This window comes from Bowmanella sp. JS7-9, assembly GCF_004329715.1.
Classification (GTDB): Bacteria; Pseudomonadota; Gammaproteobacteria; order Enterobacterales; family Alteromonadaceae; genus Pseudobowmanella; species Pseudobowmanella zhangzhouensis.
The window spans coordinates 287329-344999 of the sequence record NZ_JXSY01000005.1 but is presented as its reverse complement, the minus strand read 5'-3'; the positions used below and the strand labels follow the sequence as shown (position 1 = coordinate 344999).

The 57671-nt window shown below is 50.7% G+C and carries 58 protein-coding genes (2 of these 58 only partly in view); 49 read left to right on the top strand and 9 right to left on the bottom strand.

Annotated features, from left to right (window positions below):
* The 11 genes from TK45_RS04160 to TK45_RS04110 all read left to right on the top strand — a co-directional run.
* Positions 1 to 998: the 3' portion of an AMP-binding protein gene (locus TK45_RS04160; RefSeq protein WP_131257364.1), read on the top strand. It extends 346 nt beyond the left edge of the window; the window shows 998 of its 1344 coding nt (coding positions 347-1344); the start codon falls outside the window, past its left edge; its stop codon occupies positions 996 to 998.
* On the top strand, positions 991 to 2064 hold the full coding sequence (locus tag TK45_RS04155; protein ID WP_131257363.1) for an acyl-protein synthetase: 1074 nt from the start codon (positions 991 to 993) through the stop codon (positions 2062 to 2064). The genes TK45_RS04160 and TK45_RS04155 overlap by 8 nt, the downstream gene beginning before the upstream one ends.
* Entirely contained in the window at positions 2054 to 3214 is a 1161-nt protein-coding gene (locus tag TK45_RS04150; RefSeq protein WP_165490688.1) for an acyl-CoA reductase, read from the top strand. The genes TK45_RS04155 and TK45_RS04150 overlap by 11 nt, the downstream gene beginning before the upstream one ends.
* Complete coding sequence (locus TK45_RS04145) at positions 3207 to 4088, top strand: LicD family protein (protein WP_165490687.1); 882 nt, start codon at positions 3207 to 3209, stop codon at positions 4086 to 4088. The genes TK45_RS04150 and TK45_RS04145 overlap by 8 nt, the downstream gene beginning before the upstream one ends.
* A gap of 6 nt (positions 4089 to 4094) precedes the next feature.
* Entirely contained in the window at positions 4095 to 5045 is a 951-nt protein-coding gene (locus TK45_RS04140) for a Stealth CR1 domain-containing protein (RefSeq protein ID WP_131257360.1), read from the top strand.
* A gap of 40 nt (positions 5046 to 5085) precedes the next feature.
* Positions 5086 to 5436: a hypothetical protein gene (locus TK45_RS04135; RefSeq protein ID WP_131257359.1), complete on the top strand. Its 351-nt coding sequence runs from the start codon at positions 5086 to 5088 to the stop codon at positions 5434 to 5436.
* Between the two features lie 128 nt (positions 5437 to 5564).
* Complete coding sequence (locus TK45_RS04130; RefSeq protein ID WP_131257358.1) at positions 5565 to 6590, top strand: hypothetical protein; 1026 nt, start codon at positions 5565 to 5567, stop codon at positions 6588 to 6590.
* Positions 6591 to 6593: 3 nt separating this feature from the next.
* Positions 6594 to 8468, top strand: coding sequence for an asparagine synthase (glutamine-hydrolyzing) (asnB, locus tag TK45_RS04125; RefSeq protein ID WP_131257357.1), 1875 nt, complete (start codon positions 6594 to 6596; stop codon positions 8466 to 8468).
* On the top strand, positions 8449 to 8952 hold the full coding sequence (locus TK45_RS04120) for a nucleoside-diphosphate sugar epimerase/dehydratase (protein ID WP_131257356.1): 504 nt from the start codon (positions 8449 to 8451) through the stop codon (positions 8950 to 8952). Before asnB ends, TK45_RS04120 begins: the two co-directional genes overlap by 20 nt.
* Positions 8949 to 10049: a non-hydrolyzing UDP-N-acetylglucosamine 2-epimerase gene (gene wecB / locus TK45_RS04115; protein ID WP_217350804.1), complete on the top strand. Its 1101-nt coding sequence runs from the start codon at positions 8949 to 8951 to the stop codon at positions 10047 to 10049. Before TK45_RS04120 ends, wecB begins: the two co-directional genes overlap by 4 nt.
* Positions 10050 to 10074: 25 nt before the next feature.
* The gene (locus TK45_RS04110) at positions 10075 to 10911 is read left to right on the top strand and encodes a hypothetical protein (protein WP_131257355.1); all 837 of its coding nucleotides are present in this window, start codon (positions 10075 to 10077) and stop codon (positions 10909 to 10911) included.
* On the opposite strand, the gene TK45_RS04105 is transcribed toward TK45_RS04110, so the two are convergent.
* The 7 genes from TK45_RS04105 to TK45_RS04075 are packed head-to-tail and all read right to left on the bottom strand — an operon-like array spanning position 10853 to position 19891.
* Positions 10853 to 12007 (bottom strand): glycosyltransferase, encoded by a 1155-nt coding sequence (locus TK45_RS04105; RefSeq protein ID WP_131257354.1) that lies wholly within the window; start codon positions 12005 to 12007, stop codon positions 10853 to 10855. The two genes, TK45_RS04110 and TK45_RS04105, sit on opposite strands and share 59 nt — an antisense overlap.
* Positions 12004 to 12690 (bottom strand): sugar phosphate nucleotidyltransferase, encoded by a 687-nt coding sequence (locus TK45_RS04100; protein WP_131257353.1) that lies wholly within the window; start codon positions 12688 to 12690, stop codon positions 12004 to 12006. The genes TK45_RS04105 and TK45_RS04100 overlap by 4 nt, the downstream gene beginning before the upstream one ends.
* 27 nt (positions 12691 to 12717) lie before the next feature.
* Positions 12718 to 13698, bottom strand: a complete 981-nt coding sequence (locus TK45_RS04095) for an NAD-dependent 4,6-dehydratase LegB (RefSeq protein WP_131257352.1) — start codon at positions 13696 to 13698, stop codon at positions 12718 to 12720.
* Complete coding sequence (locus TK45_RS04090) at positions 13695 to 14828, bottom strand: DegT/DnrJ/EryC1/StrS aminotransferase family protein (RefSeq protein WP_131257351.1); 1134 nt, start codon at positions 14826 to 14828, stop codon at positions 13695 to 13697. Before TK45_RS04090 ends, TK45_RS04095 begins: the two co-directional genes overlap by 4 nt.
* The gene (locus TK45_RS04085) at positions 14829 to 15410 is read right to left on the bottom strand and encodes an acyltransferase (RefSeq protein WP_131257350.1); all 582 of its coding nucleotides are present in this window, start codon (positions 15408 to 15410) and stop codon (positions 14829 to 14831) included.
* On the bottom strand, positions 15407 to 16354 hold the full coding sequence (locus TK45_RS04080; protein ID WP_131257349.1) for a Gfo/Idh/MocA family protein: 948 nt from the start codon (positions 16352 to 16354) through the stop codon (positions 15407 to 15409). The genes TK45_RS04085 and TK45_RS04080 overlap by 4 nt, the downstream gene beginning before the upstream one ends.
* A gap of 60 nt (positions 16355 to 16414) precedes the next feature.
* Positions 16415 to 19891: a 6-hydroxymethylpterin diphosphokinase MptE-like protein gene (locus TK45_RS04075; RefSeq protein WP_131257348.1), complete on the bottom strand. Its 3477-nt coding sequence runs from the start codon at positions 19889 to 19891 to the stop codon at positions 16415 to 16417.
* A gap of 251 nt (positions 19892 to 20142) precedes the next feature.
* Between TK45_RS04075 and TK45_RS04070 the strand changes: the two genes are divergently transcribed.
* The 31 genes from TK45_RS04070 (at position 20143) to TK45_RS03920 (ending at position 50582) form a co-directional block, all read left to right on the top strand.
* Positions 20143 to 20943 (top strand): flagellin, encoded by an 801-nt coding sequence (locus TK45_RS04070; protein ID WP_131257347.1) that lies wholly within the window; start codon positions 20143 to 20145, stop codon positions 20941 to 20943.
* A 178-nt stretch (positions 20944 to 21121) separates the two neighbouring features.
* Complete coding sequence (locus TK45_RS04065; RefSeq protein ID WP_131257346.1) at positions 21122 to 22558, top strand: sigma-54 dependent transcriptional regulator; 1437 nt, start codon at positions 21122 to 21124, stop codon at positions 22556 to 22558.
* Positions 22559 to 22686: 128 nt separating this feature from the next.
* Complete coding sequence (locus TK45_RS04060; RefSeq protein ID WP_254426536.1) at positions 22687 to 23784, top strand: PAS domain-containing sensor histidine kinase; 1098 nt, start codon at positions 22687 to 22689, stop codon at positions 23782 to 23784.
* Positions 23781 to 25115, top strand: a complete 1335-nt coding sequence (locus TK45_RS04055; protein ID WP_131257344.1) for a sigma-54 dependent transcriptional regulator — start codon at positions 23781 to 23783, stop codon at positions 25113 to 25115. Before TK45_RS04060 ends, TK45_RS04055 begins: the two co-directional genes overlap by 4 nt.
* Before the next feature lie 194 nt (positions 25116 to 25309).
* On the top strand, positions 25310 to 25636 hold the full coding sequence (gene fliE / locus TK45_RS04050) for a flagellar hook-basal body complex protein FliE (protein WP_131257343.1): 327 nt from the start codon (positions 25310 to 25312) through the stop codon (positions 25634 to 25636).
* Positions 25637 to 25654: 18 nt separating this feature from the next.
* Positions 25655 to 27349 (top strand): flagellar basal-body MS-ring/collar protein FliF, encoded by a 1695-nt coding sequence (fliF, locus tag TK45_RS04045; protein ID WP_131257342.1) that lies wholly within the window; start codon positions 25655 to 25657, stop codon positions 27347 to 27349.
* A gap of 11 nt (positions 27350 to 27360) precedes the next feature.
* A complete protein-coding gene (gene fliG, locus TK45_RS04040) occupies positions 27361 to 28398 on the top strand; it encodes a flagellar motor switch protein FliG (protein WP_131257341.1) in 1038 nt (345 codons plus the stop codon).
* Between the two features lie 8 nt (positions 28399 to 28406).
* Complete coding sequence (fliH, locus tag TK45_RS04035) at positions 28407 to 29165, top strand: flagellar assembly protein FliH (RefSeq protein ID WP_131257340.1); 759 nt, start codon at positions 28407 to 28409, stop codon at positions 29163 to 29165.
* Positions 29162 to 30493: a flagellar protein export ATPase FliI gene (gene fliI / locus TK45_RS04030; protein WP_131257339.1), complete on the top strand. Its 1332-nt coding sequence runs from the start codon at positions 29162 to 29164 to the stop codon at positions 30491 to 30493. The genes fliH and fliI overlap by 4 nt, the downstream gene beginning before the upstream one ends.
* A gap of 2 nt (positions 30494 to 30495) precedes the next feature.
* Positions 30496 to 30942: a flagellar export protein FliJ gene (gene fliJ / locus TK45_RS04025; RefSeq protein ID WP_131257338.1), complete on the top strand. Its 447-nt coding sequence runs from the start codon at positions 30496 to 30498 to the stop codon at positions 30940 to 30942.
* A 156-nt stretch (positions 30943 to 31098) separates the two neighbouring features.
* On the top strand, positions 31099 to 33024 hold the full coding sequence (locus TK45_RS04020; protein ID WP_131257337.1) for a flagellar hook-length control protein FliK: 1926 nt from the start codon (positions 31099 to 31101) through the stop codon (positions 33022 to 33024).
* Positions 33025 to 33089: 65 nt separating this feature from the next.
* A complete protein-coding gene (fliL, locus tag TK45_RS04015; protein ID WP_131257336.1) occupies positions 33090 to 33620 on the top strand; it encodes a flagellar basal body-associated protein FliL in 531 nt (176 codons plus the stop codon).
* A 12-nt stretch (positions 33621 to 33632) separates the two neighbouring features.
* On the top strand, positions 33633 to 34700 hold the full coding sequence (gene fliM / locus TK45_RS04010) for a flagellar motor switch protein FliM (protein ID WP_131257335.1): 1068 nt from the start codon (positions 33633 to 33635) through the stop codon (positions 34698 to 34700).
* A gap of 33 nt (positions 34701 to 34733) precedes the next feature.
* On the top strand, positions 34734 to 35138 hold the full coding sequence (fliN, locus tag TK45_RS04005; RefSeq protein WP_131257334.1) for a flagellar motor switch protein FliN: 405 nt from the start codon (positions 34734 to 34736) through the stop codon (positions 35136 to 35138).
* Positions 35139 to 35256: 118 nt separating this feature from the next.
* Positions 35257 to 35538, top strand: coding sequence for a flagellar biosynthetic protein FliO (gene fliO / locus TK45_RS16325; protein WP_254426535.1), 282 nt, complete (start codon positions 35257 to 35259; stop codon positions 35536 to 35538).
* The gene (gene fliP / locus TK45_RS03995) at positions 35531 to 36292 is read left to right on the top strand and encodes a flagellar type III secretion system pore protein FliP (RefSeq protein WP_131257332.1); all 762 of its coding nucleotides are present in this window, start codon (positions 35531 to 35533) and stop codon (positions 36290 to 36292) included. The genes fliO and fliP overlap by 8 nt, the downstream gene beginning before the upstream one ends.
* A 9-nt stretch (positions 36293 to 36301) precedes the next feature.
* Positions 36302 to 36571: a flagellar biosynthesis protein FliQ gene (gene fliQ / locus TK45_RS03990; RefSeq protein WP_131257331.1), complete on the top strand. Its 270-nt coding sequence runs from the start codon at positions 36302 to 36304 to the stop codon at positions 36569 to 36571.
* Positions 36572 to 36574: 3 nt separating this feature from the next.
* Entirely contained in the window at positions 36575 to 37354 is a 780-nt protein-coding gene (gene fliR / locus TK45_RS03985; protein WP_131257330.1) for a flagellar biosynthetic protein FliR, read from the top strand.
* Positions 37355 to 37363: 9 nt separating this feature from the next.
* On the top strand, positions 37364 to 38494 hold the full coding sequence (flhB, locus tag TK45_RS03980; protein WP_131257329.1) for a flagellar biosynthesis protein FlhB: 1131 nt from the start codon (positions 37364 to 37366) through the stop codon (positions 38492 to 38494).
* Positions 38495 to 38584: 90 nt separating this feature from the next.
* On the top strand, positions 38585 to 40684 hold the full coding sequence (gene flhA, locus TK45_RS03975; RefSeq protein WP_131257328.1) for a flagellar biosynthesis protein FlhA: 2100 nt from the start codon (positions 38585 to 38587) through the stop codon (positions 40682 to 40684).
* A gap of 15 nt (positions 40685 to 40699) precedes the next feature.
* Complete coding sequence (gene flhF / locus TK45_RS03970; RefSeq protein ID WP_131257327.1) at positions 40700 to 41986, top strand: flagellar biosynthesis protein FlhF; 1287 nt, start codon at positions 40700 to 40702, stop codon at positions 41984 to 41986.
* A complete protein-coding gene (locus tag TK45_RS03965; protein ID WP_131257326.1) occupies positions 41983 to 42855 on the top strand; it encodes a MinD/ParA family protein in 873 nt (290 codons plus the stop codon). The genes flhF and TK45_RS03965 overlap by 4 nt, the downstream gene beginning before the upstream one ends.
* Positions 42852 to 43574, top strand: a complete 723-nt coding sequence (locus tag TK45_RS03960; protein ID WP_131257325.1) for an RNA polymerase sigma factor FliA — start codon at positions 42852 to 42854, stop codon at positions 43572 to 43574. Before TK45_RS03965 ends, TK45_RS03960 begins: the two co-directional genes overlap by 4 nt.
* A 44-nt stretch (positions 43575 to 43618) precedes the next feature.
* Positions 43619 to 44002, top strand: a complete 384-nt coding sequence (cheY, locus tag TK45_RS03955; RefSeq protein ID WP_131257324.1) for a chemotaxis response regulator CheY — start codon at positions 43619 to 43621, stop codon at positions 44000 to 44002.
* Positions 44003 to 44034: 32 nt separating this feature from the next.
* The gene (locus TK45_RS03950) at positions 44035 to 44793 is read left to right on the top strand and encodes a protein phosphatase CheZ (RefSeq protein ID WP_131257323.1); all 759 of its coding nucleotides are present in this window, start codon (positions 44035 to 44037) and stop codon (positions 44791 to 44793) included.
* A gap of 12 nt (positions 44794 to 44805) precedes the next feature.
* A complete protein-coding gene (locus TK45_RS03945) occupies positions 44806 to 46992 on the top strand; it encodes a chemotaxis protein CheA (protein WP_131257322.1) in 2187 nt (728 codons plus the stop codon).
* Between the two features lie 15 nt (positions 46993 to 47007).
* Positions 47008 to 48102 (top strand): chemotaxis response regulator protein-glutamate methylesterase, encoded by a 1095-nt coding sequence (locus TK45_RS03940; RefSeq protein ID WP_131257321.1) that lies wholly within the window; start codon positions 47008 to 47010, stop codon positions 48100 to 48102.
* Positions 48103 to 48133: 31 nt separating this feature from the next.
* Positions 48134 to 48898 carry a ParA family protein gene (locus TK45_RS03935; RefSeq protein ID WP_131257320.1) on the top strand — a complete coding sequence of 255 codons (765 nt, stop codon included), beginning with the start codon at positions 48134 to 48136 and terminating at the stop codon, positions 48896 to 48898.
* 9 nt (positions 48899 to 48907) lie between these two features.
* Positions 48908 to 49621 (top strand): chemotaxis protein CheW, encoded by a 714-nt coding sequence (locus tag TK45_RS03930; protein WP_131257319.1) that lies wholly within the window; start codon positions 48908 to 48910, stop codon positions 49619 to 49621.
* A gap of 32 nt (positions 49622 to 49653) precedes the next feature.
* Complete coding sequence (locus tag TK45_RS03925) at positions 49654 to 50139, top strand: chemotaxis protein CheW (RefSeq protein WP_131257318.1); 486 nt, start codon at positions 49654 to 49656, stop codon at positions 50137 to 50139.
* A gap of 23 nt (positions 50140 to 50162) precedes the next feature.
* Complete coding sequence (locus tag TK45_RS03920) at positions 50163 to 50582, top strand: DUF2802 domain-containing protein (protein ID WP_131257317.1); 420 nt, start codon at positions 50163 to 50165, stop codon at positions 50580 to 50582.
* Here TK45_RS03920 and TK45_RS03915 read toward each other — a convergent pair.
* Both TK45_RS03915 and TK45_RS03910 read right to left on the bottom strand, forming a co-directional pair.
* On the bottom strand, positions 50579 to 50887 hold the full coding sequence (locus TK45_RS03915) for an EscU/YscU/HrcU family type III secretion system export apparatus switch protein (RefSeq protein WP_131257316.1): 309 nt from the start codon (positions 50885 to 50887) through the stop codon (positions 50579 to 50581). The genes TK45_RS03920 and TK45_RS03915 overlap by 4 nt on opposite strands.
* Positions 50884 to 52752 (bottom strand): hypothetical protein, encoded by a 1869-nt coding sequence (locus tag TK45_RS03910; RefSeq protein ID WP_131257315.1) that lies wholly within the window; start codon positions 52750 to 52752, stop codon positions 50884 to 50886. The genes TK45_RS03915 and TK45_RS03910 overlap by 4 nt, the downstream gene beginning before the upstream one ends.
* Before the next feature lie 169 nt (positions 52753 to 52921).
* Here TK45_RS03910 and ccmA point away from each other — a divergent pair, with 169 nt between their 5' ends.
* The 7 genes in view from ccmA to TK45_RS03875 are tightly spaced (at most 12 nt apart) and all read left to right on the top strand, a layout consistent with a single transcriptional unit that may run on beyond the window.
* Positions 52922 to 53542: a cytochrome c biogenesis heme-transporting ATPase CcmA gene (ccmA, locus tag TK45_RS03905; protein ID WP_174719767.1), complete on the top strand. Its 621-nt coding sequence runs from the start codon at positions 52922 to 52924 to the stop codon at positions 53540 to 53542.
* Positions 53542 to 54207, top strand: coding sequence for a heme exporter protein CcmB (gene ccmB, locus TK45_RS03900; protein ID WP_131257314.1), 666 nt, complete (start codon positions 53542 to 53544; stop codon positions 54205 to 54207). Before ccmA ends, ccmB begins: the two co-directional genes overlap by 1 nt.
* Positions 54207 to 54944, top strand: coding sequence for a heme ABC transporter permease (locus TK45_RS03895; protein WP_131257313.1), 738 nt, complete (start codon positions 54207 to 54209; stop codon positions 54942 to 54944). Before ccmB ends, TK45_RS03895 begins: the two co-directional genes overlap by 1 nt.
* Positions 54944 to 55135, top strand: coding sequence for a heme exporter protein CcmD (ccmD, locus tag TK45_RS03890; RefSeq protein ID WP_131257312.1), 192 nt, complete (start codon positions 54944 to 54946; stop codon positions 55133 to 55135). Before TK45_RS03895 ends, ccmD begins: the two co-directional genes overlap by 1 nt.
* 6 nt (positions 55136 to 55141) lie before the next feature.
* Positions 55142 to 55606: a cytochrome c maturation protein CcmE gene (gene ccmE, locus TK45_RS03885; protein ID WP_131257311.1), complete on the top strand. Its 465-nt coding sequence runs from the start codon at positions 55142 to 55144 to the stop codon at positions 55604 to 55606.
* Positions 55607 to 55618: 12 nt separating this feature from the next.
* Positions 55619 to 57595, top strand: coding sequence for a heme lyase CcmF/NrfE family subunit (locus TK45_RS03880; RefSeq protein ID WP_131257310.1), 1977 nt, complete (start codon positions 55619 to 55621; stop codon positions 57593 to 57595).
* On the top strand, positions 57592 to 57671 hold the start of the coding sequence (locus TK45_RS03875) for a redoxin family protein (protein ID WP_131257309.1). The gene runs 493 nt beyond the window's last position; the window shows 80 of its 573 coding nt (coding positions 1-80); it begins with the start codon at positions 57592 to 57594; its stop codon lies beyond the right edge, outside the window. Before TK45_RS03880 ends, TK45_RS03875 begins: the two co-directional genes overlap by 4 nt.

Sequence of the window (57671 nt, the reverse complement as noted above, 5' to 3'; positions counted from 1 at the left end):
TGATGTCTACGTCCGGCTCCACCGGCAGTGCCAAACAGGTGGCACTGAGTGGTCAAAACCTGCATAGCAATGCAGTGGCGATCGCCGGGTCATTGCCGATGCAGGCCGATGATATCGCCCTGACCACCTTAGCACCCCACTATGTGTATGGACTGTCGGTGATTAACAGCCATTTAGCCCATGGCGCGACGCTGCGTTTATTTAACGCCAGTGTGATGAGTCGCGAGTTCTGGCAACTGTTGGAACACGACAACATTACCAGCTTTGCTGGCGTGCCATACACATATAACATGCTGATTAAACTGGGTTTTTTACGGAAAGACTGGCCATCATTGAGCTATTATACCCAGGCGGGAGGCAAGTTAGCCGCAGAGCAAGTAACACAGCTGGCAGAATATGCCGATGAGCATGGTCAGGAATTTATTGTGATGTATGGTCAAACTGAAGCCACCGCACGCATGGCGGTGAACCGCACGCCAATGGCAAAACCGACCAGTATTGGCCGGGCGATTGCCAATGGCGAGTTTCAGTTACGCGACGATGCAGGTCAGCCCATCAACGCCTGTGACCAACAGGGCGAGCTGTATTACCGTGGCCCTAATGTGGCACTTGGCTATGCCAGTTGTATAACGGATTTAGCCCGATTTTCCCCACCAGAATGGCTGGCAACCGGTGATATGGCGCGGCGTGATGAGGATGGCGATTATTACATCGTCGGGCGTAAAAAACGTTTTATTAAACCCTTTGGCCAGCGCATCAATTTACAGGATGTGGAAGACTATTTAGCCAGCGCCGGCATTCAGGCCTGTGCCACTGGTAATGATGAGTATTTGCAGGTCGCGGTGCTATCAGGAGATGCAATCCAGATACAAACCCGCTTGCAACACTTTTTAGGCCTGCATCCACGGCATATTCAGGTGCGTCAGTTTGCCGAACTGCCGCTAAGTAGCAATGGTAAGCCTGATTATCCGGCGATTGCGCGGAGCTTTAATGACTGACCTTCATGCGCAAATAGATGAACTGATTCAAACCGTGTTGCCCTATGGCGAGGCACAGGGGGATAAACGTGCCCGCCTATTGCCGATATTTAACCAGTTACATCAGCATCATCTCCAAGCCTGTGGGGATTACGCGCGTCTGACAGGCGATGTCAGCGCCGCTGATTCTCTGGAAGCGCTGCCCTATGTGGCTGTGCGGCTGTTTAAACACCTGCGCTTGCAAAGCATTGCGGCCGGAGAGGTCTTTAAGACCCTGCAAAGCTCGGGTACCACCGCAACCACCCCAGCGACCGTGGTACTGGATAAGTTCACCGCCGCACGCCAGTCCAAAGCGCTGGTAAAAATTCTGCAGGCCAGCTTAGGCAACGCGCGCCTGCCCATGCTGATTTTGGATAGCAAGGCGGTGCTGAAAGACCGCGCACTATTCAGTGCGCGCGGTGCCGGCATTCAGGGGCTGGCGATGTTCGGTCGCGACCATACCTATGCGCTGGATGAGAATATGCAGCCGGACTGGCCTGCTATCGATGCTTTTGCCGAGAAATATGCAGGGCAAGCGGTACTGATGTTTGGTTTTACCTTTATGGTATGGGCCCATGTGATTGAGGCGCTGAAACAAGCAAATCGACGCTTACCTTTCGAGAATGCAATTTTGCTGCATAGCGGTGGATGGAAAAAACTGATCGACCAGCAGGTAAGCGACGCGGTGTTTCAGGCTGGGGCAACCGAGTGGTTGGGCACCACTCAGGTCACCAATTTCTACGGCATGGCAGAGCAGGTTGGCTCTGTGTTTGTGCAGTGTTCCCATAGGCACTTACACACCCCGATGTGCGCGGAAATCATAGTGCGCAATCCCTTCACACTGGCTCCCTGTGCGGTGGGCGAAACCGGCTTGCTACAGGTGCTGTCGGTGATCCCGACCAGTTACCCGGGCTTTAGCCTGCTTACCGAAGATATGGGCACCTTATTGGGCGAAGACGATTGTCCGTGTGGCTGGCATGGGCGCTATTTCAGTGTGCAGGGTCGATTGCCCAAAACCGAGGTGCGGGGTTGCAGTGATGCAAGTTGAGTTTCTATCACCTTATCAGGGGCAATTAAGCGCGTTGCCGCATCAGGCGCCTCTGGCGTGTGGGAACGCTGTGGCGCTGGCATTTTGTGCTGAATTGAGTCAGCACCTGATGCGTGATGCGCAATATCGTCAGTACCCTGAGTTAGTCGCGCTGGGCTTTTGGTTACGGGACGCCAGTATCAAGCAATGGTTTGAGATGCCGGGCGGGCTCTGTAAGCCATTAGGTACCGTACTGCATATTACGCCGAATAATGTCGACAGTATGTTTGTGTATAGCTGGATCTGCGCGCTGTTGATGGGCAATCACAATATTGTGCGGGTTTCCAACAGCGATAATCCGGTTAAGCAACAGTTAATTGCCGCGATCAATGGTTTGCTGGTGCAGCCACAATTCGCAGAGCTGGCCTCGCGTAATGTGTTTGTCAGCTATGCCCGCGAGTCTGATGTCAGCGCCAGGCTGAGCTTGCTGGCCGATGCACGTGTGTTATGGGGCGGTGATGCCTCGGTGATGGCTATCCGCGCGCTGCCTGCCAAAGCGCGCTGCCGGGATATTAGTTTCGCCGATCGCTGGTCCGCCGCGCTGATCGACGCCAATGGGTTACAGGCTTCACAACTGGATCAGTTGGCACAGGCGCTATGGCGTGACAGTCAACCTCACGGCCAGATGGCCTGCTCATCACCCCGCGTGTTGTTTTGGCTCGGCGATGAGCAGCATCAGCCTGCCCTGTGGGACAAACTAGCCGCCCTTGCGGCGCAGCAGGATGACGGCCTGACCCGCGCCAATAATCAACTGGTCAATCAGCAATTGCTGGCCGCCACGGGCAAAGGGCAGGCGCTGTATCGTGGCCGAATCGCGGTATCGAGCATCCTGGCGGTCGACGAACAGGCGTTGGACTGGTTTTGTGGCGACGGGGTGTTTTACCTGTTACCGCTGACGCAGTTGCAGGATATTACCCGGCATCTTGATGAGAAAATTCAGACGCTAAGTTATATGGGCTGTGAGCGTGATAGGCTGCTGGATCTGTTGCGTGACCCGGCAGTACGCGGTGTGGACCGGCTGGTGCCCATCGGGCAAGCGCTGGATTTCGCGCCGCTGTGGGATGGTTACGATTTACTCAGTCAGTTATGCCGACAGGTGCGCTATGTCTAAGCCTCTGGCAGTGATTTTTGGTGCCGGCGAAGCCGGAAAAGCCGCGCTCAAGCACACCAATAATGAGTACCAGGTAATTGGCTTTGCCGATAATGCCAAAGACAAGCAGGGCAGTATGTTGTGCAATTTACCCGTGCTGGCACCACAAGATATTGCTGGCAGTGAGGCCACGGTGGTACTTATCGCCAGTGAATATGCCGAGTCTATTGCCAGTCAGTGTCAGGCTTTAGCACTGCCGCAGCACATTATCAGTTTACCAGCCCGTTATATTAAACCCCGACATTTTGGCGATGATGCGCTTTTTGCGGCCAATGGTATTCGCTTGCTTGGCTGGGTGAGTGGTTTTCTGCAGGCACACCAGTTACGTCACTATGTGGATGCCGGCACCCTGTTAGGCCTGTATCGTGATGGCGTACTGATCCCCTGGGATGATGATCTGGATATTGCGCTGCATGGCGATGATGTGGCGGCATTACTGGCACTGCAAACCATTTTTCTTGATTACCTGCAGGCTAATACCGGCGAGCAGTGGCAACTCACCGGATATCAAAATAATACCGCGCAGGGTGCAGTGCCGGCGGCTGCCGTGCGGGCGCTGAAACTCGCGTGTGTTTCTGCACCCGACAAGTGGCCATTACTGGATCTGTTTGTGAAATACATTAACGGCGAGGTGATGGATTATTGTCTTTCATCCCGCATGATCCGCATGCCGTCGCGGCATTTCAGCCAGCCACAGTTAGTCGAATATCAAGGTCACACACTGATGTTCCCACATGACGTGGAGGGTTATCTGAGCGGCCATTACGGCGATTGGCAAACCCCTAAACAAGACTGGGCACTGGCGGATTTGGCCAATGCAACATTGTTGGGGTAACGCGAAATGAGCACGCCAATTGATGTGGTGATTTTCTGGGTGGACGGTAATGATCCTGTTCACCGACAAAAGCGTCAGCATTATCTGGCTGACTTTGAGCTGGAGTCTGCGCAAAATAGTGAGCAATCCACCGACGATAAACGCTTTGTTCAGCATGATGAGCTGAAATATTGTTTGCGCTCGATTCGTCAGCATGCACCCTGGTGCCGCACCATCTGGCTGGTTACTGACCAGCAGGTCCCGGGCTTTTTAGATCCGCACAAGTTAGCGCTGGACGGCATTGAGCTGGTCGATCACCGCACCTTATTCACGGGCGTTGAGCAATATCTGCCGACCTTTAATTCCCGGGCGCTGGCAGCGCGGGTGCATCATATCCCCGGCTTGGCTGAGCGCTATCTGATTGGCAATGATGATGTGATGCTGGCCGGTGACGTGGAAGAGTCGTTTTTCTTTGTCGGCGACAAGCCTGTGATTTACGCCGACTGGCGTGATGAAAGTTGGCCGTTGACCCTTTGGCGGCAGGGGATTCTTAGTGGTGCCAGTCTGATGGGCTTTGACCGCAGCCATTTTATCGAACCGAGCCATGGCTTTTTACCCTTTAGCAAGTCACAAATGGCGCTATTGGAGCAGCAATTCCCTGAGCAATTTCTCAATAACCTCAGATACCGATTCCGCCACGAATCACAAATGCTGGTGGAATCCCTGTACAACCATTACTGCCTGAAACACGACTTATGTGAGTTGCGTGATACCACACCTATGGTGCATTTTAGTTTCCAGTTATGCCGCGAAGGGAGTCAGGAAAAAGTCGCTTTTTTGTTGGAGTTGTTGCACACGGGTCAGCGCAAAATGTTATGCATTAATGAATTTGCGAGCCTTACCGGCCGGTTTTCTTGGGTTGAAGACAAAATTAGTCAGTTTAGTGGCCGACCACTTTGCAGTGAACTCTGCGATTAACAAGGGGGGATGCTATGAGGTTTAATACAAGGGGAATTGGGTGAGTTGGTTTAAGCGGGTTAAGTATTTTTTCATGCCTGCAGACAGGATACTTGCTGAACAGGTCGACGATATCCCCTCAAAAACGCTGGGCATTTACGGTGCGGGAGAACTTGGTCAAGCTGTGGTAGCGTTGTTGCAACAGCGCGGAATTAAACCTGATTACTGGTATGACGGACAGATAAAAGAAGGAACTCATAGCCTGATGCAAATAGCGGTCTATGCTCCCCAGCAACTCGCGGTGCATCAACCTGAAAGACTGATTGTCGCCAGTGAGGCCTACGCAGAGGAGATCAGCAAAAATTGTCGTCAGTTAGGTTATCAGGGTAACCTGATTTGTTTGCACAAATGAACGGTAAGCTAATGCACCAATCCATCTTATTTGTGTTTAAGACACCGATTCTCAATTGTCCGCGACCACGCAGGCTATTTCTGTATTTAAGTCAGACACATACTTGTAAGTACCTTTGTCCAACGGCAATGGATGAACAACCAGATGAGGCCAGATTTGGTTACCTCACTAAAGCGATTCAATCGCCGTTTAAGCGTTGGTTAGCGAAATTTGCCAGCCGATTCAATCTATTGTGGTTAGCCGAAGCGATTCAGGTTGCGAAGTTCCGAATACCTGACATTCAGGATGGGCAATTTGATTATGTTTTTGTCCATGATTTATTTTTATTACCGCGATTCAGTCACTTCAGCAAAACTCGGGTAATTTTTGATGCCAGAGAATATTACCCGACCGAGTTTGCTGAGCAACCCAACTGGGCAAATACCGTTGGGCGACTGGCGGAGTATATGTGCAAAAAGCATATGCCTCGTTGTTATCGGGCGATGACGGTGTCACCTTCCATTCAGGCTAAATACCGCACGCTGATTGGCAAGGAGGTGGCGTTGTTTCCGAGTTTTCCACGTGAGGAGCTTATGGTGCCGGATAAAACGGATTACGTGATAACGCGTCCGTTTCGGTTTATTCACCACGGGAATGCATTTCAGAATCGGGGGCTGGAACGCATGATCGAACTACTAGCGTTGCTGGGAGACGACTTTCAACTGGATATGATGTTAGTGGCTAAACCCGGTAATCAGTATGCGGAGCAACTAAAGGCGCTGATTGCGGGTCAGTCAAATGTAAACTTGTTAGAGCCGGTACATCCTGATTACATCACCAGAGTATGTGCCGAATACGATGCAGGTTTGTATATCATGGAAGAAAATGACAGTCAGAACCGCTATTGCCTGCCGAATAAGTATTTTGAGTTTCTCTACGCTGGTTTACCTGTTATCACCAGTTTTTCTGAGGATATGGCACATTACACCGAAACCTATGGACTGGGTGTGGCCTTCCTGAATGAATCTTTGACACAAATGGCGGATAAAATCAGAACGCTACGCGCAGAGGATTTTATGCAGTATCGCCGGGCAGTGACACGGCATCGCGGCCAGTGGTCGGTGGCCAGTAACGTGCATAACGTGCTACCAGAGCTTTGTGGCGAGGTGGACTGAGGTATGTGTGGTATCAGTGCACTGGTTGATTACAGTCATCCAATACCTCCTTCGGTGTTACAGACCTTCAATCGGGCGTTAATTCATCGTGGCCCCGATAATCAAACCGAAATGCTTTTGGCCGATGGTCGGGCAGGGTTGGGGCACTGCCGTTTGTCGATTGTGGATACCTCGGAGCATGCCAATCAACCGTTTGTCAGCCAAGACAAGCGCTATGTGCTGGTCTTCAATGGTGAAATTTACAATTACGTGGAACTGCGTACTGAGCTTGAAGCAAACGGCGTAATCTTCAGAACTGGCTCGGATACTGAAGTATTGTTACATGCATTTGAGATGTGGCAGGAAGATTGTTTACAGCGCTTCAATGGCATGTGGGCATTTGTCATCTGGGACAATCACACCCGCCGGTTATTTATGAGTCGGGATAGATTTGGCGTTAAGCCCCTGTATTTTCGTTTGGATAAACATGGAATTGCCGTCGCATCTGAACAAAAAGCCTTTGCTGCGCACCCCGGCGGATTGGTAATAGATCCGCAACAAGCAGCTCGATTTGCCTTGTGCCCTGAGGCGGTGGAATCAACCTCCGACACGCTATACCAACATGTGCAAAAATTGTTACCCGGCGAATACGCCTGGTTTTCAGAGCAGGGCGTTTCGCGTCATCGTTGGTGGCACACCTACACAGAAATAAAAAACTTACCTCGACCCGCCTGCAGGGAAGAATTACTCGGATTATTTCAGGATGCCTGTCAGGTGCGGACTCGCACGGACGTCAATATTGCGGTTGCGCTAAGTGGTGGGTTGGACTCATCTGCAGTGACTGGCACGCTATGTACTTTGCCAGACATTCAGCGCGATAAAAAACTCACTGCTTTTGTGGGTTCATTCCCGGATACACCGCAGGATGAATATAAGTGGGCAAAAATGGTGACTGACCATTATCGGCTGCCGTCTCACCGGGTGGCCGTAGACCCTTCTAGGATGGCCAATAGTCTGGTCACCAGTACCAGAAGTCTTGAAGACGTGAATGCCCTGCCGGTTGTTGGTCAGTGGCATGTTTATCAGGGTATGAGGGACGCAGGCTTTAAAGTGTCCATTGAAGGACATGGTGGTGATGAATTGTTAGCTGGGTATTATCGTCACCTTAGCGTTTATGCCGGCGATCTATTGCGTGCGAGACGGGATCCGCTTGAGTTGGCTTATACGATAGGAGCCATATCATCTTCCCGTCCCGGCAGCGATAGCCACTTTGTGCGCAGTACTTTGTTGCAAGCGCCGCAAAGTCAGGATGAATTACATACCAAGCTGACACATGTTTCGCCTTTGCTAAAACAATTATTTGGTCAGCACGAGGTGACGAGTTGGCCGGTGGAAGAACGAAATAACGCGGACTACAACCGCGAAGATCTGTTGTTTCAGAAGCTTTATGAGGACTTTCACTACTATACGTTGCCATATATTCTGAAAAATTATGACCGGCTGTCCATGGCAAATTCTGTGGAGATCCGATCGCCATTTTTGGACTATCGCTTTGTGCTGGCGGCATTTAATTCAGATGCGGCAAATAAGATTCACAGGGGGCAGACGAAGGCCCTGCTTCGACAAAATTTTACCCAAATCCCAGTCGCGATTCGACAGCGGCGCGATAAATCTGGTTTTACTCATCCTCCCCATTGGTTATGTAATGAGTTAGCCGGGTGGTTGACGTCAGTGGTGTCACAAACTCGATTTGTCCAGACAGGTCTATTCGACGGTCGCAAGGCTCAACACCATATTCTGCAGAGCATTCGGGACAAGGATCATCAACAGTTAATGCAGTTGTGGCCAATTATTAATTTGGCTATTTTGGAGTCTGGGTATGACAACCTTACTGACTGAGCGAGTCCGACAGCTCTGCCACCCGTTACCAGCTAACACCCGCGTGGTAGTTTGGGGGGCGGGGCAATTAGGTCAGCAGGTAATGGGCACTTTGCAGGCTGATTGCGCACACCTAGTTTTGTTGGGATATGTTGACCGCAGTATTCAATCCGTACAAATCAGTTCGCAACCGGCAATTTATCCGCTCAGTGCGTTATTGTCTTTACGCCCCGATGTCGTGGTGGTGGCGTCATTGGCATATCAGGCTCAAATAATGGCGGAAATTGCCGACAACTATCCACAGCTCAATGCGGGGGTTGTTAGTCTCTTGCCCACTGGCAATCATAAGAAGTCAGATTTGGCGATGAAAAGTTTAGAACTGAATCAACGGGTATTTGATTGGCCCGATGATCCCAAACTATGGCAGCAACTTGCGCAGCAAAGCGAAGGGGAAGACAGCGCGATTTTTTCGCAGTGTGCGATGATTTTAACGGAACAGCAATGAAGACGACAAAAGACATCCGGATTTTGACGGTAGTGGGCGCCAGACCTCAATTTATTAAGGCCGCGACTGTCTCTCGGGCGATTGCGCAATTTGCCAGTATGCACGAGGTCATTGTGCATACCGGTCAGCACCATGATATCAACATGAGTCAGGTGTTTTTTGATGAAATGCAGATCCCGGCACCAGCATACCAGTTGACGTGTGATGGCAGCGGTCATGGCGCCATGACCGGACAGATGATGCAGCAACTTGAACCTGTTATGCTCACGGAGAAACCAGACGTCGTGTTGGTTTATGGGGATACTAATTCAACACTGGCGGGCGCTTTAACGGCGGCGAAGTTGCATATCCCTGTTGCACATGTGGAAGCTGGTTTGCGTAGTTTTAATATGCGAATGCCCGAAGAAGTTAACCGGATTTTAACCGATCGCATCAGCAGATGGTTATTTTGTCCCACATCAATTGCAGTAAAAAATCTCAATCGAGAGGGTTTTGGACAGTTTGACTGCCATATTAGCCAGCCAGGTGATGTGATGTTTGATGGTGCGCTTTTTTATGCCCAGCGAGCTGAACGGCCAGATAATGTGTCCGATTCCAATTTTATTCTGGCCACCATCCACCGAGCCGAGAATACCGATGACTTGACGCGCCTGACCGGAATTGTGGCTGCCCTAAATCAGGTTAGCGAAACGATGCCCGTTATATTGCCTCTGCATCCACGTACCATGAAAGCGATTCAGCAAGCGGGCTTGTCTTTTGCAGAAAAGGTTAATGTGATGCCACCCCAGGGCTATTTACAGATGGTTTGGTTGATCCAGCACAGCCAACTGGTGCTCACTGACAGCGGTGGCTTACAAAAAGAAGCCTTCTTTTTTACAAAACCCTGCATCACGTTGCGGGATGAAACCGAATGGCAGGAGCTGGTAGATTCGGGAGTGAATCAACTAGCGGGTGCCGACACTGACACCATTGTACGCTGTGTACATGCATGTTTGACAAGCTCATCTGTCAATCACACCCAACCTGCATTGTATGGCGATGGAAATGCCGCGATGCGTCTCGTAACTATATTACAGCAGGACTTGGCCGCAGATTGAGTCCGGCTCTGACCAAAAGGTAAATATGTCACAGTCTACAGACCAGCCTAGTCTGCAAAACACACCGATGTCGCTGGTAGTGTCGACCGGGCGAACGGGTACACAATTTTTTGCCTATATGCTGGACGAGCTGGTGCCGGACTGCCTGGCTGTGCATGAACCCAATCCGGATGGATTTATTCTTGCAACCCAACGTATTCGTGAAGCATTCGGCGATGATGAGGTTATTACGCGTTTTAATAAAATGCGGGCACCGTTGTTTGGTGAGCTAGTGGCAGGGTCTAAAACCCTGTATATGGAGTCAAATAATAATCTGGTGCCATTGTTGTCGGCTTTACTCAGCCATTACCCGCATGCCCGTGTGTTGCATGTGGTGCGCGAACCGATAAGTTACGTGGCGTCGGCACTTAATAACGTGCAAAACAGCACCTACACATTGCACGGCGATACTGATCTACGCAAACGAATCTGCGCGGATGATTTTGCCCACGATCCTTATCATGGGCATTGGCAAAGCCTGACGCAGGTGGAGAAATTAGCCTGGCACTGGCAGGCCTACAATAAGATGATTAGGGAGCAAGCCGCAGGCCACCCACACTATCTGAGTTTGTCATTTGAACGCTTATTTGCCAGTGGCGATCCGAAGCCAATGCAAGCCGCACTGGAGTTTATGACGGGGCGGGAATTTAGTCTGGACAAACTGTCCACGCTGCTTCTGAATAAACAAAATCATCGCGAGCGCGCTGGTCAGCCGCGACAAATAAGACGCCTGACTGAACATGAGCAAGATGCAATATATGCCGTTATTGAGCGTTGTAAGGACGCACATTACCTTGCAGGAAATTTACCCAGGCCAGTGTAACCGGCAGGGGAGCGCTTAACCGCTCGATGGCCGCTCGCTGCGCAGCGACTTGAGACGGCGATGGCATATCTTGTTTCAATGCCGCGAGCAGCGCGTCGGGTAATTCAGCCACAGACGGGATCTGGGTTAATTCGATGCCCTCATCGGTCAGTACCTGATAATCCAGCCAATCACCAGTGATAACCTGATTACCCGCATATAAATGCTCCTGCATGGAGCCGGACAGGGCATCGGTGGGCTGTAAATGGACAAATATCCGACAGACTAAACGTAGCGCTGCGATTTGTTCGGCGGACATATAATCCGTCAGAATCAACACCTGCAGGCTAGATTGGTCTGTTAGTTGGCGGATTTTTTCAATATACGCAGCGCTGCCACCGTATGTCATGGGCAGTACAAAATGGCAGCTTTCAAATTCGTGCTGACGGGCAATCAGAGCCTGCAGAATAGCCACATGTTGTTGCCCGGGAGAGGCACTGTAACCCAGTGTAATCATGGGGTGATTCTTCTCTAAGCCCAGTGACTGTTGCAGCGCCGCTAGTTGTTGCGGCTGGTTTTTGAGAATATCTATGGCGGCCAGGGTATTGAGGGCAAACCGTTGTAAACAGACTGCGGCTGTGGGAACCAGCGAGTGGATGGCTTTCGCCATAAGTGGCGTCTGGCAGCTCACCGTATCGGCCTGACGTATCATTTTCGTGAGAATGTCAGTGCGTTTTTCCCTCAGTAAATCAGAGCCCCAGAAGCTGATCAAAATTCGCCGGGATGCCAGACGATACCAGGGCATAGCGTAGTCATGAATAATGCTGGCGTAATGAATTTGCACCGCATCATAGCGACAGCGATTTTGCCGCCAGAACGTCCAGATGATCACGCCTAACAGCCAGCCGATGCGTGCCCGAGAGCCGATTTTTGCCAGCCACCACAGGCAAAGATGGTTAATATAAACCTGATCAAATGGCGTCGTATCATTCTCGGGTAGCTTGTGGGTCAGACAATCGATACGCCAGCCGGGCTGCTGGTCACGAAGGTTTTTGACATAATCCTTTACGAATGGACTATTGGGGTTTCCCAGCAGCAAAAGCCGGAATCGACTCATAACAACGGATACTCTTTTTTCGCTTTTTCGTAATCTTCGATCATACCAATATCAACCCAATACTCGCGGATCAAATAGCGTCCGATAGGCTGGCCCTGAGCCAGTAGTGTCGTGATGAGGTTATCCATACCGAAGTACGTATCCTCTGGAATGTAATCAAACACTTTCGGCGTCATAAAATAAATGCCGGCCATAATTTCAAAGTTGAGTTCTGGTTTTTCCGTCACGGACAGCAATTGGTCTTCAGACGATTTGACATCGCCGAAGCGAAATGGAGTGGTGATGATTTTGGTACCGACGGTCAGGGCAAAGTCTTTATCGCAGCCAAACTGATAAAAGCGGCTGAAATCCAGTTTGGTAAGAATATCTCCATTCATCATTACAAAGGGCCCGGTTATTTGGTCTCTAATCAGGCTCAGTGGACCGCATGTGCCGAGCGCCTTACTCTCCCGGCTATAAATGAGTTCAACGCCGTAGCGCTCACCATTGCCGAGGAATGACTCGATGTAATCGGCTTTATAGTTCACCGCCAGAAATATCTGTGTCACGCCATGGTCACGTAGTCGTTCTATCTGAATTTCGAGAATCGATTTTTCACCTAATGGCAGCAGAGGCTTAGGCACGACTTCGGTAAATGGCTTGAGCCGGCTACCTAATCCGCCTGCCAGTATGATTGCCTGCATCAAACTCCTCCTGTGACGGTCAACGCCTTAAACGTTATAAAGATGGCTTTTATACACTGCACGGTTTTTATCCTCTCTGAACCAGTCGATGGTTTTTTCCAGCCCTTGCTGCAATGAGTGCGCAGGTTTAAAACCGGTCAGCTGCTGAATAAGTGTGTTATCACACCACAGGCGGTTTACTTCAGACTTTTCCGGGCGTAATCGAACGCTGTCCATTTCTATCTGGGTGTCCGCGCCAATAATCTCCTGAATTAACTGCACTGTTTCAGCTATGGATACCTCATAATTTGAACCAATATTGACAGTTTTCCCTGCCGCCTCATTACAATTTGCTAATGCGATCAGGCCCGCACAGGTATCGCTGACATAATTGAAATCACGAGTGGGGGAAACATCTCCTAATTTAATCGTCGGCGTGTTATCCAATAATTGGGTAATGATAGTGGGGATAACTGCACGTGCACTTTGACGTGGCCCATAGGTATTAAATGGGCGTGCAATTGTCACCGGCAAGTCAAACGCATTGAAAAAACTCATCGCCATTGCATCGGAGGAAATTTTACTGGCGCTGTATGGTGATTGCGGTTGTAACGGGTGTTTTTCATCAATGGGCACGTAGCGTGCGGTACCATAAACCTCGGAAGTGGAAGTTTGTATAAACGTACTGACATTGTTGGCCAGTGCTGCCTGACACATATTGAGGGTGCCATTTACATTGGTATCCACATAACTTTGTGGCGCCTGATAGGAATAGGGTATGGCAATCAGGGCTGCCAAATGGAATACGGTATCCACTCCTTCACATAACGAGCGGCAAAATTGTCCATCTCGGATATCGCCACTGATTACTTCGATATCGTTCAGGCAGTTAGCGTTTTCCAACCAGCCCCAACTGTTGAACGAGTTGTACTGAGCCAACGCCCTGACGTTATAACCTTGGCCATGCAGGTGCTCAACCAAATGTGAACCGATAAAACCATCTGCCCCGGTTACGAGAACTTTTTTCATACTTGTTGTCCTGATTTGGCGACCGTCTGGATAACGGCCTGACAGATTCCATCGATTTCGTTGTCAGTCAGATAAGGGTGCATAGGTAAACTCAGGACAGATTCACTGGCAATTTCTGCCTCTGTGCAGTCGACCTGCAGACTACCCAACAGCGCTGTCTGCAGGTGCAGTGGTTTTGCATAATAAACCATGGAAGGAATGTCTTGAACCGACAGCATTTGCATAATCTCTTGCCGCCTGGAAGCGGGCACCCGAATGGTAAATTGCGCCCACGCGCTGTAATAGCCATCGGGGACAATTGGACAGGTCACCACATCATTGAGACGCATAAGATAGCGTTGTGCTACCCGCTGTCTCGAAACTAACTCATCTTCAAAAATAGCCAGTTTCTCCAATAAAATTGCCGCCTGAATTGTGTCTAACCGACTGTTCTGGCCAATGCGCACATTATCGTACTTGTCAGTACCCTGACCGTGGATACGCAGTGAGCGGCACACTTCAGCCAAGGCATCATCGTTGGTGAAAATTGCGCCGCCATCACCCAGGCAACCAAGCGGTTTGGCCGGGAAAAAACTGGTGGTCGCGATGTCACCAAAGCCACCGCTTCGCTGCTGCCCAATCGCGCCTCCGAATCCCTGCGCGGCATCTTCGATTAATCGCAATTGATACGTCTGGCAGAGCTGGCTGATGACAGGATAGTTAGCCGGAAGCCCAAATAAATCGACGGCTATCACCGCTTTTGGGGTCAGTTTTGCTTCAGCTTCAACCTGTTTGATGGCGCGTTCCAGCGACGCTGGACAGAGGTTATAGGTCAATGGGTCGATATCAACAAAAAACACTGACGCGCCAGTGGCAGGAACCACTTCAGCGGTTGCGAAAAATGAAAACGCGGTAGTAAATATCACGTCGCCAGGTCCCAGATTAAGGGCGGCGAGCGACAGGCTTAACGCATCGGTACCATTGGCACAGCTGATACAATGTTTAACCCCGGTAAATTCAGCGAGTTTTTTTTCTAACTCAGAAACTTCCGGGCCGCTAATGAACTTGCCATGGTTCAGTACCCGCGCGATGGCCTGATCCACTTGTGGACGGATCCGTGTTAATTGGGCGTTGAGGTCTATAAACTGCATTCAGCTCTCTTTCCGAACGACATTATCTTTTAGCGTATAAACACTACCCGTGTGTTCGCAGCGAGCCTGTCCCCGCCCACTAACAGGTAAGTTGAGGCGTTCACCAAATTCACTCATCCAGCCAATCTGGCGGGCAGGTACGCCCACCATCAGGGCATAATCCTGTACCGGCTTGTTGATGACAGAGCCAGCGCCGATAAAAGCGTAGCGACCGATAGTCACACCGCAGACGATAGTGCAATTTGCACCCAGGGTAGCCCCCTGTTTTACCAGTGTCGGACGGTATTCTGATTTACGTTCCACGGCGCTTCTGGGGTTGTAGACATTAGTAAAAACCATTGATGGACCGCAGAATACATCGTCTTCCAGCGTGACGCCCTCGTATACCGAGACATTGTTCTGGATCTTTACGTTATTGCCGATATGTACACGGTCGCCAATAAACACATTTTGGCCCAGTGAACATTTTTGTCCGATCACGGCAGATGCGCAGATATGAACCCAATGCCAGATACGGCTGTCGCTGCCAATTTGGGCTCCATCATCAACGATAGCGCTGGGATGGCAAAAATACTCACTCATGACAGTGCCTTGATAGCAAAGGGATGCAAGTCGTCACCATTGATATCCGCCTTTTGGTTGCGAATATCTGATACGGTTTCGATTGCCACACGGTTATCCTCCAGGGTGAATCCCTGCCCACTTAAAATATGCTCGTAGCTTCGGGTATGTAAATCGGTAAAACCGTCGGAGAATTCCAGTTCCTGCCCGTCAATGGTGATGCTTCGAAAAGTGCGTTGCCCCTGTTGCACTGCGCTGGTGGGTAACGAGCGCTCATCGGTGGATAAGAACCAGCGAACCCGCGCTTTCTCATATTCTAAATAGCCAGATGCGCTGTTTTCCTGGTTGATGTGGACGCGATTATGCTGCAGCTTGCCAAACAAAAAATGCAGCATGTCGAAGAAGTGCACGCCAATATTGGTAGCTATCCCCCCCGATTTTTTTACATCACCTTTCCAAGACACGTTGTACCAATTCCCTCTGGACGTGATATAGGTCAGATCTACCTCTTTTTTGGATGTGTCTGATACAGCATCCAACTGTGCTTTGAGGCCAATGATGGTGGGGTGCAGGCGCAATTGCAAAATAGTGTTGACCCGAAAACCGGATTCGCGTTCCAGTTCCTGCAGACCGTCAATATTCCAGGGATTGAGCACCAGAGGCTTCTCACAGATCACATGACTTTCAGAGCGCAGACCAAATCGCACATGGGAATCATGCAGATAGTTCGGCGAACAAATCGACACGAAATCAATAGATTCACCTTTGCGGCGTTTTTTATCGATATGGCGATCGAATCGCTCAAATTCGGTAAAAAAGTCACAATTTGGGAAGTAGCTATCAATGATTCCGACTGAATCATTGGGATCCAGTGCGGCCACCAATTGGTTTTGGGTATCTTTTATTGCCCGCATATGACGTGGTGCGATGTAACCCGCGGCACCAATCAAAGCAAATTTTTTCATATCAGTCCGCCTTTTGCTGCGAGTAGGTTGATCGGGTTATCGACGAAATATGCATTTTATTTATTTCCTTGACCCATTCTCGGCAATTTGCTGCATTTTCGAGAAACCAGCTTGGTTTATCACAATGACTAAATCCTGAGGTGTAGGGGGGTGAAATACCTGTCGGCCACGGGTACCGAATCCATCGATCAATTGCTCAGGTCTAACCTGCGCCGTTGCAGGAATCCAAATATAGCTGCCAAAGTCAACATAATGCCCGATGGCGTCCAGCCCACTAAAGTATTGCTCGTATGGTTTGTGGGGTGAATCGTTGGCTAAAAATCTCACTTTTGCAATGATGCAACCGCGGCTGAAATTTGCCTGACGTAATGAGCTGCATAAATTAATCACCAAATTTGAATACCATACAGGAGCGATGCCATTCAGGATGTCGGTCGTATCAAGTGAAAGCCGATGAAACCCAGGTAACATAATGGTTAGTTGGCTGTTCGAAACGATGTTCCCAGTGGCGCTCAGGTCGCCATGGGGCAGGATAACCAGATGATAATCTGCGGTCTCCTGTTGCGAGTCTCCACGATTCAACCATAGAACCCGCCAGTTCGCTTTATCTTGTGCAGAGGCGCGCCAAGCGGGTATTTGTTGCAGCCAGTCGCTTTGTAACTGCGTGTCACCATGAACTTCCAAATGACAGACACTTGTGGCGACCCGTTTAATCCAGCTGCTCATTCTTGCCGACGAGAACGAGCTGACGGTATCAAACTTCGCGGGCTGTTGCAGATAATCACCCACTATATCTGCTAATGCCTGCTTCCACATGTCGAGGGCCACGCCTAAAGCCTCTTTTTCTGACTGATTAACACTCAGCACTTTACTTAAAAACGCATTGGTGTAGTTCATGCTGCCGTAGAACAAGTAAAACAGCAGAGATTTACTGGTTTTATAAGAGGCAAACAGCAGGATCCGCTGCTTTTCAATCAGTTGGTCAATAGACTCGGGCGTGGCTTCGGTTGCATCCACCAACTGCTGCAATTTATTCAGCTCAGTATGCAGTACATCGGGCCTGAAATGGGCGTCAAAGCGCGCTGGATAATGGCTGTAATCCTCTACTGCTGTAAATGCCTTCTCGTGTAAAAAATGCAGTGCCTGCTGCTTGGTCTCAGCTGCGCTGGTGATCAGCATGAAGTCCAGATTGAGCGGGGTGGCGCCTGCGATTTTAGCGCCATCACTACAGTTAAAGCATTCTACCTGTCGATGATTGGCCAGCGCCTGCTCGATAATGGTTTTGGAGACTTTGAATTCATGCTTGGTAAATACCATCGGGCGGAAATTGCCCGGTACCCGCAGTGCGGTATGATTGCGCTCCCGGTAGTTATATAACTCTTCACCTTGCTGATCGTAATAGCCGGATTGCTTGCTATGGTGATGTTTGTCATCCACAAAGCCTAAATCCACACCAAGCAGATAAAGCTGGGTAAAGCCCAGTTCACAGAACAGATTCACTACCAGGTTTGACACGGTTGGAAAGGCAAATTTCAGCTCATGAAAACGGCCTTTTCCTAACACCTCGGTGGCGGATACGGTGGATGACTCACCATCTTTCAGGGCGATCAGCACATCTTTAAACAGGTCGCAGGTATCCGGGTGAATGCCGTTACAGGAAATCAGGGTAATCTGTTTTAGAAACTCAAAATCACCGACCCGCGAACACCAGTCAAAGGTGGAACGGTTTTGCTCAATTTCCGCGTGGTAATCCGGCACAATACCGGCTTTTTGCAATGGCATCAGCGCGGTACCGCAGGAAATCACGATAGCCTGATCGCGATATTCGCGAATGGCGTCCAGGCTGGCATCCAGCGACGGGCCATTACCCACAACAAAGACCGGCACTTCACCTAGCTCAAACGGAATAGGGCGGGTTTTGCGATCTGTCAGCAAATGATAGCCGCGTCGCAGTGTTTCGGTGGTATGGGCAATCCCATAGCGGGCATGGTCAAAATATTCTCCCATGCTTATCACCACCTGCAATTGTTCGCGCAGATTGGCGACTGCGTCACTCAGATTAGGATTGTGATAGCTCTGATAAAAATAGGTGTTGGCCAGGTTATATGGCCCGATGGCGTAAAATTGATGGAGTAAATCGCGAAACAGGTTGCTGCCATCATCACCCACATTGAGATAAATACGCCAGCCATTATCGTCGACCTGTTTGAGAATCTCAGCCCAGTCGATGGCAAAAAGTGAGGCGTAAAAAAAGTCACGATTAGGCTCGCAGATAAACAGCTTTTCCACCCGGTGGCCGTCCAGCAACGCCTGTAACTGATAGCCGCTGCCCAGCCCAAACATGATGAGCGATTTAATCGTATCCGGCAGGGTGCCGCGCTTTTCTTCCAGCCTGGCCATCAGGGATTCGGTCTTGGCCACGTACTGATAATGCAGGTAGTTTTTGAGTTTTTCGCCCTTGTATCCAAGTACTAAACCATCTTTGTTGGGGTGATTAACAAAGTTGTCGCTATTGAGCCGGCCATCCTCGGCAGGGCTTTTGCTGTAAAGTAGCGCCAAATCACTTAAATCTAAGAGATTGACCTCATCTCCTGCGGCGACCGGCCACCAGTAGCGGGGCGTGTAATCACGAAATTGCGCGGCAATATCCGGGAAATAATGGCTGAATGCAGCCATATTTTGCTGAAAACGCGGGTGGTGTTCGCTCTTGCACACGGCCAGTTGCTCTGGTTCAGCCAGCGCGCAAAACAGCGGTTTATAGGCAGCGAAATCATCGCGCTTGAGGCGCAGCCCTTGGGCCGCTATTTGCGGCCAGCTGCGCAACATCAGATCCTGCTCAATGCCGTCAAATACCGGATGGTGGTAGTGCTTATACAGATAGAAACCAGCAATGCCTGCGTGTTGCTGCAATTCCTGCATGTTTTCCACCAAATCGCGGCCATCTTTGCCGCTGAGCATAAACAGCAGGGTATTTTTTTGTTGAGCTAAGTCGAGAATCTGCTGCCAGTCACCCACCAGTGATGAGCTGTGCAGATACTGTAATTCCGGTTCATATACCACCAGATGACGAATCCGATGCTGTTGCAACAACGTGGCTAAATGCTGACCCAGCCCCAGGCCGAACACTACCAGAGTGTCAACCTCTTCAGGCAACGGGGAACGTTTGGCGATGGCTGCCGCACGCGTAGCGACATCGTCCGTACTGTGGTGTAGGGGATGCTGGTTAGCCAGATCAATAAACAGTGGATGTTGTTGCCAGTGCTGCAGGTGCGTCGTTATTTCCTGCTGCGGTTCAAGGCCATATAAAACACGGCCAGTACCATAATCTACAATATTATGGCCGCCCGATTTGTTGCAAAAAATCGAGATATTCTGCGATCTCACCTGTTCCAGTTCAGCCGCGACCGAAGGCATGTGAGCCCGCAGCGCGCGCATATTTTGCTGAAATTGCGCAGCGATAAAATCCGCTTGCAGATCTTCCAATGCTGTTTGGGCGTCTTCATCCTGATGTAAATGCAATCGAATGTCTTTTAACATGCGGCCTCTGGCACCCTTGCTGCTACCTAGTTTCGCCCAACGGCGAATTTAGCGATAAATTTCAATTAATTAGGATTGTAATCGGTCGTATCAGCGCTGACCAGCCTTGCTTGGTCGCACGCTACTATGGGTATATCGGCAAATACCCGAGGATACAAAACCACACCTTTGCCATAGTGCGCAACATTTAACCAATGCCGCCGAAGTGCTAAACTCAAGCAAGGTAGTCGGTATACCGACGGGAGGCAGATATGATTAATTTCAACACATCATCGGATAACAGCTCAGCACTGGCGCAGTTACAGGAAAAGCAAAAGACCCTGTTTGAGCGTCTCGCTTCGGGTAAGCGGGTTAACAGCGCCGCTGACGATGCGGCAGGGCTGCAGATAATCGATAGGTTGACCTCTGAGGTGTCTGGTTATCGTCAGTCTGTGACCAATGCTTATGACGGTATTTCATTATCGCAGGTGGCCGAAGGCGGTCTGTCAGGCATCAGCAATGATGTTAATCGCATTCGTGAGCTGACGGTACAGGCTGGTAATGGCATTTTAAGTGCCGCAGACAAAAAGGCCATTCAGGGCGAGATCAGCGCCCTGCAAAGCAATATTAATCAAACCATAGAGCAAACCAGCTTCAACGGTAAGCAGCTGCTTAGCGGTGATGGCTCGCTGGACTTTCAGGTAGGCTCTGCCGCGGGCCAGAAAATTTCTGTGGGTACACAAGACGTGGCGTCCGGTTTAACCGATGTGCTGAATATCGATGTGACCACAGGCAGCGTGGATGATGCACTTAAAGCTGCTGATGCTGCGGTGGATTATGTGGGCAGTGCCCGCGCGGATTTAGGTGCCACACAGAATCAGTTTGAGTCTGCTGCGCGCAATTTGGGTAATCAGGAAGTCAATGTGGCCGCTGCGCGCAGCCGTCTGCAGGATACTGATTACGCTCAGGCCACTGCGGATCAGGCCGCCAATAATATTTTGAGTCAGGCTTCGCTGTCGGTGCAGGCACAGGCTAATCAGCAACGGGGTCAGGTACTGGCACTATTGGGCTAGCGATATTTCAGTAAGAAAAAAGCGCCTTTTGGCGCTTTTTTTACGGCTGTAGCGGGCAAAGATTGTGTGGAAAATCTGCAATCAGAAAAGTTGACGCGCAATCGCGGTTGCGTCAAATAACTGACGGGTTACAATCAATCCATAACAATAACGATAGTCTTTCATAATCAGGTAGTTAATGAGCGACGTTCTGGTAATCAGTCAGCAATCTGCGCGTAGCGACAGTTTGCAAACCATCTTGTCCTTTGTGGGCGAATCCTGTCAGTGTGTGCCGTTTTCGGCCGCGGTTGCTACATTAACGGCGCAGGGCTTTGCCAAAGCCGTGCTAATTGACGGTGAAGATCCACAACTGGCGAATGATGTCGCCGAAAAGTTTCCCGCTATTCCGTTTGTGTTGATGTCTGATGCAAAGCCAAACGGGCTACCTGCGAATATCGTTGGGCATCTATCTGAACCGTTTAACTACCCGAACCTGACCAATATGCTGCACCGCTGCGAGCAGTATCAGCGTATGGCACCGGGTAAGGGCTCACCGGGTAAAACCAAATTATTCCGTTCACTGGTGGGTAAAAGCGCCGGCATTCAGGCCGTGCGTCATATGATTGAAAAAGTCGCGCCCACCGATGCCAATGTCCTGATCCTGGGTGAATCGGGTACAGGTAAAGAGGTGGTCGCGCGCAACCTGCATTTTATGTCGGCCCGCAAAAACGGTCCGTTTGTGCCGGTTAACTGTGGTGCCATCCCAGGGGAGTTACTGGAGTCGGAATTATTCGGTCATGAAAAGGGCGCGTTTACCGGCGCAGTCAGCAGCCGCAAAGGGCGTTTTGAACTGGCCGAAGGTGGCACCCTGTTTTTGGATGAAATCGGTGATATGCCACTGCAAATGCAGGTTAAGTTGTTGCGGGTGTTACAGGAACGCAACTACGAGCGGGTCGGCAGCAGTAAACCGATTCCGTGCAATGTACGCATCATTGCCGCCACCCACCGCAATCTGGAAACCATGGTCGAACAGGAAAAGTTCCGGGAGGATCTGTTCTATCGTCTGAATGTGTTCCCAATTGAAACGCCGGCACTGCGCGAACGGGTGGAAGACGTACCGCTGTTGTTGCAGGAATTGATCACACGGATGAAATCTGATGCCTGTGAGTCATTGCGTTTTACCGAAAAGGCCATGCAATCCCTGATGGAGCATAGCTGGCCGGGCAACGTGCGTGAGTTGTCTAACCTGGTGGAACGCCTGAGTATTCTGTTCCCCAACCAGATCATCGATGTAGCCGATTTACCCCAGAAATATCAGTATGTTGCCGGCGATGATTTTCAGCCCGACTATCCGGAAGAACTACTGGAGCGTGAGGCGATTAACGAGCTGTTTGGCGGCTCGCTCAGCGATGAAGAGATCAATGCCGAATTGCAGGGCACTCCGGCTGCTAATGGTCAGTTGCCAGCCGAGGGATTGAATCTGAAAGAATACATCTCCGACCTGGAACTGAGCCTGATTCAACAGGCGCTGGATCAGCATGAATGGGTGGTAGCACGCGCGGCGGAATTGCTGGGTATGCGCCGCACCACGCTAGTTGAAAAAATGCGTAAATACAACTTAAACCGCGACGAATAAAATCGCGGTTTACCCCTTCTCTTATCTCATTTTTTGCAGTTAACTTACTGAATATATTAAAGTAATTTTTGGCATGCTCATTGCAAACACACTCAGTGTCTGAATTTTGACATGAGGTGAGTATGACAATGAGTAAGCCGCACAATGCCGCCAATATGGTGCTGTGTGATGCCGCCGAGGTGCAGGGTTTGCGTCAGCAAAGCGAGCGACTGGCGCATTTACTTGATGTTATGCCTGCGGGTGTCGTAGTGGTGGATAACACGGGGACGGTCAAGCAGGCCAACCGTGTGGCGATTGAATTGCTCGGCAAACCGCTGGAAGGCCAAGCCTGGCGGACTATTATTGCCCGCTCATTCCGCCCACAGGCCGACGACGGTCACGAAGTGTCATTGCATGATGGCCGCAAAGTAAAATTACAGATCTGCCCGTTACAAAACGAGCCGGGGCAGCTGATTGTGCTGACCGACCTCACCGAAACCCGTCGTTTACAGGAGCGGGTTAGTCATATGCAACGTCTGTCATCGCTGGGGCGCATGGTAGCGTCACTGGCCCATCAGATTCGTACACCGTTATCGGCAGCAATGTTATACGCGGCGAATATGGGCAGCAGTATGCTGACCGAAGCCGCGCGTCAAAAATTCACCGAAAAATTATTATCCCGTCTGAAAGATTTAGAGCAACAGGTCAATGACATGTTGTTATTTGCTAAAAGCGGTAGCGAGCAGGTGGTGGGTGAAATCTCCCTGCAGCAACTGCTGCAGGAAGTCCAGCAGGGCAGTGAAGCCATGTTGCAGCACGCTAACACCGAATTGCAGGTATCGTTGCCGGAGCCGGATATTCTGGTGCTGGGCAATAAAACCGCGCTGGCCAGCGCGTTGCAAAACCTGATTCATAATGCCTTACAGCATGTGGGGGAGCGCCCCTGCATCTGGTTATCCGCCACGCGCAGCAATAATTCGCCGGGACAGGTGGATATTCAGGTCCGTGACAATGGTTGTGGCCTGGCAGATAAAGTCAAAGGCCGACTGTTTGAACCTTTCTTTACTACCCGTAGCCAGGGCACCGGCCTTGGTCTGGCGGTGGTTAAAGCTGTGGCGCAGTCCCACAAAGGGCAGGCGCTGGCAGACAACCATCCGGATGGTGGCGCGGTGTTTACCCTGCGCTTGCCCATAGAAAAACTATCTTCGTCTCAGACCGCAGCAGTTTTACAGGAGCGTAGTGCATGAGCAGAAAAATCCTGATTGTTGAAGATGACGCCGGCTTGCGTGAAGCACTGGTGGATACCCTATTATTGGGTGGCTACGACATTGTTGAGGCAGACAGTGCCGAGGCTGCCATGTTGCAATTGGGGCGGCATAAAATTGATTTGGTGGTCAGCGATATTCAAATGGGCAGCATGAGCGGCCTGGACTTATTACGCTCTATCAAAGCGCGCCATGCCGAGGTACCGGTACTACTGATGACCGCCTATGCCACCATCGATGATGCGGTACAGGCTATGCGCGATGGGGCCACCGATTATCTGGCCAAACCCTTTGCGCCGCAGGTATTACTCAATCTAGTTGACCGCTATGCGCCGGCACCGGCGATTGAATCCCGTCAGCCTGTGGTAGGTGATCCCAGTTCTGAAGAATTGCTGCATCTTGCTACCCGTGTCGCACGTGCCGATGCCACCGTGATGGTGCTTGGCCCCAGTGGTTCGGGTAAAGAAGTGTTAGCGCGCTATATCCACGACAAATCCGCCCGCGCCGACAAGCCATTTGTGGCGATTAACTGTGCGGCCATCCCGGAGAATATGCTGGAAGCGACCTTGTTTGGTTATGAAAAAGGCGCGTTTACCGGTGCATTACAGGCATGTCCGGGAAAATTCGAACAGGCCCAGGGTGGCACCTTGCTACTGGATGAAATTACCGAGATGGACTTAGGCCTGCAGGCCAAGATTCTGCGTGTTCTGCAGGAAAAAGAAGTTGAACGCCTGGGCAGTCGTAAAACCATCGCGCTGGATGTACGCGTGATCGCCACCAGTAACCGTGATTTAAAAGAGGCGGTACGCCGTGGGATCTTCCGCGAAGATTTATATTATCGCCTGAATGTATTCCCTTTGATGTGGCGTCCGCTGTCACAGCGTCCTGGCGATATTATCCCGCTAACCGAGCACTTGATTGAGCGTCATTGTGAGCAAACCCATTGTCCGCAGTTAAGCGCTGCGGCCAGAGCCAAACTGCAGCATTATGATTGGCCGGGCAACGTACGTGAGCTGGAAAACGTCGTGCAGCGTGCCTTGATCCTGTGTGATGGCGAACTAATAGACAGCCATGATCTGATGATCGATGTCAGCCAGACGCCGCAACTGGTTTCAGCCAGTCAGGTGCTGGAGGCCAAAGAGCCGGTGCTGGGTGCGGAGCTTCGTCACCAGGAGCATCAGATTATTCTCGATGCGTTACAGACTTATCAGGGCAAGCGCAAAGTGGTAGCCGAAAAGCTCGGCATCAGCCCGCGTACCCTGCGTTACAAACTGGCGCGTATGCGCGAGGATGGCATTGAGGTGCCAGCCTGAACCCGATTCAAACATTCCGCTTGTTTGGACTTTTTGGGGGCGTCGCTGACGCCCCTTTTTTTTCGTCAAAAATCCGCCATTTTCTATCTGTTAAATAAGTTATCTGTCTGTATTTAAACAATATTTTATCTTTGGCGCGATTGTTGCAGTCTGGCGTTATTGATCGCATTAAACGACTTTTTGACAGGTGAACCATGGATATCAAAGCACAAAGCCTCCTGAGAGAAATGCAGGCACTAAGCATGCAGGCTGGCGCCGGTATCGGTGAAGCACAGGCCATTCCGGTTAATCCCAATGGTAAAAATTTTGCGGATATGCTCAGTCACGCCCTCGACACCGTGAATGGCATGCAAATGGAGTCAAAGGATCTGCAGCAGCGATTTGAAATGGGTGAGAAAGGCCTGAGTTTGGCGGATGTCATGATCGCCAAAGAGAAATCCAGTATTGCGTTTGAGGCCACCGTGCAGGTGCGCAACAAGGTGCTGGAAGCCTACAAACAAATTATGAACATGCCAGTGTAAGGTTGAGAGGTAACACAAGTGGCAGAAGCAACGGGAACAGAACTGGCATTGGCCGATGACCATATGGGTCAGGACGGGCCAGCCAAGCCTTCACTGGCGGACCAACTGACCAGCGGTGATATGCTGCGCCAGATCATGCTGGCCGTGGTGGTGATCATCAGTCTGGCGATTGTGGTGATGGTCGGATACTGGTCATTGCAGCCAGAATTTCGTCCACTGGCCAAACTCAGCACCAGTGAATTGATTGAAACGCTGGATTATCTGGATGCTAATCAGATTGAGTATCAGCTCAAAGGTGACACGGTTTACGTCCGCGAAAATGAATACGATAACGTCAAACTGGGTCTAAGCCGTCAGGGTATCAGCCGCGATCCTTCCTCTGCTGGCAGCGAAATCATCATGCAGGATATGGGCTTTGGTGTCAGCCAACGGGTTGAAGCCGAGCGTTTAAAACATGCCCGTGAGCAACAGCTGGCACGCACCATTGAAGAATTAGGCTCCATTGCCCGCGCCAAAGTGTTGCTGGCGATGCCAAAAGAAAACGTCTTTGCCCGTCGCGAGAAGCTGGCCAGTGCCACTGTGGTACTGACATTACGCCGCGGCGCGGTGTTATCATCCGAAGAAGTGGATGCGGTAGTGGATATTGTCGCCTCTGCGGTACAGGGTATGGAACCGTCCCGGGTTACCGTCACCGATAATGCCGGGCGTCTGTTGAATTCAGGCTCACAGGATTCGTTATCCGCCCGTTCACGCAAAGAATATGAGTTAGAAAAGCAGCGCGAAGATGAAGTGCTGGCCAAGATTGATTCGATCCTGATTCCTATTGTCGGTCTGGGTAATTACACCGCACAGGCCGATGTCACCCTGGATTTCACCGCAGTAGAACAAACCGAAAAACGCTTTAACCCGGATCTGCCGGCGGTACGCAGTGAAATGACGGTGGAAGAGAATTCTGTGGGAAGCGTGATTGCCGGTATTCCGGGCGCACTGACCAATCAACCACCGGTCAACTCGGATATTCCTGAGCAAGCCAATGGTGGCAATGGTAATGCCACCACCCCGGGGCGCAATATGAAAGAAGCGACCCGCAATTTTGAGCTGGATACCACCATCAGCCACACTAAGCAGCAAACCGGTGTGATGCGCCGCCTGACGGTATCCGTCGCGGTGGATTATCAGGCCACAACTGACGCCGACGGCAATCCGGTCAATACCCCGCGCAGTGCCGAGGAGCTGGTGAATATCCGTCGTTTGTTGCAGGGCGGCTTAGGCTTCAACGTCAATCGTGGTGATAGTCTGGAAGTGGTCAGCATTCCGTTTAATCGCGCTGACGATGGCATTATTGAAGAAGTGCCGCTGTGGGAGCAGCCATGGTTTATGCAGGTGGCTAAGTTAGCCATCGGTGGCTTGATCGTTATCGTACTGATCATCTTTATTGTCCGCCCAATGTTGAACAAGTTGTTGTTCCCAGAGAAAGCCAATGAAAGCGACGATATGGATGCTGATGTAGGTCTGGATTTGGGCGATGAGACCCTGTCGATGCTGGCTAGTGAATTTGATGAGTCGTCGATTGGCTTCTCACCGGATGGCTCCCTGATGATGCCGGACTTACACAAAGATGAAGATATACTTAAAGCAGTACGCGCATTAGTGGCGAATGAGCCTGAACTATCTGCACAGGTAGTTAAAGGCTGGCTGATGCAGGATGAGTAAAGGGGTACCACATGGCTGAAGTAAAAGAAAAACAGGAAAGTGGTTACGACATTTCCAAACTCGATGGTATTGAGAAATCAGCAATATTACTGCTGAGCTTATCCGAAAATGATGCTGCCCAGATTTTACGGCATTTAGAACCTAAGCAGGTGCAGAAGCTCGGTAGTGCCATGGCGCGTATCGAAGATATGTCGCAGGCGAAAATTACTGCGGTGCATAAGCACTTCATTGAAGAAATTCAGAACTACAGCACCATCGGCTTCCAGTCACAGGACTTCGTGAAAAAAGCCCTGACAGCGGCGTTAGGCGAGGATAAAGCCGCAAACCTGATTGACCAGATTCTGGCAGGCGGACAGGCAAAGGGTCTGGATTCATTGAAATGGATGGACTCCAAGCAGGTGGCCAGCATTATCCGCAACGAGCACCCTCAGATACAAACCATTGTATTGTCTTATCTGGAGCCGGAACAATCGGCAGAAATTATTGCGCAGTTCCCAGAGAAAGTGCGTCTCGATCTGATGATGCGCATTGCCAATCTGGAAGAAGTCCAGCCAGCGGCACTGCAGGAACTAAACGAAATTATGGAGAAACAGTTTGCCGGTCAGGCTGGCGCACAAGCCGCGAAGATGGGCGGCCTGAAGTCTGCGGCGGAAATCATGAACTACCTGGATACCAATATCGAAGGTCAGCTGATGGACGCCATTCGCGAGCAGGACGAAGAGATGAGCCAGCAGATTTCGGATTTGATGTTCGTATTCGACAATTTAGCCGATGTGGACGACCGCGCCATGCAGGCTATCCTGCGCGAAGTGCAGCAGGATGCGTTGCTCAAAGCTATCAAAGGTGCCAGCGAGCCGTTGCGTGAAAAAATCACTAAAAATATGTCTAAACGTGCGGCAGAAATGTTGCTGGATGATCTGGAGGCTATGGGGCCTGTGCGAGTTAGTGACGTGGAAACGGCACAAAAAGAAGTACTGGCGGTGGCCAGACGATTGGCTGACGCCGGCGAAATCGTGCTGGGCGGCGGCGGTGGCGATGACTTCCTGTAAGCTGAATTATGTCTGAGCATCCGTTTAAATCCTGGCATCTTCCTGAACTGGATGATGCCGATACGCCGAAACAACCGCGCACCAATGCGCTGAATAAAACGCCGGGCTGGACATTTGAACCACCCGAGCAGCAAGAGCAACTCGACGTGCAAATGCCCACCGCGGAAGAGATCGAAGCGATTCGTCAGGCGGCCTGGGAAGAAGGCCGCAAAGAAGGTCTGGCTGAAGGCAAAGCCGAAGGCCGTAAACAAGGCTACGACGAGGGCCTGCAGCAGGGCACAGAAGAAGGTATCTCGCAGGGCACTGAACAGGGCCTGGCTGCGGCAAAAGAACAAATTGATGCATTGCACACGCAGTTATCCGGTTTGATCAACAACCTGCAAAAGCCGGTCGCGTCTGTGGACAAACGGGTTGAGCAGGAGTTGGTTAAACTGGCGGTGTCGCTGGCCCGCGCGGTACTGCGAATTGAACCCACGATTAATCAGGACGTATTGCTACAGGCGTTGAACGAGGCAATCAAAGTGTTACCCGTAGCCGAGCAACATTATCAATTACGCCTGCATCCGGACGATGTCGCTCTGCTTACCGGGCACTTTGGCGCGGAATATATCGAGCAACATCACTGGCATATTATTGAAGCGCCGGAAATCAGTCGCGGCGGGGTTGATGTGGTGACCAACAGCAACGCGGTGGATCTGTCCATTGAACGGCGTTGTCGCGATATTCTGGATAAATTCCTGCTGGATAATGGTCTGGGTGGCGAATGAGTAATCTGCATGAGCGCATTGCTGCCTATCAGGAGCATATTCCTCATCCTCATGCGGTAGCAGAGGGCAAGCTTATTCGTGGTATTGGTCTGACGCTGGAAGCGGTGGGTTGTCAGCTGCCGGTTGGCAGTCAGTGTCTGGTACAAACCATTGACGGTGAAATCGCCGCGGAGGTTGTAGGCTTTGCCGAAAATATTACCTATCTGATGCCAACTGAAGCGGTTAAAGGCATCGTACCCGGTTCGCGGGTGAAACCGCTGAATCGTCAGCAGGGTCTGGCGGTTGGCATGGAACTGTTGGGTCGTGTGATCGACGGCAACGGTAATCCATTGGATGGCCTGGGCGCCATTAAAACCAGTCAACGGGTGCCTTTGACCCGTCCGCCGATGAATCCCTTGCTGCGTAAGCAGATAGATCGTCCACTGGATGTGGGCGTGCGCAGCGTAAACAGCATGATTACCGTGGGACAAGGCCAACGTATGGGCTTGTTTGCCGGCAGTGGTGTGGGTAAGTCTGTGCTGATGGGCATGATGACCCGCGGCACCGAAGCCGATGTGGTGGTGGTGGGTCTGGTCGGCGAACGGGGCCGCGAAGTAAAAGAATTTATTCATGACATCTTGGGTGAAGAAGAGCGTAAAAAGTCAGTCGTGATCGCAGCACCGGCAGATACGTCGCCGTTGATGCGTCTCAAAGGCTGTGAAACAGCTGTGACCGTCGCGGAATATTTCCGCGATCAGGGCATGAATGTGCTGTTATTGATCGACTCGTTAACCCGCTATGCCATGGCACAGCGCGAAATCGCCCTGGCTGTGGGCGAGCCGCCAGCAACTAAAGGCTATCCCCCTTCGGTATTTGCGCGACTACCCGCATTGGTAGAGCGAGCCGGCAACGGCGGACCGGGGCAAGGCTCAATTACCGCGTTTTACACCGTGTTGGTGGAAGGGGACGATTTGCAAGATCCGATTGCCGATGCGGCGCGGGCAATTCTCGATGGTCACATTGTGTTATCCCGTCGTTTGGCAGACTCGGGACATTATCCGGCAATTGATATTGAAGCGTCGATTTCCCGCGTGATGCCCATGGTGGTCAGCGATGAGCATTTACAGGCCGCCCGCCGTGTGCGTCAGGTATATTCCAATTACCAGCAAAATCGCGATTTAATCAGTATTGGCGCTTACGCCAAAGGGACAGATCCGCGCATTGATTTGGCCATCGCCGCCGAGCCGGTGATCAATGAGTTTTTGCAACAGGGCATGAAACAGGTTACTCCCTATGATGACAGTCTGCAGTCGTTAGCTAATTTGACTGCGCGCTTAGGTAAGGGCTGATTATGTCGAACCGGCAATTACACCTGGTCGCGCGCTGGGAGCAGGAAAAAGAGCATAAATGCGCGCAGGATCTGCAGGTTGCTGAACAACACTGGCAACAGCAAAAGCAAAAATTATCGGCTCTACAGGGTTATCGCAATACCTATCTGAGTGACCTGCAAAAGCGTGGTATGCAGGGCCTTGATGCCCGGGCGTTTAGTCAGCATCACGGCTTTCTTGCCAAATTAGACAAAGCGTGTGATGAACAAAGCCAACAAATCGCGCGAGCCAAGCTGGTGGTGGATCAGCGTCGCCAGTTGTTTTTACAGCAGCAGAAAAAACGTAAAGCCGTCGATATGTTGCTGGAGCGCAAAGCCATCGAGGCGGCACGCAAAGAACAACGGGCTGAACAGGCGCTAATGGACGAAGTCGCGACCCAACGATTTATCCGCCGTCAACTGCAAAGCTAAAAGCTGGAATACTCCTTGCAAAGACTCTTGTAGCGTGACGGAAATACCCCCTGATAATGCCGCAGTACTTGCCGCCCTGCATCAGGAGAAATCCGCCAAGTAGCCAATAAATTTATAATTTACAAACACTTAAGTTTTACCTTGCGGGGTGTAGAGATGATGCAAATTGTTGCCGCCAACAATGAGAATTTTGCCGCTAAAGTCGAAAATCCGGCATCTGTGGATAAGGGTATCGGCCGGAATGACTTTGAGCAGGTGTTCAAAAATGAGCAACAGTCTGGCAGTCGTGCGGAAATACCGACAGCTGAGCACGAGTCGCGTCCAACCTCGTCCACCCGCAAGCAATCGGAACAGACAGATAATTCACCAACCAAGCAAAGTGAAAATACCTCGACTAAGCAAGGTGATAAAGCTCATGTGGTTGACGAGAAGACACCCACACACTGCAAGGGTGATGATGTAAATGGCAAATCGGAATTAGCAGAATCTGATAACACACAGCCAGATCACAGTGGTGCGGATGACATTGCAATTCAAGCTGACAGTGAGAGCGGCGAAGTTGTGCTGATGAGTGCACAGGATTTGGCACATCTGGCCTTGAAAGTTTCCGAGCAAGCAGAGCAGGAGCCCACAGTGTTACCTGATTGGCTGGCACTATTAACTCAATCACAGGATCAGATTGCATATCTGCAGCAAAGCGGCGAAGAATTGCCGGACGAGCCGAGTATTGATGATTTATTACTGCAATTGCAAAACGACGACAGCATCAAACTGGATAAGAGTCTGCAGGCGTTACTGGCGCGCCTCAACCAGTTTGACAATACGTCTGAGGATACTGCTGCACAGTCGGACGCCGAGTCGATCGTTGAATTAGTGCAGGATATTAACGATTTGATTAACTGGTTGTCACAACAAACACCCGAGATTGAAGGCGAGTCACAGCAACCTATTGCGGCATTTATTCAACAGTTGGGCGAATTGCTGGCTAAACCCGCTGAGTCAGACTCCAAACAAGACGGCCGGATTCAGGCGCTGCTGAACCAACTGATGGCGAAAACGGACACGAACCAGCAGCATGGGGCAGATGAACTTCATGTTGGCGGTGAAGATTTCTCGGCGTTATTGGAAGTGGTAAAAGCACTGCCGGTGAATGATCAGGCGGCCTTACTGGAAAGCCTGAAACGTCAGTTCAACCTGAATCGCCAGGATACACCGTCACAGCAACAGTTGTCGTTGCCGCTGGCAAGTGAAGGTGTGAAGTTAGTCGAACTTGCTGAGCAACCCGCCCAATTAAAGCAAATGCTACATACTCTGCTGCCTGACCTACCTGCTCAGCAGCGAGATAGTTTGGCACAACAGTGGCAACAGCTCAGTCGAGAAATTAGCAAACAGCCAGACACTGCGCTGGAGAGTTTTGTCGCGCTTATTCAGCCACTTAGTGGTCAGTCAACCGATTCGCAGGAACTGCTTAGTCAGCTGCAACAGTTGTTGCCTGTCACCTCGCCGGTAAACGATTTAGCCCAGCATTTGGGTAAACAGCTGCATAGTGCGCTGCAACTGCATCCGGTTAATCACGCCAGCGCTGCGAGCGCAGTGACCCAGCATGAATTGTTCAACACGCAATTGCAGGATGTGATGCGCCATGAGGGCCAGGCAACGAATCTGACTAAAGCCGAAGGTTTACAGCACCTGACCAATCAGGTGCAGATGATGGTAAATCAGAAACTGATGACTGCCGATATTCGTCTTGATCCGCCCGAATTGGGCAGTATGCAAGCGCGGGTTCAACTAAATGGCGATCAGGCTAGTGTCTCGTTTGTGGTTCAGACTCAGACTGCCCGGGATATGTTGCAGGACAGTCAGCAGCGCCTGCGCGATATGCTCGCTGAACGTGGGATTGAATTGAATCAATCGTCCATTCGCCAGCAATCGGATCAATCAGCTAATGGTCAAAATGGTCAGGGTCAACAAGCCGGCCAGGGGCAGCAGTTTGCGAATGGCGAAAATATTGAGAATATCGGCCAATCTGAGTTGGTTTCGGTGAGCATGCCGGAAAATGGCGTGATAGACTATTTTGTCTAAATACAGGTTAAGCGTTGCCTCAAAGCAGGTGGCGGGCTGACAAATTCGTTATGTGAGAAGTGAAGATGGCAGAAGTACCAGAAGACGCACCTGAAGAAGGTAAAAAGAAAGGCAAGTTAATGATCATCATCATTGCGGTGGTGGTGTTACTCGGTGCGGGTGCCGGTGCATTCTTTTTATTAGGTGGTGAGGAGCCACCGCCGATGATGGAAGGTGGCGCAATGCCGGCGGATGGTGCGCCAGCCGCGCCAGCCGAAAATGTATCGGTGGAAAAAGGTACCGCCATGTATGTGCAAATGCCTCGTCCTTTTACCTTTAATGTGCCAGGCACCAGCCGCGGTCGGGTGGTTGAAATCCGGGTGCAGTTGATGGTTCGCGGTATTGAAAACGAAGAACTGGCTAAGCTGCATATTCCTTCAATCGAAGGGGCGCTTGTCAGTGCATTCAGTAGTAGCAACGCTGATGATTTGGTGACTGAGGCCGGTAAAGTGGCGCTGCGCGATCAGGCGCTGCGTGATGTCAAATCGACGATGAAAGATATCACTGGCAGTGAAGTGGTGGAAAAAGTGTTATTCACTGGCTTTGTAATGCAATAGGCGAAATAAACCGTGACTGATTTGTTATCCCAGGACGAGATTGATGCACTACTGCACGGCGTTGATGACGTCGAGGAAGACGATGTCGAATCGTCGGTCAGTGCCGATGGGTTAATCGAGTACGACTTCTCTTCTCAGGACCGTATTGTGCGTGGGCGCATGCCGACGCTGGAAATGGTCAACGAGCGTTTTGCCCGCCATATGCGGGTAAGCTTGTTCAATATGATGCGTCGCAGTGCAGAAGTGTCAATTAACGGCATTCAGATGATCAAATTTGGAGAGTACGTGCACACCCTGTTCGTACCGACCAGTTTGAATATGGTGCGCTTACGCCCGCTCAAAGGCACTGGTTTGATCACCATGGAAGCCCGTCTGGTGTTTATTCTGGTGGATAACTTCTTCGGTGGTGATGGTCGCTTCCATGCCAAAATCGAAGGGCGGGAATTCACCCCCACTGAACGCCGTATTACCCAAATGTTGCTCAAGCTGATCTTTGAGGATTACAAAGAGGCGTGGGCGCCGGTAATGGATGTGTCTTTTGAATATCTGGACTCCGAAGTGAACCCGGCAATGGCTAACATTGTTAACCCGACCGAGGTGGTCGTAATCAGTTCTTTCCATATAGAGTTAGATGGTGGCGGCGGTGACTTCCATGTTGCGTTGCCGTACTCAATGCTGGAGCCAATCCGAGAATTACTTGATGCAGGCGTTAAGAGTGATAAAGAAGATACCGATCTGCGCTGGAGTAAGGCACTGCGCGATGAAATCCTGGATGTGGAGGTTGAGGTGTCAGCTGAATTGCTGGAATTTGAACTGCCATTGAGTGAAATAATGGAGCTTAAAGCAGGTGACATTATCCCGGTAGAGTTACCTGAATATGTGATCATGTCGGTAGAAAACTTGCCTACTTTCAGAACTAAGCTGGGACGCTCCAGAGATAATCTTGCATTGCAAATCAAGTCAAAGATAAAACGCCCGACCTCGGTGAAATCAGAATTACAACTGCTAACCAAAGGCGGCAAGCGTTTGGATAGTGAGAATGAATTACATGGCCTTGAAGAAGGGCTGGACGATATTTAACAGGCGCGCGCCTGATTGTAATGGGGTACTGAAATGAGTAACGAAAACGATGACGCAATGGACGACTGGGCAGCCGCAATGGCTGAACAGGCAGAAGCTGAAGCAAACGAAGCTGAGGGTGTTCAGGTTGCCGAATTAGATGAACTGGAAGAGCCGGCAGAAATTACCGCCAGTCAAAAGCGTAAACTGGATACTATTTTAGATATCCCGGTGACCATTTCTATGGAAGTGGGGCGCACCAATATCAGTATCCGTAATTTACTGCAGTTAAATCAGGGTTCAGTGGTTGAATTGGATCGCGTAGCGGGCGAACCGTTAGACGTATTAGTAAATGGCACGTTGATTGCTCATGGAGAAGTAGTGGTAGTCAACGACAAATTCGGTATACGTTTAACAGATGTTATTAGCCAAATCGAAAGAATCAAAAAACTTCGTTAAATCAATAGCCTGGCCAATTCTGGCCGGGCTCCTTTGTTTTTCTCCGATAGCCTTTAGTCAAACATCTGACACCAGCGTCGGTACCATAGCGTCAATTTTCCTATCTTTATTCCTGGTTGTGGCACTGGTGTTTGCACTCGGGTTTGTGCTGAAAAAAATCAATGTCACGCACGCCGGTAATCAGCAATTAAAACCGGTTGCATCCATGATGTTAGGTAATCGTGAACGTTTGATGGTGATACAGGTTGGGGATGAACAACATCTGCTGGGCATCACGCCCCAGTCCATCAGTCATTTGTCGAAACTGACTACGCCGCTGGAGTCCGAACAAAGCGGCGATAAATTTAAATCCCGCCTCGCGCAAATGCTGCAGCAACGCAAGGAGGCCGAGCATGACTAAATTATTAACAGCCTCATTAAAAGTCTCGCTGACACTATTACTTTTGCTGTTACCGGGTTTGGTTAGTGCTGACCAAGGCTTGACCGCCGTGACGGTCACGACCAATCCGGATGGCTCACAAGATTACTCCATGACGCTGCAAGTGCTGGCAATCATGACGGCGCTAAGCCTGTTGCCAGCCTTTATCCTGATGATGACATCTTTCACGCGGATTATCGTGGTGTTATCGATTTTGCGTCAGGCGATTGGTTTACAGCAGTCTCCGTCGAACCAGATTTTGATTGGTGTGAGCCTGTTCCTGAGCTTATTTATCATGGCGCCGGTGTTTGAAAGGATCAATCAGCAGGCGCTGCAACCTTATCTGGAAGAGCAGGTGACCTCACTGCAGGCGTTTGAACTGGCCAAAGCGCCATTACGCGAATTTATGCTGTCGCAAACCCGGGTGAAAGATTTGGAAACGTTCGTGGAAATTGGCGGCATGACCGGGCAGTTTCAGGATCCTTCCGAAGTGCCCATGACAGTACTTATTCCTGCCTTTGTGACCAGCGAGCTGAAAACCGCGTTTCAAATCGGCTTTATGTTGTTTATCCCATTTCTGATTTTGGATCTGGTGGTGGCCTCGGTGCTGATGGCCATGGGTATGATGATGTTGTCACCCATGATTGTGTCCCTTCCATTTAAACTCATGCTGTTTGTGATGGTTGACGGCTGGAATCTGATCTTCGGTACGTTGGCCAAGAGTTACGGATTGTAGGGGAAACGTATGTCTCCGGAATTATTTGTCGATATATTACGTGATGCGCTGGGCATGGTGATCTTGCTGGTTTCGGCGATTATTTTACCCAGTCTGTTTGTCGGTCTGATTGTGTCGGTGTTTCAGGCCGCGACTTCAATTAACGAACAAACCATCAACTTCTTACCACGTCTGATTGTTACCTTACTGGCACTCAGTTGGGGTGGGCACTGGCTGGTAGGTAAATTAATGGATTTCACCTTTCATATGGTGGATATGATCCCGCAGGTGGTGGGGTAATCCGTGGAAGTGTTGTCCAGCACGATTATTCAGGCCATGGCCGATATGTTGCTGCCGTTTATGCGGGTGTCGGGGTTATTTGCCGCCATGGTCGGTTTTAGCGCTAAGTCTATTCCTCCTCCGGTACGGGCGTTACTGACGTTGTTTTTATCTGTGCTGGTGATGCCACTGATACAACCTGTCCCCGTCGATGATTTGGTGTCGCCAGGCACCTGGGTTCTGATGATTCAGCAATTGCTGATAGGCCTGGCTGCGGGATTCGTCACCATGATGTTACTCAATACCTTTGTGCTGGCAGGCCAGGTGGTGGCGATGCAGACCGGCTTGGGCTTTGCGTCTATCGTCGATCCGGTTAACGGAATTAACGTGCCTGCGGTAGGTCAGTTTTATTTAATCCTCGCCACCTTGTTGTTTTGGGTAATGGACGGTCATCTGGCCATGATTCAGATGATTGTATTGAGTTTTGAGGCACTGCCAGTAGGGCAGGGTTTGTTTGCCATCAGTAATTTTCAGGCGCTGGCCCATTGGGGCAGTTTCATGTTTATTGCCGCACTGACCTTATCGTTGGCGCCGATTGTCTCTTTACTGATCATTAACCTGTCGTTTGGTGTGATGACCAAAGCAGCGCCGCAGCTGAATATCTTTACCTTGGGTTTCGCCATCGCGCAGATTATTGGTCTGATCGTGGTGTGGATCACCATGGATAACTTTGCCATTCACTTCGAGCATGACTGGCTCGAAGCGCAGCAATTGATCTGTTCAATGCTGCAGGTTTGCAGGTAGGAGGCGCGAATGGCAGCGGATGATGCGCAGGAACGCACAGAAGACCCCACGGAGAAAAAGAAATCGAAGGCCCTCGAGAAGGGCCAGATTGCGCGATCCCGTGAGTTGTCCACCACATTAGTGCTGATTGCCAGTGCCGCGGCGCTATTGCTGGTTGGGCGCGGTATGGCGGAAGCCTTGTTCAGGATTTTTCAGCGTGCGTTTAACCTGTCCCGCGAGGAAACCTGGGATATGGCGCACGCGTTTCAGATTTTGCCCTCGGTATTAGGTGAATTGGTCATCCCAATGGCATTTTATATGGTGATTGTGGTGATCGCGGGGGTATACGGCAATATCGCTCTGGGTGGTTACAACTTTACCTGGAAAACCGCCAAACCAGACTTTTCAAAGCTCAATCCACTCAAAGGTCTGAAACGTATGTTCGGTCCCAATGGGGCGGTGGAACTGATTAAAGCCGCGGCCAAATTCATTGTCGTGGCCGTGTCGGCTTACCTGGCGCTGCGCTTATTTCAGGATGAAGTACTCCATCTGGATTTGGAAATGTATCCACGCAATCTGGTGCATTCGGTCGAATTGGTTGGCTGGATGTTCCTGATCATCTGTTGTGCCATGATCCCCATTGCTATCTTCGATGTGCCGTGGAGTAAGCACAAACACGACCAACAAATGAAAATGACCAAACAAGAGGTCAAAGACGAACGTAAAAACGCCGAAGGTGATCCACAAATCAAAGGGCGGATCCGTCGCTTGCAATATCAGGCCGCAGCCAAACGTATGATGCAGGCGGTGCCCAAGGCCGATGTGGTGGTTACCAACCCGACCCACTATTCTGTTGCACTGGTGTATGACCAAAGTGGTAATCGCGCGCCTGTCGTGGTGGCCAAAGGTGCGGATGAACTGGCGATGCATATCCGAAAAATCGCCGCAGCCCATGATATTCCTTTAGTCGCGTCACCTTTGCTGGCCCGGGCAATTTATTATTCGACCGAAGCGGATCACGAAATTCCGGAGCAGTTGTTTATGGCCGTGGCGCAGCTACTGGCCTATGTTTACCAGCTCAAAGCTTGGCGCCGTGGTAAGGCTAAGCGACCCAAACCACTCAATCAAAACCTGCCCATTCCACCAGAGTTCAGATTTTAGCCGCTCAGATAACGTTTTGGATTTTAGCTGATTATTGGCAAGGTAGTTGCAACCGAGCGATTACCGTCAATTTTCAGATGCTCGTGGTTTATGGAGCTCACTCGTTATTTTCAGCAAGTTGACAAGCAGCAAATAAAGAAATTTACCTCAGGGTTAGGTACGCCAGTGATGTTGCTGGCGATTATGGGCATGGTGATTTTGCCAATGCCCGCGGTGCTGCTGGATATTTTGTTCAGTTTCAATATCGCCCTGTCGCTGGTGGTCATTCTGGTGGTGGTCTTCACCGATAAGCCAGTACAGTTCGGCTCGTTCCCATTAATTCTGTTGATTGCGACGGTATTACGCCTCGCACTAAACGTCGCCTCAACGCGGGTGGTCTTGCTGGAAGGGCATGAGGGCGGCGATGCCGCCGGTAAAGTCATTCAGGCATTCGGTGAAGTGGTTATCGGCGGTAACTATGCAGTTGGTATTGTGGTGTTCGCCATCTTGCTGATCATCAACTTCAAAGTAGTCACGGCGGGTGCCGGTCGTATCTCTGAAGTTAGTGCTCGCTTTACATTGGATGCCATGCCGGGTAAGCAGATGGCTATCGATGCAGACCTCAATGCCGGCTTTATCGATCAGGATGAAGCACGTAAACGCCGGGCAGAAATTACGGCCGAAGCGGATTTCTACGGCTCCATGGATGGTGCGTCAAAGTTTGTTAAAGGCGACGCAGTGGCGGGTCTGTGGATCATGCTGATCAATATCGTTGGCGGCTTGTTCATCGGTATGATTCAGCATGATTTGCTGTTTTCTGATGCGATCCGCATTTATACCATTTTGACCATAGGTGATGGTCTGGTGGCGCAAATCCCATCTTTGCTGCTGTCCGTAGCGACGGCGATTATCGTGACTCGTGAAAACGATAACCGCGAAATTGGCACAGAAGTAAAACGTCAGTTAGGCAATCAGCAGGCGCTGATTATCACCTCGATTATTTTATTCGTGATGGGTATTGTCCCGGGCATGCCGCATCTGGCGTTTTTGGGCTTTGCCGCACTGGTAGGTGGCATGGCGTATTTCCGTCACAAACAGGTACAGGATGCCAACAAGCCCGCCAGCAAAGAGGGTGAGTTGGTGGAGAGTAATCTGCCCAGCAATGAAGTCAAAGAGTTGTCATGGGATGACGTGCAGCAGGTTGACATTATTGGTCTGGAAGTGGGTTACCGTTTGATTCCTCTGGTGGACAAGTCTCAGGGTGGCGAATTGCTGACCCGTATCAAAGGCGTGCGCAAAAAACTGTCTCAGGAACTGGGCTTTTTGGTGCCGCCGGTACACATCCGTGACAATTTGGATCTGAATCCCAACAGCTACACTATCTCCATGATGGGGGTGATCATTGGCGAAGCCGAAATCGCCCATGATTGTGAAATGGCGATTAACCCCGGTCAGGTATTTGGCAAACTGAGCGGCACACCCACCAAAGATCCGGCATTTGGGTTAGATGCGGTGTGGATTAAACCGAGTCAGCGTGAGCATGCGCAATCGCTTGGCTATACCGTGGTGGATGCGGCAACTGTCGTCGCTACGCATTTGATTCAGTTACTTACCAACAATGCCTATCAGTTACTCGGCCACGAAGAAGTACAGCAACTGTTGGATATGCTGGCCAAGAGCAATCCTAAGCTGGTGGAAGGTCTGGTGCCGGATGTGTTGCCGCTTGCCACTGTGGTTAAAGTGTTGCAAACCCTGCTGTATGAAAACGTACCGATTCGCGATATTCGCACCATAGTGCAGACCCTGACGGAATACGGCGCGAAGAGCCAGGATCCGGATGTGTTGGTCGCGGCGGTGCGTATTGCCTTGAAACGCCTGATTGCGCAGGAAATCAGCCAGGGCGCGCAGGAAATCCCTGTCATTACTTTGGCGCCAGAGTTGGAACAAATGTTGCACCAGTCCCTGCAAGCAGGTGGGCAGGATGGCGCCGGTATCGAACCTGGTTTGGCAGAACGCTTACAGCAGCGCCTCAGCGAAGCCCACCAACAACAAGAATTAGCAGGCGAACCAGCCGTATTGCTGACCTCCGGTATGTTACGTCCGGTCTTATCGCGCTTTGTTAAGCACGCGATTGCCGGACTCCACGTCCTGTCTTACCAGGAAGTGCCGGATGATAAACAAATAAAAATTGTCAGCTCAATTGGCAAATAGCAGGAGTAATCGGCCATGAAAATCAGACGCTTTGTTGGCAAAGACATGCGTGATGCATTGAACAAGGTGAAGCAGGAACTGGGCGGAGACGCCGTCATCATGTCCAATAAGAAGATTGATGAGGGTGTGGAAATTGTCGCTGCCTGCGACCGTGAACCCAGTGTCAAAAAGCCGACTCCTGCCGTGTCAGCCCCTATGGCGGAGAAAAAACCGGCCAGTCTTAGCGAAATCATCGGCGATAGCGGCCCTGACAGCCTGCGCGAATTACTGGAAAAGCAAGTGAGCCGTAATGCAGTCAATCCGTTTGAAGCGATTAAAAAGCCTGTGGCAGCTCAGACCAAAGCACACACGCCAATGGCAGCGGCTCCTGCCCAGCCGGTGGCGGCTAATCAGGAGTTACAGGATATTCGTGAAGAACTGGCCAGCTTGCGCAATGTTCTGCAGTTTCAGGTGGGCGGATTGATGGAGCAACAGCGTCGGCATAAGCATCCGTTACATGCCTATTTCGCAGAACAACTTGGGGCGATGGGGCTTGATAAGTCGCTGGCCGATCAGTTGGTCAGTTTTCTTTCCGAGCAAACGTCTGAACGTGAGGCCTGGCTATTTTTATTAAAAATGTTGGCCAATCGTATTCATACCGGTTCAGATGAGATACTCAGTCGCGGTGGTATTTACGCGTTTGTGGGGCCAACCGGCACCGGCAAAACAACTACGGTAGCAAAAATGGCGGCGCGCTTCGCACAGCGCTACGGTGCGGATCAGGTCGGCTTGATTACCATTGATAGCTACCGAATCGCGGCTTATGAACAGCTCGCCACTTACGCCAAGATTATCGGCTGTGGCGTAAAAAAAGCGGCCAATGCAGAACAGCTGGCGGATGCCTTAGTGCAGTTCCGTAATCGCCGTCTGGTCTTGATTGATACCGCTGGCTTTTCTCAGCGAGATGCCAGATTAATCAATCAGTTAGATACCTTAAAACAAAGTGGTTGTGCTACTATAAAACCGTATTTGCTATTACAGGCCAATGCACAGCGGGAAGTGATGCAGGATACTCTGAGACGATACAGGGAAATTTCTATGCATGGCTGTATTTTAACAAAATTAGATGAGTGTTACTCTCTCGGTCAGGCGCTAAGCGCTGTGGTTGAGGCGCAGATACCTGTTTCGTTTATCACTGACGGCCAGCGTGTACCTGAAGACATTCATTTGGCGGATGCCAAGCAGTTAGTTGCTAATGCCGCGCGGCTGTTTAAACACAATGCGGCAGGGCGGAATAACGGAACATCATCAATAGCAGTATGATTGAAGATCAAGCGAGTAGTTTACGAAAAATGCAGCAAACTAATTTAGTCAAAGTAATTGCTGTAACCGGCGGTAAAGGTGGCGTCGGTAAGACCAATATTACCCTCAATACCGCGATTGCCATGGCCAAAATGGGCAAGAAAGTCATGGTGCTGGATGCAGACCTGGGGCTTGCCAACGTCGATGTGATGCTGGGCTTGCGCGTGGGTAAGAATCTGTCTCATGTGTTGTCTGGCGAATGTCTGCTAGAAGATGTGCTGGTAGAAGGCCCGTATGGCGTCAAAATCGCCCCTGCGACCTCGGGAACCCAATCCATGACCGAGTTGAGCCGTGTTGAACATGCTGGCCTGATTCGGGCGTTTAGCGAACTGCGTGAAAAAATTGACGTATTGCTGGTTGATACCGCCGCAGGTATTTCAGACATGGTGTTGAGTTTTTCCCGCGCAGCACAAGATGTGATGGTTGTGGTATGTGATGAACCGACCTCTCTGACCGATGCCTACGCGTTGATTAAGTTACTTAACCGCGATCACGGCGTATTCCGCTTTAAAATTGTCGCCAATATGGTGCGCAATATGCGTGAGGGTCAGGAGCTTTTCGCAAAATTATCTAAAGTCACAGGGCGCTTTTTAGATGTCGCACTAGAATTAGTGGCGACGGTGCCTTATGACGAAAATATTCGTAATGCGGTGCGCAAACAAAAGGCACTGGTGGAGGCCTATCCATCATCGCCAGCGGCGACGGCCATTACCCAGTTAGCCGGCAAAGCCTTACAGTGGCCAATCCCGCAACAACCGGGCGGGCATTTAGAGTTCTTCCTTGAGCAACTTGTGGATCAACAAGCCAGACAGGTACAAGGTAACGCGTGAATAACAAAGCCGCTGCCTACTTGCAGCACGATGATAAAACCAAATTAGTTGAACAGCATGCACCGCTGGTAAAACGTATTGCCCATCATCTGCTTGCCCGCTTGCCAGCCAGCGTGTTGGTCGATGATTTGATCCAGGCCGGTATGATTGGCTTGCTTGAAGCGTCGAAAAATTTTGATGGCAGCAAAGGTGCTAGTTTCGAAACGTTTGCCGGGATCCGCATTCGTGGTGCCATGCTGGATGAAATTCGTAAGGGTGATTGGACGCCACGCTCAGTACATAAAAATAGTCGGTCAATTACCGAAGCAATTAATCAGGTAGAACGTATTACCGGCCGCGATGCCCGCGATGCAGAAGTCGCCGAATATATGGGTGTCACGCTGGGTGAATATCATTCGATGCTCGGTGAAGTGAATGCCGGGCGTATTATTGGTATCGAAGATTTAGGTGTCACTGAGGATGTATTAAGCAGCAACGACAAAGGTTCAGATGAGCCATTTGATGAAATTCTGCAAGGTACATTCCAAAAAGCGCTAGCGCATGCTATTACTACTTTGCCTGAGCGCGAAGCCATTGTTTTGTCATTGTATTATGACGAAGAGTTAAATTTACGGGAAATTGGCGAAGTACTCGACGTGAGTGAATCACGGGTCAGTCAAATCCATAGCCAGGCAATGCATAGACTTAAGTCCAGAATGCAAAACTGGCGCGTCGATTAACGTACAATAATAAATAAAACGAAGATCCAGACTGGAGGCCAAATTTGGATAAGAATATGAAAATTCTTGTTGTTGATGACTTTTCAACAATGAGACGCATCATTAAAAACCTGCTTAAAGATTTGGGCTTTGCCAATGTGCAGGAAGCTGATGACGGAAGTACCGCACTGCCAATGCTACAACAGGGCGGCTTTGACTTTGTCATTACAGACTGGAACATGCCAGGTATGCAGGGTATCGATTTGCTGCGCGCGATTCGTGCCGATGACCGCCTGAAACATCTGCCCGTACTGATGGTTACCGCTGAAGCGAAAAAAGAACAGATCGTTGCTGCAGCTCAAGCTGGCGTAAACGGGTATGTGGTTAAGCCATTCACCGCTGCGACGTTGAAAGAAAAACTCGAGAAAATCTTCGAACGTCTCGGTTAGCCCCGGGCTAATCCTTTATTGGGAGGTGCCAGATGGCGAACAACACCAGTTATCAAATTACACTGGAAGATGCCAGACAACTCGTTGTGTTGCTGGAGGCCGGTGAGCAGCAGCAGGCTGATGAGCTATTCGATTCTTTGTCGCAAGATAATAATCAGGGTCTGTTTGCGGAAGTGGGAAAACTCACCCGCCAGTTGCACGACTCACTAAACAGCTTCCAGCTCGATGGTCGACTAGCTGACCTGACACAGGAAGACATTCCGGATGCCCAATCACGCCTGAATTACGTGATTGAGACAACCGAAAATGCAGCTAATACTACGATGGACGCGGTCGAAAAGAGTATGCCGATTGCAGAGTCTCTCAGTAGTGAGCTGAAAAAGATTCTGCCGGAATGGCAAAAGCTGATGAGTCGGCAAATTGAATTGGGTGAGTTCAAAACTCTATGCCATGACGTCGATGCGTTTATGCATCATGCCGATCAGGAGATGGATAAGCTCACCGGACTATTAACCGAAGTGCTGATGGCGCAGGGCTATCAGGATATTACCGGTCAGGTGATTCGCCGCGTTATTGATTTAGTCAAAGAAGTGGAAGACAGTCTGGTGCATCTGCTCGCTATGTTTAGCGGTGTAGAAGTTGCTGATAAAGAAAAGAAAAATAGTAAAGCCTCTGCGAAAAAGCCCGATAACGTGGAAGCGGAGGGACCAATTATTAATCCCGAAGAACGCGACGACGTAGTAACGGGACAAGATGATGTAGATGACCTACTATCAAGCTTGGGGTTTTAAGAGGAACCGGGTATGGCATTCGAAGTAGACGAGGATATCCTTGAGGATTTTCTGGTTGAAGCCGGCGAGATTCTAGAGCAATTACAGGAACAATTAGTCGAGCTGGAAAATAACCCCGGCAACTCTGACCTGTTAAATGCGATATTCAGAGGATTCCACACCGTCAAAGGTGGTGCGGGGTTCCTGTCACTCACATCGTTAGTCGATGCCTGCCATGGTGCCGAAAACGTTTTCGATATTTTAAGAACCGGTCAACGTCAGGTCACCTCTGAGTTGATGGATGTGATTTTGCAATCACTGGATGCCATCAATGAAATGTTTGATTCGGTTAAAGCCCGCGAAGAGCCTGTTCCTGCCAGCCCGGAGTTGCTGCACGAATTACATCGTTTAAGCAAACCTGCGACCGAAGATGAAACGGCAGATTACGTTGAAGTAGAACCGGAACCAGAGGTCGATGACGAGCTTCTCGCCGAGGTCGGCGAAACGGCCGAGCCGTCTGGCGATATCGACGAAATTACCGATGATGAATTCGAAGCCTTGCTGGATGAATTGCACGGTAATGGTCAGGGGCCAGGTAAAGAAACCGAAGCGCCGGCGAAGCCCGCCAAACCTGCACCTCCCAGCACCTCTGGCGGCGAAGATGATATCACCGATGATGAATTTGAAGCGCTGCTGGATGAATTGCATGGTAAAGGTCAGTTCAAGTCGGCAGAGGAAACATCGAACAAACCTGCACCAGTTGCCCCTGCAGCGAGCGCTGGCGGTGATGATGAAATCAGCGACGACGAATTTGAAAAGTTACTGGACGAATTGCATGGTGCCGGAAATGGCCCATCGGTAACGACAAATGAGGCGCCACCTACGCATAAAGCGGAAGCGCCTAAGGCCCCAGCGGCTAAACCGGCCGCTGCCAAGGCACCAGCTGCAAAAGCGCCTGCACCGGCTGCCAAAGCGGCTCCCGCAGCCGTCAAACCAACAGCAGCTGAGGCCGCAGACAAAAAAGCACCGCCTCCCCCTGCGACTGACACTACTGTACGGGTTGATACCAAACGTCTTGATCAGATCATGAATATGGTCGGCGAACTAGTGCTGGTGCGTAATCGCTTGTTAAGCCTTGGCGTGAATGTAGCTGATGAAGCTATGTCTAAGGCAATTGCCAATCTGGATGTGGTCACCGGTGACTTGCAGGGCGCGGTTATGCAAACTCGCATGCAACCAATTAAAAAGGTATTTGGTCGCTTCCCGCGCGTGGTACGGGATTTAGCCCGCAGCCTGAAAAAAGAAATCACCCTGGAATTGGTGGGTGAAGAAACCGATTTAGATAAAAACCTGGTCGAAGCATTAGCCGACCCGTTAGTGCACTTAGTGCGTAACTCGGTAGACCATGGTATTGAGATGCCGGATGACCGTGCCGCTGCCGGTAAGCCGCGCATGGGGATTGTCAAATTATCCGCTTCACAGGAAGGGGATCATATCCTGCTGACCATCGAAGATGATGGTAAAGGCATGGATCCAGAAAAACTGAAAGAAATCGCTATCAATCGTGGTGTTCTGGATGCGGACGCTGCTGCGCGCATGTCGGATGAAGAGGCCTTCAATCTGATTTTTGCTCCGGGCTTCTCAACCAAAACAGAGATTTCCGATATTTCCGGTCGCGGCGTTGGTATGGATGTGGTGAAAACCAAGATCAACCAACTCAATGGTACCGTGCACATCAAGTCCGAAAAGGGCGTCGGTACGCGTCTTGAGATAAAAGTGCCACTGACGTTGGCGATTCTGCCTACCCTGATGGTGATGCTGGGGCAGCAGACCTTTGCTTTCCCACTGGCAGCGGTCAGCGAAATCATTAATCTGGATGTGAAGAAGACCAACACGGTCGATAGTCAGCTTACGATGATAGTGCGTTCTAAAGCCATTCCGCTGTTTTTCCTGGGGGAATGGCTAAACCGTAAGAACGCTCACAAAATTGACCGAACAAAAGGCCATGTCGTGGTCGTGCAATTAGGGACCCAGCAAATTGGCTTTGTAGTGGACGCCCTGATTGGCCAGGAAGAAGTGGTAATTAAACCGCTGGATGCGATGTTACAGGGGACCCCAGGAATGGCCGGTGCAACCATTACCAGTGATGGTGGTATTGCGCTGATTATCGATATTCCCAGCCTGCTGAAACGATACGCGAAGAAAAGTTTTACCAAATAGGAGCCCCGGCTGGTAATGGCGTACAAGGTGCTGGTGGTTGACGACTCCACCTTCTTTCGTCGTAGGGTAAGCGACATTCTTAATCAGGATCCGGAGCTGGAGGTTATTGGCGACGCGATCAATGGCCGCCAGGCGATTGAAAAAGTGCTGGAGCTGGACCCCGATGTAGTCACCATGGATGTGGAAATGCCGTTAATGGATGGTATTTCGGCAGTCCGTGAGATCATGAAACGCAAGCCGGTTCCGATTCTGATGTTCTCTTCGCTGACTTATGAAGGTGCCACTGCCACGCTGGACGCGATGGACGCAGGGGCGCTGGATTTTCTGCCAAAACGCTTTGAAGACATCGCACAAAACAAAACCGAAGCACAAATGTTGCTGTGCCACCGTGTGCGTGCAATAGCGCGGCGCAAGCCTAGCTTGCGACCTGGTGCGGCTGGGTCGTTTGTTACATCGGGTCAAAGTGCCAGTCTGCTGAGTCAGCCGCCGCGCATTCTGAGTCGGCCACCCGTCAGAGCAATGGGCGGCAGTAAACATTATCGGGCGCTGGCCATTGGTACATCGACGGGCGGACCGGCCGCGCTGCAAAATCTGCTTACCCGCATTCCGGGTAATTTTAACTACCCTATTTTTCTGATCCAGCATATGCCAGGCACCTTTACTAACGCGTTTGCCAAACGCTTGGATTCACTGTGTAAAATACGTGTGGTCGAAGGCGAAGATGGTCAGTTGGTAGAAAATGGCACCGCCTACCTGGCTCCCGGAGGGAAACAAATGGTGTTGGATAGCCGCGGCAACCAAACCCGTTTGCGTGTCATTGATGACCACAATGATAGTCGTTATTTATATAAGCCCAGTGTGGATATGACATTTGAGTCTATCGCCGATGTATATGGCGGTGATGTTTTGGCTATGGTTCTCACCGGTATGGGTGCCGATGGCCGCGAAGGCTGCCGTAAACTGAAAAAATTAGGTGCGCGTATTTGGGTGCAGGATGAGGCCAGTTGTGTGGTCTACGGCATGCCAATGGCGGTCGCCAATGCTGGCCTCGCGGATGAAAATACCAGCCTGGAAAACCTGGCGAGCAAATTAATCACTGAGATGCGCTAATCAGCCACCAAACGCAGGATCGGAGAACAACGTGCAGATCTGGACGATTGCCAATCAAAAAGGCGGAGTAGGAAAAACCACCACAGCGGTGACGCTGGGCGGCCTGCTTGCCGAGCAGGGCAAACGGGTGCTGCTGGTCGATACTGATCCTCAGGCCTCGCTCGGTTATTACTTTGGTATCGATTGCGAAGAATTGTCACGCAGCGTCTATGACGTGTTTTTGGCAACTCCCAGCCCAAATAAAGATGTGGTACTGGATAGCCTCTGCCCGACGAAATTTGATTCCCTGTTTTTGTTGCCAGCCAGTATGGCGTTATCGACGCTGGACAGAAAAATGGGCAGTCAGAATGGCATGGGACTGGTGTTAAAAAAGGCACTCGCAGCGGTCAGTGATGAATTTGATTACGTGCTTATTGATTGTCCACCCACGCTTGGGGTGCTGATGGTAAATGCGCTGGCGGCCTGTGATCATATTTTAATTCCGGTGCAGACCGAGTTTCTGGCATTAAAAGGGCTGGAGCGCATGATGCACACACTGGAAATTATCGCGGTGATGTTGCACAAAAATTTTGCCTATACCATCGTGCCAACCATGTTTGATAAGCGCACGAAGGCGGCGCTGGAAACCTATAAAATTTTACGCACTAATTATGGTGAAAAGGTGTGGTCATCGGTGATTCCGGTCGATACCAAATTATGTGAAGCGAGTCAGGCACAAACGCCACCCTCGCTGTTTTGTCCGCGTTCACGCGGTGTATACAGCTACAAGACGCTGCTAAAGCAATTGCAAAGGTAATACTGAACCATGTCCAAGGGCGCATTCGCCAAAGAAGAAGTAATGCAGGAGTATCTGTCAGCACTGCTGACCGACGATACCCCTGTTGTGCAGGCCAAGGTGCAGGAATCTGCGGTTCAGCATTTATTCGATAAAATTTCTGTCCCACAGGCTGAGCCGACGCCACAAGTGCCGGCTGAAGAACCGATTGTTGTCCGGGAAATTAAAGAAACGCCTGCGCCAGTCGAAAAAGAAACGCCACCACCGGTTTCAACGACGACCACGTCGCGGATCCCCAGTGAGCCGTTTCAGGCTTTGTTCTTTAAGATGGCTGGCTTAACCCTAGCGGTTCCACTGACCGAATTAGGCGGGATCCATAATTTACACAAGGTGACGCCGTTATTTGGTAAGCCGGTTTGGTTTCGCGGGGTGATGACTCATCGCGAAGAAAAACTCAGCGTGGTAGATACCGCCGCATGGATCATGCCGGAAAAATACACCGAAAAACTGGCAGAGTCCCTAAATTATCAATATCTTATAATGCTAGGAGACAGTCCGTGGGGGCTAGCGTGTGAATCGCTGGAGTCTACATTTACCTTACAGCCCGATCAGGTGAAATGGCGAGAGCGGGAAGGTAAACGTCCATGGCTTGCTGGCATGGTGAAAGACAAAATGTGTGCGTTAGTGGACGCCCAACAACTTATTGCGTTGCTAAATCAGGGAATGGATAGCAGCGAAGACTAAATGCCCGAAGCATTGGCAGGAGAATTAACGGTATGACAAAAAAAGCAAACGCAGTTCAGGACGGTAATGATCAGGTCCTGCAGTGGGTAACGTATCGTCTGGGTGAAGAAACCTACGGCATTAACGTTATGCAGGTGCAGGAAGTGTTGCGTCACACTGAGATTGCCCCTGTCCCAGGTGCCCCGGATTATGTGTTGGGCATTATCAATTTACGGGGGAACGTAGTTACCGTTATCGATACCCGTTCCCGTTTTGGTTTACCACCTGCTGAAGTGACGGATAATTCTCGTATCGTCATTATCGAGTCTGAACAACAAGTCGTGGGTATTCTGGTTGATAGCGTGGCGGAAGTGGTTTATCTGCGCTCCTCCGAAATCGACAGCGCGCCAAATGTGGGTACAGAAGAAAGTGCCAAGTTCATTCAGGGCGTGAGCAACCGCGACGGTGAATTGCTGATTCTGGTGGATCTCAATAAGCTGTTGTCAGATGAAGAATGGGACGAGATTTCCGGTTTCTAACATAACGGACTGAAGTAACAAGGATGATTCCAGACGCCTTACATAGCCTGATAACCCTGGTGCTTGCCGCTTTATTGGTAGTGGCACTGGGGTTAATCTTTTCCGCCTATCGTCAGTTGGCCGAGCTACGACGTCAGTCCGATGAACAACGTCGCCAGCAACGTGAATTGCAACTGGCGCTGCAGGATGCGACTGAACAAATCCATGAAACCCGCACCGGTTCGTTGGGGGTGGGTAAAACGGTTCGCGACTTAATTGGCCAATTACAGCAAACTCAGATACGTCAGGAAAAACTGGAAGAGCAGGATCCTGACTTGCGCCTGTATGGAAAGGCAACGCGCATGGCCGCTCAGGGGGCCAGTGCCGTAGAGATCGTTCAGGAGTGTGAACTGCCATTGGCAGAAGCTGAATTACTGGTCAACCTGCATAAACAAGCCAATTAAGCCTCTGTGTTAAAATGACCGGGGGGCACTTCCCAGCCTTGCGGAAATTTACCCTGTAATACATAAGAAAACGCAATCAGCTCTGCAATCACCCGATACAGGTTTTCAGGGATAGTCTGGCCTATATCCAACTGGGCTAAAAACGCCATTAGATGTTCATCTTCATGCACCAAAATGCCGTGCTCGTTGGCCATTGCCACTATCTCTGCGGCCAGTTCACCAACGCCTTTGGCTACCACCTGAGGCGCTTCACCAGGCTGATAGCTAAGTGCTACTGCACGCTTTTTATCATTGTTGTCACTCATGCGCGGGTCTCAATCAGGTGATAAGGATGCTGCTTTAACGAGTCAGGGATTTTGCCTACTTCACATCGGCTTTGCAGTATGTCGATGCCCAGTGCTTCAAAGCGTTTAAGCAATAAGGGTAAAACGCGTTTCACCCGCATGACTGTGCTGTCATCTGCGGCATAAATATTGAGTTCTAAGCCATCGGCATATAAGTCAACGTTGGCCAGAAGAGCGTTGTTTGCCTCCAGACTCAGGCGCATGCTCAGATGCCAGTGCTGACGATTTGCGCCTTTGGCTTGATCACTTTGCTCAGGTTCCTCGCGGATTAATAGTTCAATTTCGCGGGCCTGTTCCCCGTGGGGCACGGCAAAATGATAATAGAGACTCTGCGCTGTGCCGGTGCTGTCAGATTGCTGTAGCCGGTTAGCGGTGTGATTTGCCAGACTTCCGCGCAAGGTTTTCAATAACTGATGTTTTTGTTCAAGCTGGGTTAGATCCTGCCAAAGTCCACGTGCCTGAGTGGCACTGGGTGGTTTATCGCTACTGCTGATCTCCGGCAGTTTTAGCAATAACTCCGGCTGATCTTTACTCAGGCGACTGGCGAACATTAATTGCAACATGGCGACGATACCTGCGACGAAGCCTTGTTTAGGTTGCACTGCCGTAAACGTTGCAGGACTGCTCAGTATCGCTGGCTGGCTTAGTAGTCGCTGCAAACGGGCGCTATCGTCGGGCGTTGCCTGTGGCAATGCGCTGAGTATTTGTTTGATTCGGGGGGCAAGCAGCGTCTTTAGCTCGTTGCTGCCTGAGTCATTTACTTCTTGCGCCAGGGTTATCAGATTTATCAGTGATTCTATTGGCGCTTGCTGTTGCGAAACCACTTGGCGCTGCAGAGCACGGATGGGATCCGGTCCACTGTTCTGTGGTATAGGTACACTAGCATTTGGGTGACTCAGCAATTGTTGTAACTTTTGCACAGCCGGCTTGTCCAGTGTAATAGTTGCCAGTGCATGGCTTGGCGAAGAAAAACGCAGCACCGGCTGGTTATCCTGTATAGCGATACTCAGGGTGGGTTTACTTATCATTGGGGTGGGCTGGCGTTGCCCGTCAACGATACGAGGCTGAGCCCGATCCAACAGCGGTTGCAATATATCTCGCAAAGCTGGTGGAACGGCTTGCGGTGCAAGTTTTCCGATGACTTCGCTACTCTTCCCGTCGAGCAAAAAATTCAGTGATAGCGGTTGTTGTGGCAGTACTTTTTGCAACAGGTCTTTTACCTCAGCAGGCTGCGGTTGCCACTGCAGATTTCCTCCCGGGTGCTGGACCTGTATTTGCCAATTGGTCGCCAAACGGCTTAACGTCAGTTGCACTGGAGCCTCTGACCGCAGCGGTAAATCTGCCGGCACTAACATCGCCAATGTTGAACTGTCCAACTTGAGCATAACCTGCGCCGGAGCCGGCATAGTGAAGGTGGCTGGCACTGTGAACAGGGTCTGTCGAGGTGCGTTGTGTGTCACCGAACTGGCTATCTCCAGCAGAGGAGGCAGATATTTTGGTGTTAATGGCAGTATTTCCTGTTGTACTAAACTGCCGATGGCAAGCTGAGTCTGGTTGGCAGGCAGATGCAGTTGCACCGGAATATTTTGCGGCGGTTCGCCATTGATGCGGATAAAGGGCGTTTGCAGCGTAGGTGACGGCGCGCTAGCAAAACGATTGGCCACGCTGTTGGCCTGATTAGTCAGCGGCGTGATTTGCAATATTTGCTCGGCAGCAAACACCGCGATGCGCGCCGGTAATTGCAGCGAGAGGCTGTTGACGCGTGAAATTGCCTCAGTAAGTGGTGTGGCTGAAGGCGTTTTAATGTCGATATTTATTGGTAACATGCATCCCTTATCGGCAATTGCTGAGCTTTGCCCGAATAAGTTTAAAATACGCTTGATCCTGAACATATAACAAGCCAATTCCTCGCGGCGAAAAACTTTATAGCGCGGGGGGTTATGGTATGATGCGGCGCGTTGTGAGCGTGCAAAACGCAAAAAAGAAGGAGAGGGCGTGAGCCTGTTAGTCGCCAGGCAGTTGGCCTGTGTAAAAAATGATCGCCAATTGTTTGCCGCCCTGGATTTGGAGCTTAGTGCTGGCCAGCTTATTCATCTGCGTGGGCCAAATGGTGCTGGCAAAACCAGTCTGTTACGTTTACTGACCGGGCTGTCGCAACCCGCATCGGGACAGGTCGTATTCCGTCAACAACCCGTATTCAATAATCCTGAATTTCAGCAACACCTGATTTATATCGGCCATCAGGCCGGCAACAATCCGCGTTTAAGCGCCATTGAAAATCTGACCTTCTGGTGTCGCTCTCATGGAGTACCCGTACCGGACGATCTGTATCCGCTCCTGGCCATGCTGGGTCTGGTTGGGCTGGAAGATGTGCCTGTCGGGCATTTATCTGCGGGTCAGCAGCGCCGTGTGGCACTGGCACGACTTTGGCTGAAACCCGCCGCGCTGTGGATTCTGGATGAACCCTTTACCGCGCTGGATGTGCAGGCAATCGCGCTGTTAGAGAGCCATATCGCAGCTTATTTACAACAGGGCGGTAGTGTCCTGATGACCTCGCATCAGGCATTATCAAATACCCTGAATGCTGATTTCATTGAGCTGGAGTACTTGTGGTAATGCAGGGATTTATCACACAAATGCGCCGAGACATGCTGCTGGCATTCCGGGCTCGCGCGGAAGTTTTTCAGCCTTTGCTGTTTTTCGTGCTGGTGATCAGTCTGTTTCCTCTCGGTGTGGGACCAGGTCCGCAGACACTGCAAAAGGTGGGCCCCGGTATTATCTGGGTCGCAGCGCTTTTATCTGCGTTGCTGGGGCTAGACCGGTTATTCCGTGATGATTTTAACGATGGGGCGCTGGAGCAGCAAATGCTATCCGGCGCATCGTTACCCTGGCTGGTTCTGGCGAAAATATGCAGTCACTGGCTGGTAAGTATTGTGCCGCTGATTCTGATTTCACCTTTGCTGGCACTGTTTCTGAATTTAACTGCGGATATGTATTGGGCACTGTTGCTGACTTTGTTACTTGGCACTCCTGTAATTAGTCTGGTAGGCGCGATAGGTGTGGGATTAACCGTCAGCGTGCAAAAAGGCGGTGTTTTACTGAGTTTGTTATTGTTGCCGTTACTCGTCCCGTTATTAATTATTGCGACCTCGGCAGTGGATGCGGCAGCAATCCAACTTGCTTATAATGGCCAGCTATTTTTGCTGGCTGCCATGTTATTGTTTTCTCTGGCGCTGTCGCCTCTGGCTAGCGCTTATGCATTGAGAGTGAGTCTTAACTGATGTGGAAGTGGTTACATCCTTACGCCAAAACTGAACAAACTTATTTTTTGTGTCAGCGTCTGTTTCCCTGGTTTGCATTTCTCGCGGTGATCGCGTTGTTGACTGGTTGTGTATGGGGCTTGGCCTATGCGCCAGCAGATTACCAACAGGGAGACTCTGCACGCATCATGTATGTTCATGTACCAACCGCGATTTTGTCTATGAGTACTTATGCCGCTATGGCGATCGCGGCACTGATCGGTTTGGTCTGGCAAATTCGTACTGCCGACATGGCTGTTGCCGCCATCGCGCCGGTTGGCGCAGTGGTTACCTTATTGGCTTTGTTAACCGGGGCCGCGTGGGGCAAACCTATGTGGGGCACCTGGTGGGTGTGGGACGCGCGTTTAACCTCAGAATTGATCCTGTTATTTATGTATCTGGGTGTATGGGCGCTGTACCATGCGTTTGATGACAAGCAAACCGGTGGCAAAGCGGCGGGTTTGATGGCGATTGTCGGCGTGGTGAATCTACCAATCATTCATTACTCGGTGGAGTGGTGGAACACGCTGCATCAGGGCGCATCGATTACAAAATTTGCCAAACCCAGCATTGCGCCTGAGATGCTGTGGCCGTTATTAATCAATCTGTTTGGCTTAGCCATGGCGATTGGCGCACTGGCATTATTATCTCTGCAAAATGAGATTTTACGCCGCGAAATTAAGCGTCCGTGGGTACAAAAATTAGGAGAGCAGGCCTGATGCAGTTTGAAAACTGGCAAGCGTTTTTCGCGATGGGCGGATATGGCCTGTTCGTTTGGTTATCGTTTGGGGCATTTGCCGCGCTGATGCTCGGTAGTTATGTTGTGCTCAAAGTGCAGCGCCGCAATTTGCTCAGTGCAATCCGTGCCGAACAGGCCCGCAGAAAAAGAATTGAAGCTTCGAAAGGTTAAACAACAATGAATCCAAGACGTAAGTCCCGTCTGACTGGTGTGCTGGCGATTATGCTGTTGGTGGCTGGCGCTATCTATATGGTGCTGTCGGCGCTGAGTGAAAACATGGATATGTTTTTGACGCCCTCTGAAGTCATTCAGGGTAAAAATGGCACAGTGCCAAAGCAGGGACAGCGTTTAAAAGTCGGTGGCATGGTCATTCCCGGTACCGTCACCCGCGATGAAGAATCACTGAAGGTAGCGTTCTCGCTCACCGATACCGGCCCTGTTGTGCGGGTCGAATATGAAGGCTTATTGCCGGATTTATTCCGTGAAGGACAGGGTATTGTTGTCACAGGTACCCTGGCAGCGGCGGATTTGGTCATCGCTGATGAGGTACTGGCCAAGCACGATGAAGAGTATATGCCGCCTGAACTGGCCGAAAAAATGAAAGGTATCAAACACGTCAAGCCTCAGGATGCGACCTACTAAGCGGAGAATACGATGTTAGCTGAATTAGGTCATTTTTCGCTGGCGCTGGCTTTTTTAATGGCAGTTGCGCTGGCTATTTATCCGATGTGGGGAGTACAACGGGCCAGTCAAACTATGATGGCGCTGGCACGTCCCTTGGCCACCGGAATGTTTTTGTTTACCGCAATTGCCTATGGTGCGCTGACCTGGGCGTTTGTTAGTAACGACTTTACCCTCAGTTATGTGGCGAGCAATTCCAACAGTGCCTTACCCGTCTATTACCGTGTGACCGCGGTGTGGGGGGGGCATGAAGGCTCGTTTTTATTATGGGTGTTTGTGTTGTCCTGCTGGACCGTGGCGGTAGCCCGCTTTAGTCGTGCTATGCCGCAGCCTATGGTTGCGCGGGTGCTGGCTATCCTCGGGTTGATAGCAGCCAGTTTTTACCTGTATGTGTTAACTGCTTCCAATCCCTTTGAACGTTTATTGCCGTTTTATCCGGTCGATGGCCGCGATTTGAATCCGCTTTTGCAGGATATCGGCATGATCATGCATCCGCCCATGTTGTATATGGGCTATGTGGGTTTTTCTGTGGTGTTTGCACTGGCTATAGCCGCCCTGATAAATGGTCGACTGGATGCCGCCTGGGCGCGCTGGGCGAGACCCTGGACACTGGCCGCATGGGTATTTCTAACTATCGGTATTATGCTCGGCAGTTGGTGGGCCTACTATGAGCTGGGCTGGGGCGGTTGGTGGTTCTGGGATCCGGTTGAAAATGCCTCATTTATGCCGTGGCTGGCGGGTACTGCGTTATTGCATTCCCTGGCGGTGACCGAAAAACGCAAGTTGTTTAAATCCTGGACGGTGCTGTTAGCCATCGCGGCATTTTCGCTGAGCCTGCTTGGCACCTTCTTAGTGCGCTCCGGGGTGATTGTGTCGGTGCATGCCTTTGCCAGCGATCCGACCCGCGGCCTGTTTATCCTCGGTATCCTAGCAGTTACGATTGGCGGCTCATTGTTGTTATTTGCACTGCGCGCTGCTGGTCTTCGCAGTCTGGCCAATTACCAGCCAGTCAGTCGTGAAGTAATGTTGATGGGGAATAATTTGTTCCTGTCTGCCGCCACGCTGGTAGTGCTGTTGGGCACCTTACTGCCGCTGGTGCACAAGGAATTGGGGCTGGGTAGTATTTCTATTGGTGCACCGTTCTTTAACCAGATGTTCAGTTATCTGATTGGTCCGTTTGTGGCATTGCTGGCTATCGGGCCCTTATCGCGCTGGAAAAATCAGTCGTTGCTGGCATTACGCGGGCAGATTATCACCGGTTTATTGATTGCCGCGGTGGGATCTTTGCTGATTAACTGGCAATACAGTGGTATTGAAGCGTGGGCACTGGTCGGTACCTTGTTGGCGCTGTGGATTGGTGTCAGTACCGTGCAGGAGATTGTCTCCCGTCACGGTGACGGTCAGGCGGGTATGCAGTCGTTGAAACGACTGACGCCGAGCCATTGGGGCATGGTATTGGGGCATATTGGCTTCGCTGTGACCCTGATGGGTATTGCCCTGACCAGCCATTACAGCGTCGAAAAAGACGTGCGTATGGCGGTGGGTGAACGTACCGAGCTTGCTGGCTATCAGTTTGAATTTAATGGTGTAACCTCGCTGCAAGGACCGAATTATCGAGGCCAACAGGCGCTGGTAGATATCTATCAGGATGGAGAGCATATCGCCCACCTGCGTGCTGAGAAGCGTTTCTATCAGGTGCAACGCAATATGATGACTGAGGCCGCCATCGACGGTGGTTTTACGCGGGATTTATATGTGGCGCTGGGTGAGCAGTTAAGTAACGGCGACTGGGGCTTGCGATTATATGTCAAACCCTTCGTCCGCTGGATTTGGGCCGGTGCATTACTGATGGCATTGGGCGGGATTATGTCGATGTTGGATAAACGTTATCGGTTGGCACAAGCCAAGACCAACGCACCAGTTGAGCAGTTGCAAGGACAAACGGTATGAAGTCGCGTTTGATTCTGGTATTGCCATTGCTGATTTTTTTCGGGATTAGCATTTTCCTGTTCAGTGGTTTGTTCTC

Bases quoted from the DNA above. Each gene is read 5' to 3' on its own strand.
- asnB (WP_131257357.1), top strand. From the start codon at position 6,594: ATGTGTGGTATCAGTGCACTGGTTGATTACAGTCATCCAATACCTCCT.
- ccmD (WP_131257312.1), top strand. From the start codon at position 54,944: ATGCAGTTTGAAAACTGGCAAGCGTTTTTCGCGATGGGCGGATATGGC.
- TK45_RS04090 (WP_131257351.1), bottom strand. From the start codon at position 14,828: ATGCAGTTTATAGACCTCAACGCCCAATTAACACGGATCCGTCCACAA.
- fliQ (WP_131257331.1), top strand. From the start codon at position 36,302: ATGTCTCCGGAATTATTTGTCGATATATTACGTGATGCGCTGGGCATG.
- TK45_RS03945 (WP_131257322.1), top strand. From the start codon at position 44,806: ATGGCATTCGAAGTAGACGAGGATATCCTTGAGGATTTTCTGGTTGAA.
- flhA (WP_131257328.1), top strand. From the start codon at position 38,585: ATGGAGCTCACTCGTTATTTTCAGCAAGTTGACAAGCAGCAAATAAAG.
- TK45_RS04155 (WP_131257363.1), top strand. From the start codon at position 991: ATGACTGACCTTCATGCGCAAATAGATGAACTGATTCAAACCGTGTTG.
- TK45_RS03950 (WP_131257323.1), top strand. From the start codon at position 44,035: ATGGCGAACAACACCAGTTATCAAATTACACTGGAAGATGCCAGACAA.
- wecB (WP_217350804.1), top strand. From the start codon at position 8,949: ATGAAGACGACAAAAGACATCCGGATTTTGACGGTAGTGGGCGCCAGA.
- TK45_RS04140 (WP_131257360.1), top strand. From the start codon at position 4,095: ATGAGCACGCCAATTGATGTGGTGATTTTCTGGGTGGACGGTAATGAT.
- TK45_RS04055 (WP_131257344.1), top strand. From the start codon at position 23,781: ATGAGCAGAAAAATCCTGATTGTTGAAGATGACGCCGGCTTGCGTGAA.
- TK45_RS04070 (WP_131257347.1), top strand. From the start codon at position 20,143: ATGATTAATTTCAACACATCATCGGATAACAGCTCAGCACTGGCGCAG.
- TK45_RS03930 (WP_131257319.1), top strand. From the start codon at position 48,908: ATGTCCAAGGGCGCATTCGCCAAAGAAGAAGTAATGCAGGAGTATCTG.
- TK45_RS03965 (WP_131257326.1), top strand. From the start codon at position 41,983: ATGATTGAAGATCAAGCGAGTAGTTTACGAAAAATGCAGCAAACTAAT.
- fliN (WP_131257334.1), top strand. From the start codon at position 34,734: ATGAGTAACGAAAACGATGACGCAATGGACGACTGGGCAGCCGCAATG.
- fliJ (WP_131257338.1), top strand. From the start codon at position 30,496: ATGTCGAACCGGCAATTACACCTGGTCGCGCGCTGGGAGCAGGAAAAA.
- TK45_RS03920 (WP_131257317.1), top strand. From the start codon at position 50,163: ATGATTCCAGACGCCTTACATAGCCTGATAACCCTGGTGCTTGCCGCT.
- TK45_RS03940 (WP_131257321.1), top strand. From the start codon at position 47,008: ATGGCGTACAAGGTGCTGGTGGTTGACGACTCCACCTTCTTTCGTCGT.
- TK45_RS04145 (WP_165490687.1), top strand. From the start codon at position 3,207: ATGTCTAAGCCTCTGGCAGTGATTTTTGGTGCCGGCGAAGCCGGAAAA.
- flhF (WP_131257327.1), top strand. From the start codon at position 40,700: ATGAAAATCAGACGCTTTGTTGGCAAAGACATGCGTGATGCATTGAAC.
- fliE (WP_131257343.1), top strand. From the start codon at position 25,310: ATGGATATCAAAGCACAAAGCCTCCTGAGAGAAATGCAGGCACTAAGC.
- ccmE (WP_131257311.1), top strand. From the start codon at position 55,142: ATGAATCCAAGACGTAAGTCCCGTCTGACTGGTGTGCTGGCGATTATG.
- TK45_RS04110 (WP_131257355.1), top strand. From the start codon at position 10,075: ATGTCACAGTCTACAGACCAGCCTAGTCTGCAAAACACACCGATGTCG.
- fliG (WP_131257341.1), top strand. From the start codon at position 27,361: ATGGCTGAAGTAAAAGAAAAACAGGAAAGTGGTTACGACATTTCCAAA.
- TK45_RS04065 (WP_131257346.1), top strand. From the start codon at position 21,122: ATGAGCGACGTTCTGGTAATCAGTCAGCAATCTGCGCGTAGCGACAGT.
- fliH (WP_131257340.1), top strand. From the start codon at position 28,407: ATGTCTGAGCATCCGTTTAAATCCTGGCATCTTCCTGAACTGGATGAT.
- fliL (WP_131257336.1), top strand. From the start codon at position 33,090: ATGGCAGAAGTACCAGAAGACGCACCTGAAGAAGGTAAAAAGAAAGGC.
- TK45_RS04150 (WP_165490688.1), top strand. From the start codon at position 2,054: ATGCAAGTTGAGTTTCTATCACCTTATCAGGGGCAATTAAGCGCGTTG.
- fliI (WP_131257339.1), top strand. From the start codon at position 29,162: ATGAGTAATCTGCATGAGCGCATTGCTGCCTATCAGGAGCATATTCCT.
- TK45_RS04020 (WP_131257337.1), top strand. From the start codon at position 31,099: ATGATGCAAATTGTTGCCGCCAACAATGAGAATTTTGCCGCTAAAGTC.
- TK45_RS04130 (WP_131257358.1), top strand. From the start codon at position 5,565: ATGGATGAACAACCAGATGAGGCCAGATTTGGTTACCTCACTAAAGCG.
- TK45_RS04120 (WP_131257356.1), top strand. From the start codon at position 8,449: ATGACAACCTTACTGACTGAGCGAGTCCGACAGCTCTGCCACCCGTTA.
- fliP (WP_131257332.1), top strand. From the start codon at position 35,531: ATGACTAAATTATTAACAGCCTCATTAAAAGTCTCGCTGACACTATTA.
- TK45_RS03925 (WP_131257318.1), top strand. From the start codon at position 49,654: ATGACAAAAAAAGCAAACGCAGTTCAGGACGGTAATGATCAGGTCCTG.
- TK45_RS04105 (WP_131257354.1), bottom strand. From the start codon at position 12,007: ATGAGTCGATTCCGGCTTTTGCTGCTGGGAAACCCCAATAGTCCATTC.
- TK45_RS03880 (WP_131257310.1), top strand. From the start codon at position 55,619: ATGTTAGCTGAATTAGGTCATTTTTCGCTGGCGCTGGCTTTTTTAATG.
- TK45_RS04085 (WP_131257350.1), bottom strand. From the start codon at position 15,410: ATGAGTGAGTATTTTTGCCATCCCAGCGCTATCGTTGATGATGGAGCC.
- TK45_RS04060 (WP_254426536.1), top strand. From the start codon at position 22,687: ATGAGTAAGCCGCACAATGCCGCCAATATGGTGCTGTGTGATGCCGCC.
- TK45_RS04095 (WP_131257352.1), bottom strand. From the start codon at position 13,698: ATGAAAAAAGTTCTCGTAACCGGGGCAGATGGTTTTATCGGTTCACAT.
- TK45_RS04080 (WP_131257349.1), bottom strand. From the start codon at position 16,354: ATGAAAAAATTTGCTTTGATTGGTGCCGCGGGTTACATCGCACCACGT.
- flhB (WP_131257329.1), top strand. From the start codon at position 37,364: ATGGCAGCGGATGATGCGCAGGAACGCACAGAAGACCCCACGGAGAAA.
- TK45_RS04075 (WP_131257348.1), bottom strand. From the start codon at position 19,891: ATGTTAAAAGACATTCGATTGCATTTACATCAGGATGAAGACGCCCAA.
- TK45_RS03895 (WP_131257313.1), top strand. From the start codon at position 54,207: ATGTGGAAGTGGTTACATCCTTACGCCAAAACTGAACAAACTTATTTT.
- TK45_RS03910 (WP_131257315.1), bottom strand. From the start codon at position 52,752: ATGTTACCAATAAATATCGACATTAAAACGCCTTCAGCCACACCACTT.
- TK45_RS03915 (WP_131257316.1), bottom strand. From the start codon at position 50,887: ATGAGTGACAACAATGATAAAAAGCGTGCAGTAGCACTTAGCTATCAG.
- ccmB (WP_131257314.1), top strand. From the start codon at position 53,542: ATGCAGGGATTTATCACACAAATGCGCCGAGACATGCTGCTGGCATTC.
- TK45_RS04100 (WP_131257353.1), bottom strand. From the start codon at position 12,690: ATGCAGGCAATCATACTGGCAGGCGGATTAGGTAGCCGGCTCAAGCCA.